Annotated in this window: 44 protein-coding genes and 1 pseudogene; 17 read left to right on the top strand and 28 right to left on the bottom strand. The window is 61.9% G+C overall.

Going from position 1 to position 47,624, the window contains the following annotated elements:
• Window positions 1-6,108 (bottom strand): non-ribosomal peptide synthetase (locus BFQ01_RS04770; RefSeq protein WP_141691246.1); only part of this gene is annotated, 6,108 nt, incomplete at its 3' end.
• Window positions 6,109-6,317: 209 nt separating this feature from the next.
• Here BFQ01_RS04770 and BFQ01_RS04765 point away from each other — a divergent pair.
• Window positions 6,318-6,569, top strand: a complete 252-nt coding sequence (locus BFQ01_RS04765) for a type II toxin-antitoxin system HicA family toxin (RefSeq protein WP_065924405.1) — start codon at window positions 6,318-6,320, stop codon at window positions 6,567-6,569.
• Window positions 6,566-6,931, top strand: a complete 366-nt coding sequence (locus tag BFQ01_RS04760; protein WP_065924404.1) for a type II toxin-antitoxin system HicB family antitoxin — start codon at window positions 6,566-6,568, stop codon at window positions 6,929-6,931. Before BFQ01_RS04765 ends, BFQ01_RS04760 begins: the two co-directional genes overlap by 4 nt.
• Window positions 6,932-6,953: 22 nt before the next feature.
• Here the strand turns inward: BFQ01_RS04760 and BFQ01_RS04755 are convergent, their stop codons facing one another.
• Window positions 6,954-8,126: an MFS transporter gene (locus BFQ01_RS04755; RefSeq protein ID WP_065924403.1), complete on the bottom strand. Its 1,173-nt coding sequence runs from the start codon at window positions 8,124-8,126 to the stop codon at window positions 6,954-6,956.
• Window positions 8,127-8,267: 141 nt separating this feature from the next.
• Here BFQ01_RS04755 and BFQ01_RS04750 point away from each other — a divergent pair, with 141 nt between their 5' ends.
• Window positions 8,268-8,855, top strand: coding sequence for a TetR/AcrR family transcriptional regulator (locus BFQ01_RS04750; protein ID WP_065924402.1), 588 nt, complete (start codon window positions 8,268-8,270; stop codon window positions 8,853-8,855).
• Here BFQ01_RS04750 and BFQ01_RS04745 read toward each other — a convergent pair.
• Window positions 8,839-10,194, bottom strand: coding sequence for an MATE family efflux transporter (locus BFQ01_RS04745; protein WP_065924401.1), 1,356 nt, complete (start codon window positions 10,192-10,194; stop codon window positions 8,839-8,841). The two genes, BFQ01_RS04750 and BFQ01_RS04745, sit on opposite strands and share 17 nt — an antisense overlap.
• A 121-nt stretch (window positions 10,195-10,315) precedes the next feature.
• Between BFQ01_RS04745 and BFQ01_RS04740 the strand changes: the two are divergent.
• Window positions 10,316-10,591: pseudogene (locus BFQ01_RS04740) on the top strand (ABC transporter substrate-binding protein); the annotation flags it as partial.
• A gap of 30 nt (window positions 10,592-10,621) precedes the next feature.
• Here the strand turns inward: BFQ01_RS04740 and nadE are convergent.
• The 3 genes from nadE to BFQ01_RS04725 are packed head-to-tail and all read right to left on the bottom strand — an operon-like array spanning window position 10,622 to window position 13,306.
• Window positions 10,622-11,428: an ammonia-dependent NAD(+) synthetase gene (nadE, locus tag BFQ01_RS04735; RefSeq protein ID WP_065924399.1), complete on the bottom strand. Its 807-nt coding sequence runs from the start codon at window positions 11,426-11,428 to the stop codon at window positions 10,622-10,624.
• Window position 11,429: 1 nt separating this feature from the next.
• On the bottom strand, window positions 11,430-12,647 hold the full coding sequence (pncB, locus tag BFQ01_RS04730; protein WP_065924398.1) for a nicotinate phosphoribosyltransferase: 1,218 nt from the start codon (window positions 12,645-12,647) through the stop codon (window positions 11,430-11,432).
• 11 nt (window positions 12,648-12,658) lie between these two features.
• Window positions 12,659-13,306, bottom strand: coding sequence for a nicotinamidase (locus BFQ01_RS04725; RefSeq protein ID WP_065924397.1), 648 nt, complete (start codon window positions 13,304-13,306; stop codon window positions 12,659-12,661).
• Between the two features lie 146 nt (window positions 13,307-13,452).
• Between BFQ01_RS04725 and BFQ01_RS04720 the strand changes: the two genes are divergently transcribed.
• Window positions 13,453-14,145, top strand: a complete 693-nt coding sequence (locus BFQ01_RS04720; RefSeq protein ID WP_065924396.1) for an NUDIX hydrolase — start codon at window positions 13,453-13,455, stop codon at window positions 14,143-14,145.
• 140 nt (window positions 14,146-14,285) lie between these two features.
• Here BFQ01_RS04720 and BFQ01_RS04715 read toward each other — a convergent pair whose 3' ends face one another.
• Together BFQ01_RS04715 and BFQ01_RS04710 are read right to left on the bottom strand one after the other, a co-directional pair.
• Complete coding sequence (locus BFQ01_RS04715; RefSeq protein ID WP_065924395.1) at window positions 14,286-15,059, bottom strand: L-iditol 2-dehydrogenase; 774 nt, start codon at window positions 15,057-15,059, stop codon at window positions 14,286-14,288.
• A 21-nt stretch (window positions 15,060-15,080) separates the two neighbouring features.
• Window positions 15,081-16,391: an ABC transporter substrate-binding protein gene (locus BFQ01_RS04710; RefSeq protein ID WP_065924394.1), complete on the bottom strand. Its 1,311-nt coding sequence runs from the start codon at window positions 16,389-16,391 to the stop codon at window positions 15,081-15,083.
• A gap of 210 nt (window positions 16,392-16,601) precedes the next feature.
• On the opposite strand from BFQ01_RS04710, the gene BFQ01_RS04705 reads away from it, so the two are divergent.
• The 3 genes from BFQ01_RS04705 to BFQ01_RS04695 all read left to right on the top strand — a co-directional run bounded on the left by BFQ01_RS04705 (window position 16,602) and on the right by BFQ01_RS04695 (window position 19,686).
• Window positions 16,602-17,540, top strand: a complete 939-nt coding sequence (locus tag BFQ01_RS04705; protein WP_065924393.1) for an AraC family transcriptional regulator — start codon at window positions 16,602-16,604, stop codon at window positions 17,538-17,540.
• Window positions 17,541-17,695: 155 nt separating this feature from the next.
• Window positions 17,696-18,643, top strand: coding sequence for a nucleoside-specific channel-forming protein Tsx (locus BFQ01_RS04700; RefSeq protein WP_065924392.1), 948 nt, complete (start codon window positions 17,696-17,698; stop codon window positions 18,641-18,643).
• A gap of 14 nt (window positions 18,644-18,657) precedes the next feature.
• On the top strand, window positions 18,658-19,686 hold the full coding sequence (locus BFQ01_RS04695; RefSeq protein WP_065924391.1) for a purine-nucleoside phosphorylase: 1,029 nt from the start codon (window positions 18,658-18,660) through the stop codon (window positions 19,684-19,686).
• 16 nt (window positions 19,687-19,702) lie between these two features.
• On the opposite strand, the gene BFQ01_RS04690 is transcribed toward BFQ01_RS04695, so the two are convergent.
• The 3 genes from BFQ01_RS04690 to BFQ01_RS04685 form a co-directional block, all read right to left on the bottom strand.
• Entirely contained in the window at window positions 19,703-20,662 is a 960-nt protein-coding gene (locus BFQ01_RS04690) for a quinone oxidoreductase family protein (protein ID WP_065924390.1), read from the bottom strand.
• 30 nt (window positions 20,663-20,692) lie between these two features.
• Window positions 20,693-20,866 carry a DUF1427 family protein gene (locus tag BFQ01_RS31145; protein WP_017849167.1) on the bottom strand — a complete coding sequence of 58 codons (174 nt, stop codon included), beginning with the start codon at window positions 20,864-20,866 and terminating at the stop codon, window positions 20,693-20,695.
• Window positions 20,867-20,935: 69 nt separating this feature from the next.
• On the bottom strand, window positions 20,936-21,712 hold the full coding sequence (locus BFQ01_RS04685) for an AraC family transcriptional regulator (RefSeq protein ID WP_065924389.1): 777 nt from the start codon (window positions 21,710-21,712) through the stop codon (window positions 20,936-20,938).
• A 116-nt stretch (window positions 21,713-21,828) separates the two neighbouring features.
• On the opposite strand from BFQ01_RS04685, the gene BFQ01_RS04680 reads away from it, so the two are divergent.
• Both BFQ01_RS04680 and BFQ01_RS04675 read left to right on the top strand, forming a co-directional pair.
• A complete protein-coding gene (locus tag BFQ01_RS04680; RefSeq protein WP_065924388.1) occupies window positions 21,829-22,071 on the top strand; it encodes a DUF6555 family protein in 243 nt (80 codons plus the stop codon).
• Between the two features lie 16 nt (window positions 22,072-22,087).
• Window positions 22,088-22,351 (top strand): hypothetical protein, encoded by a 264-nt coding sequence (locus BFQ01_RS04675; protein ID WP_027607511.1) that lies wholly within the window; start codon window positions 22,088-22,090, stop codon window positions 22,349-22,351.
• A gap of 44 nt (window positions 22,352-22,395) precedes the next feature.
• Here BFQ01_RS04675 and BFQ01_RS31140 read toward each other — a convergent pair whose 3' ends face one another.
• From BFQ01_RS31140 to BFQ01_RS04665, 3 genes are all read right to left on the bottom strand, one after another.
• On the bottom strand, window positions 22,396-22,566 hold the full coding sequence (locus tag BFQ01_RS31140; protein ID WP_074846300.1) for a metallothionein: 171 nt from the start codon (window positions 22,564-22,566) through the stop codon (window positions 22,396-22,398).
• An 88-nt stretch (window positions 22,567-22,654) separates the two neighbouring features.
• Window positions 22,655-23,107 carry a DMT family transporter gene (locus tag BFQ01_RS04670; RefSeq protein WP_065924387.1) on the bottom strand — a complete coding sequence of 151 codons (453 nt, stop codon included), beginning with the start codon at window positions 23,105-23,107 and terminating at the stop codon, window positions 22,655-22,657.
• A gap of 4 nt (window positions 23,108-23,111) precedes the next feature.
• The gene (locus tag BFQ01_RS04665; RefSeq protein WP_027607513.1) at window positions 23,112-23,600 is read right to left on the bottom strand and encodes a DMT family transporter; all 489 of its coding nucleotides are present in this window, start codon (window positions 23,598-23,600) and stop codon (window positions 23,112-23,114) included.
• Between the two features lie 117 nt (window positions 23,601-23,717).
• On the opposite strand from BFQ01_RS04665, the gene BFQ01_RS04660 reads away from it, so the two are divergent.
• The 3 genes from BFQ01_RS04660 to BFQ01_RS04650 all read left to right on the top strand — a co-directional run bounded on the left by BFQ01_RS04660 (window position 23,718) and on the right by BFQ01_RS04650 (window position 25,500).
• Window positions 23,718-24,650, top strand: a complete 933-nt coding sequence (locus BFQ01_RS04660) for a LysR family transcriptional regulator (RefSeq protein ID WP_065924407.1) — start codon at window positions 23,718-23,720, stop codon at window positions 24,648-24,650.
• Window positions 24,651-24,766: 116 nt separating this feature from the next.
• Window positions 24,767-25,126, top strand: a complete 360-nt coding sequence (locus BFQ01_RS04655) for a type II toxin-antitoxin system Phd/YefM family antitoxin (RefSeq protein WP_235865582.1) — start codon at window positions 24,767-24,769, stop codon at window positions 25,124-25,126.
• Entirely contained in the window at window positions 25,123-25,500 is a 378-nt protein-coding gene (locus BFQ01_RS04650; protein WP_065924386.1) for a type II toxin-antitoxin system VapC family toxin, read from the top strand. Before BFQ01_RS04655 ends, BFQ01_RS04650 begins: the two co-directional genes overlap by 4 nt.
• Window positions 25,501-25,521: 21 nt before the next feature.
• On the opposite strand, the gene BFQ01_RS04645 is transcribed toward BFQ01_RS04650, so the two are convergent.
• The 3 genes from BFQ01_RS04645 to BFQ01_RS04635 form a co-directional block, all read right to left on the bottom strand.
• The gene (locus BFQ01_RS04645) at window positions 25,522-26,841 is read right to left on the bottom strand and encodes an Nramp family divalent metal transporter (protein ID WP_065924385.1); all 1,320 of its coding nucleotides are present in this window, start codon (window positions 26,839-26,841) and stop codon (window positions 25,522-25,524) included.
• A 41-nt stretch (window positions 26,842-26,882) separates the two neighbouring features.
• Window positions 26,883-28,436 (bottom strand): DUF726 domain-containing protein, encoded by a 1,554-nt coding sequence (locus BFQ01_RS04640; RefSeq protein ID WP_065924384.1) that lies wholly within the window; start codon window positions 28,434-28,436, stop codon window positions 26,883-26,885.
• 93 nt (window positions 28,437-28,529) lie between these two features.
• Window positions 28,530-29,312, bottom strand: coding sequence for an AraC family transcriptional regulator (locus BFQ01_RS04635; RefSeq protein WP_065924383.1), 783 nt, complete (start codon window positions 29,310-29,312; stop codon window positions 28,530-28,532).
• A gap of 104 nt (window positions 29,313-29,416) precedes the next feature.
• Here BFQ01_RS04635 and BFQ01_RS04630 point away from each other — a divergent pair, with 104 nt between their 5' ends.
• From BFQ01_RS04630 to BFQ01_RS04620, 3 genes are all read left to right on the top strand, one after another.
• Window positions 29,417-30,274 carry an EamA family transporter gene (locus BFQ01_RS04630; protein WP_065924382.1) on the top strand — a complete coding sequence of 286 codons (858 nt, stop codon included), beginning with the start codon at window positions 29,417-29,419 and terminating at the stop codon, window positions 30,272-30,274.
• A 126-nt stretch (window positions 30,275-30,400) separates the two neighbouring features.
• Window positions 30,401-32,209 (top strand): monovalent cation:proton antiporter-2 (CPA2) family protein, encoded by a 1,809-nt coding sequence (locus tag BFQ01_RS04625; protein WP_065924381.1) that lies wholly within the window; start codon window positions 30,401-30,403, stop codon window positions 32,207-32,209.
• A gap of 72 nt (window positions 32,210-32,281) precedes the next feature.
• The gene (locus BFQ01_RS04620; protein ID WP_065924380.1) at window positions 32,282-32,836 is read left to right on the top strand and encodes a hypothetical protein; all 555 of its coding nucleotides are present in this window, start codon (window positions 32,282-32,284) and stop codon (window positions 32,834-32,836) included.
• A gap of 234 nt (window positions 32,837-33,070) precedes the next feature.
• On the opposite strand, the gene BFQ01_RS04615 is transcribed toward BFQ01_RS04620, so the two are convergent.
• From BFQ01_RS04615 to BFQ01_RS04605, 3 genes are read right to left on the bottom strand one after another with little or no spacing between them, the layout of a single operon-like run.
• Window positions 33,071-33,790, bottom strand: coding sequence for an alpha/beta hydrolase (locus tag BFQ01_RS04615; protein WP_065924379.1), 720 nt, complete (start codon window positions 33,788-33,790; stop codon window positions 33,071-33,073).
• A gap of 11 nt (window positions 33,791-33,801) precedes the next feature.
• Window positions 33,802-34,557 carry a precorrin-6A synthase (deacetylating) gene (cobF, locus tag BFQ01_RS04610; protein ID WP_065924378.1) on the bottom strand — a complete coding sequence of 252 codons (756 nt, stop codon included), beginning with the start codon at window positions 34,555-34,557 and terminating at the stop codon, window positions 33,802-33,804.
• A gap of 45 nt (window positions 34,558-34,602) precedes the next feature.
• Window positions 34,603-35,157 (bottom strand): histidine phosphatase family protein, encoded by a 555-nt coding sequence (locus BFQ01_RS04605; protein ID WP_065924377.1) that lies wholly within the window; start codon window positions 35,155-35,157, stop codon window positions 34,603-34,605.
• Between the two features lie 165 nt (window positions 35,158-35,322).
• Here BFQ01_RS04605 and BFQ01_RS04600 point away from each other — a divergent pair, with 165 nt between their 5' ends.
• On the top strand, window positions 35,323-40,383 hold the full coding sequence (locus BFQ01_RS04600; RefSeq protein ID WP_141691245.1) for a dermonecrotic toxin domain-containing protein: 5,061 nt from the start codon (window positions 35,323-35,325) through the stop codon (window positions 40,381-40,383).
• 92 nt (window positions 40,384-40,475) lie between these two features.
• Here BFQ01_RS04600 and BFQ01_RS04595 read toward each other — a convergent pair whose 3' ends face one another.
• The 8 genes from BFQ01_RS04595 to BFQ01_RS04560 all read right to left on the bottom strand — a co-directional run.
• On the bottom strand, window positions 40,476-41,456 hold the full coding sequence (locus tag BFQ01_RS04595; protein WP_065924375.1) for a LysR family transcriptional regulator: 981 nt from the start codon (window positions 41,454-41,456) through the stop codon (window positions 40,476-40,478).
• 51 nt (window positions 41,457-41,507) lie between these two features.
• Entirely contained in the window at window positions 41,508-42,449 is a 942-nt protein-coding gene (locus tag BFQ01_RS04590) for a peptidylprolyl isomerase (protein WP_065924374.1), read from the bottom strand.
• Complete coding sequence (locus tag BFQ01_RS04585) at window positions 42,446-42,907, bottom strand: YbjN domain-containing protein (RefSeq protein WP_065924373.1); 462 nt, start codon at window positions 42,905-42,907, stop codon at window positions 42,446-42,448. Before BFQ01_RS04585 ends, BFQ01_RS04590 begins: the two co-directional genes overlap by 4 nt.
• A 20-nt stretch (window positions 42,908-42,927) precedes the next feature.
• Window positions 42,928-43,554 carry a DNA repair protein gene (locus BFQ01_RS04580; protein ID WP_065924372.1) on the bottom strand — a complete coding sequence of 209 codons (627 nt, stop codon included), beginning with the start codon at window positions 43,552-43,554 and terminating at the stop codon, window positions 42,928-42,930.
• An 18-nt stretch (window positions 43,555-43,572) separates the two neighbouring features.
• Window positions 43,573-45,273: a putative porin gene (locus BFQ01_RS04575; protein WP_065924371.1), complete on the bottom strand. Its 1,701-nt coding sequence runs from the start codon at window positions 45,271-45,273 to the stop codon at window positions 43,573-43,575.
• Between the two features lie 47 nt (window positions 45,274-45,320).
• Window positions 45,321-46,025, bottom strand: a complete 705-nt coding sequence (locus tag BFQ01_RS04570) for an energy transducer TonB family protein (RefSeq protein ID WP_065924370.1) — start codon at window positions 46,023-46,025, stop codon at window positions 45,321-45,323.
• A 3-nt stretch (window positions 46,026-46,028) separates the two neighbouring features.
• Entirely contained in the window at window positions 46,029-46,454 is a 426-nt protein-coding gene (locus BFQ01_RS04565; RefSeq protein ID WP_010211136.1) for an ExbD/TolR family protein, read from the bottom strand.
• 11 nt (window positions 46,455-46,465) lie between these two features.
• Window positions 46,466-47,624: MotA/TolQ/ExbB proton channel family protein (locus tag BFQ01_RS04560; protein ID WP_176718733.1), on the bottom strand; the 1,159-nt coding region annotated here is incomplete at its 5' end.

The following is a 47,624-nucleotide window of genomic DNA, read 5'->3' as shown; positions in this document are numbered from 1 at the left end:
GCGCTGGCCCGGGCCCGCGCCCAGTTCCAGCAGGCGATGGGAGAGCCGGTTGGCATGGGCATTGAGCTGGGCATAGCTCAAGCGCGCTTCGCCAGCCTGTACCGCCAGCGCGTCCGGTGTGGCAGCAGCCTGGGCCGCAATGCGTTCGTGCACGCGCAGCTGGCGTTGGGCAGCGCCCGGCGACTGGCTCAGTGCAAGCACGTCGCGTTGTGCGGTGGAGTCAAGCAATTGCAGGTTGCCAAGGGGCGCCTGGGCATCCGCGAGCAACTGCACCAGCAGGTGGTGCAGGTTGGCGCTCAAGCGTGCGACCTGTTCAGCGCTGAACCGCGCCCGGTCGTAACTGAACTCCAGGCGCAGGCTGGCCCCCAACTCAATGCCCAAGGTCAAAGGGTAATGGGTGCGTTCATGGTTGTGAATATGGCCAAACGCCAGGCCTGCGGGTGCGCCCTGCTTCAGGGCCTCGGCCACAGGGAAGTTTTCGAACACCAGCAAAGTGTCGAACAATGCGCCCTGCTGACCGGCCCAGCCTTGTATGTCGTACAGCGGCACATGCTCGTGGTCACGCAGGCTGAGATTCAGGGTTTGCAACTCGTTGAGCCATTGGGCGGCCGGTTGGGCTGGCGAAGGCGTACTGACGATAGGCAGCGTGTTGATGAATAGGCCCAGTTGCTGCTCGATCCCCGGCAGCGGTGCCGAACGCCCGGCGACGGTCGCGCCAAAGGCCACGCAATCCTGACCGGTGTAGCGCTGCAGCAACAGGCTCCACGCTCCTTGCAGCACGGTATTGAGAGTGATTTTCTGGCGACGGGCGAACTCGCCGAGGGCCTGTGTGAACTCGCCCTCAAGGATCAATTGATGCTCAGCCGTGCCCAGGCCATCGACCGGCGCGCGCAGCGCTTGCGCGAGCAAGGTGGGTGTTTGCAACGGCGCCAGGGCGGCTTTCCAGAACGTCTCACCCGACGCTTGCTGTTGCAGCCAGCCCAGGTAATCGCGGAACTGCCCCAGCGGCGCGGGCAAGGCCTGGCCGGCATAGTGGGCGATGACTTCACCCAGCAACTGGGCGTTACTCCAACCGTCCATGAGGATGTGGTGACTGGTGAAGATCAGATGCCAGGCGTTACCGGCGCCCCGCACCAGCATCAGGCGAAACAACGGCGCGGCATTAAGCGCGAAGCCCTTCTCGCGTTCAGCCTCGGCAAGCGCATCGAAGTCGGCATCGATGTCTTCGATCACGTGCAACTGCACGTCGACCTGACGCTGGATGACTTGATGGGCACTGTCCAGGCCCAGCCAGTGGAAGCTGCTGCGCAGAATGTCATGGCGGTCCAGTGCCGCCTGCCAGGCGCGGCCGAACGCCAGCAGGTCGAGGCCGTCGATATCCACGCGCAATTGGTTGATGTACGCCTGGGCTTCTGGCGCGTAGAGGGTATGGAACAACATGCCCTGCTGCATCGGCGACAGCGGATAAAGGTCGGCAATCGCCGGCCCCGCCACGGGCAACGCGTCCAGTTGCTGTTGGGTCAAGCGCGCCAGTGGGAAGTCCGAAGGGGTAACCTGCCCTGCCGGGGTGGCTCGGCAATGCTCGATCAAGGCCTTGAGCTCTGCCGCGTAGTCATCCGCCAACTGCTGCACCGTCGACGCCTCGAACATCTCGCGGCTGAACCCCCATTGCAGCGCCAGCTCACCGCCGTACACCTGCCCTTCCACGGTCAACCAGTTGGCCAGCGGTGCCTCGGCATCCTGGGCCTGGCCGCTGCCCTGGGTAGACGGTACAAACAACACGGATTCGTTGAACTGGCGGTCGAACTGGCCCAGGTAGTTGAAGGTAATGCGTGGCGCGGCCAGGTTCGCCAGGGCTTCGCGGGCCGCAGGCGGGCCGAGGTAGCGCAGCAGACCGTAGCCGATGCCTTTGGCGGGCACGGCACGCAGTTGCTCCTTGACCGCCTTGATCGCAGCCGACAGCTCGCCGCAGGCTTGCAGGCGTACCGGGAACAGGCTGGTGAACCAGCCCACGGTGCGGGTCAGGTCGACACCTTCGAACAGGTCTTCGCGGCCATGGCCTTCCAGCTGGATCAGTGCGGCGTTCTGGCCGCTCCAACGGCTGACCACCCGCGCCAGGGCCGTCAGCAGCAGGTCATTGACCTGGGTGCGGTAGGCCGCTGGCGCGTCCTGGAGCAGTTGACGGGTGTGCTCGGCGTCAAGGCGGATTTCGAGCTTGCTGCCCAAGCGGTTTTGCAGGCCGCCCTGGGGGTTGTCGCACGGCAAGTCCGCGTCGGCCGACTGCGCCTGCCAGTACGGCAGTTGGTCGTCCAGCGCGCGGGCATGGGCTTGCAACTGTTCGGCCCACAGCTGGTAGGCGCTGGTCTTGGTCGGCAACGCTGCCTGGCGGTAAGCCTGTTGCAGATCTTCCAGGACGATGCGCCAGGAGACGCCATCGACCGCCAGGTGATGGATCACCAGCAGAAGGCGCTGGCTGCCATCGGCCATGCTCACTAACGCGGCACGCAGCAGCGGGCCTTGCGTCAGGTCGAGGCTGCGCTGGGCCTCATCGCACAGCGCCGCCAGTTCATCGTCGCTGCCGGCGTGGGTCTGCCACAGGCCCGGCGCGGTGACCGGCGCGGCGTAGGCTTGCTGCCAGGTGTCGGCCTGTTGCACAAAGCGCAGGCGCAAGGCGTCGTGATGGTTGATCACCTGGGTCAGGGCGGCTTCCAGGCGTGCCGGTTCCAAGCGCTCGCGCGGGGTCAACAACAACGATTGGTTCCAGTGGTGACGCGCGGGGATCGCCTGGGCGAAAAAGCCTTGCTGCACCGGGGTCAGGATCACCTCGCCGCTGGCAGGGCCTTGGTCGATCACGGTGGAGTGCTCGAAGCCGGCCACCAACGCCAGGCTGCGCACGCTCTGGTACTGGAACAGGTCGCGCGGGCTGAGGCGAATCCCCGCCTGGCGCGCGCGGCTGACCACCTGGATGGAGATGATCGAATCGCCGCCCAGTTCGAAAAAGTTGTCGTCCAGGCCCACCTGCTCGACGCCGAGCACATCGCTCCAGATCGCCGCCAGGGCTTTTTGCAGGTCGTCTTGCGGCGCGATATAGGCCTGTTGCGGCGTTGCATCCGGTAACGGCAGGGCCTTGCGGTCGAGCTTGCCGTTGGCGGTCACCGGCAGCTTGGCCAGGGGCACCATATGGGTCGGCACCATGTATTCCGGCAGGCTACCGAGCAGCCAGGCCTTGAGGTCGGTGGGCGCCTCGCCCTCCAGCACCAGGTAGGCCACCAGTTGTTTGCCGCCGTGCACCAGCACCACCGCCTCACGCACCGCTGGGTGTTGCATCAGGCGCGTCTCGATTTCACCCAATTCGATGCGCAAGCCGCGCAGCTTGACCTGGTGGTCGAGACGGCCAAGGTAGTCGATCACACCGTCATCACGCTGACGCACCCGGTCGCCAGTACGGTACAGGCGCGCGCCGTCACCGAAGGGGCTGGGCACAAAACGTTCGGCGGTCAGTGCCGGACGGCGGTGGTAGCTGCGCGCCAGGCCGGTGCCGCCGAGGTACAACTCGCCGGCCACGCCGGCAGGCACCGGGTTGAGCTGCGCGTCGAGCACGTAGGTGCCGAGGTTGGCGATCGGGCGGCCGATGGGCACGGCGTCACGGCCTTCGTCGATGCAGGTCCAGTGGGTCACATCGATGGCCGCTTCCGTCGGGCCATAGAGGTTGAACAAACCAGCCTGGGGCAGCTTGGCGAACACCTGCAGTTGCGCGTCCAGGGGCAAGGCTTCGCCGCTGCACACAATACGCTTGAGGCTGGCGCAGCACGGCACGCCCGGCTCATGGATAAACGCCTGGAGCATGGACGGCACGAAGTGCAAGGTGGTGATCCCGTGCTCGCCAATGGTCTCGATCAGGCGCGCCGGCTCGCGGTGTTCCCCAGGGGCGGCGACCACCAGGCGGGCGCCGGTCATCAACGGCCAGAAGAACTCCCACACCGACACATCAAAGCTGAACGGGGTTTTCTGCAGCACCGCGTCACTGGCATCCAGGCCGTAGGCCTGCTGCATCCAGCACAGGCGGTTGACCAGTGCGCGATGGCTGTTGCCGGCGCCCTTGGGCTTGCCGGTGGAACCGGAGGTGTAGATCACATAGGCCAGGTTCAGCGCGTGGATGTCGACGGCGGGCGCTGCGACGCTGTAAGCGTCGAGCCAGCCGGGCGCCTGGTCGAGGCGCATCACCCGAATGCCTTCGACAGGCAGCAGTGGCAGCAGGCTGTGCTGGCTGAGCAGCAGCTGGATGCCGCTGTCTTCGATCATGTAGGCCAGGCGTTCCTGGGGATATTCGGGATCGAGGGGGACGTAGGCGCCGCCGGCCTTGAGCACAGCCAGCAGGCCGATGACCATCTCGATGGAACGCTCAACGCAGATACCCACCAGCGCATCAGGACCGACCCCGTGGTCGCGCAAGGCATGGGCCAGTTGGTTGGCACGGGCGTCGAGTTGCGCATAGGTCAGCATGGTCGCGCCGAACACCAGCGCCGGCGCATCCGGGGTGCGCTGTACCTGGTCTTCGATCAGGTGATGAATGCCACGCTCGGTGGGATACGCTTGTGCGGTCTGGTTCCAGGCGTGCACCAGCCTCTGCTGCTCATCGACGGCCAGCATCGGCAACTCGCCGATACGCTGTTCGCCATCGGCCACCATGGCCTGCAACAGGCTGATCCAGTGGCGTGCCATCCGCGCGATGGATGGCGCGTCGAACAGGTCATTGGCGTAGGTCAGCGCGGCGTGCAAGGTGCCGGATTTTTCATAGGTGTCGAGGGTCAGGTCGAACTGGGTGGTGCGGCCTTGCCACTCCACCAGGGCCAGCTCCAGGCCGGAGGCGGTGCTGACCGAGGCGATGTCGGCCACCACCGGCTGATGGTTGTACATCACCTGGAACAGCGGCGTATGGCTCAGGCTGCGCTCGACCTTCAGGGCTTCCACCAGGCGCTCGAAGGGCAATTCCTGGTGCGCCTGGGCGCCAAGGGCGTGCTCCTTGATACCTTGCAGCAACTCGGCGACGCGGGTTTGCCCGCTCAGCTCAGTACGCAGGACTTGCGTGTTGACGAAGAAGCCGATCAACCCCTCGACTTCCGTACGGTTGCGGTTGGCGATCGGCACGCCGACGCGGATATCGCCCTGGCCGGTGTAGCGATGCAGCAACACATTGAAGGCGCCGAGCAGCAGCATGAACAGGGTGACGTTGTGCTGTTGCGCGCAGGTGCGCAACTGCGCGGCCAGCGCCGGGTCAATCGCGAAGTTGTGGCGGGTGCCCTGATAGCTGGGCATGGCTGGGCGCGGGTGGTCCGTTGGCAGTTCCAGCACCGGATGCTCATCACCCAGCCGCGCCTGCCAGTATTCCAATTGACGGGCCTGTTCCCCCGCTTCCAGCCAGCGGCGCTGCCACAAGGCGTAGTCGCTGTACTGGATCGGCAGCGCCGGCAATGGCGGCGCTTCGTTGCGCTCGTGGGCGTCGTAAAAACGGATGAACTCGTCGATCAGCACGTTCATCGACCAGCCATCGGAAACGATATGGTGCAGGGTCAGCAGCAGCACGTGCTCCTGGGCATCGAGCTTGAGCAGTTGCACGCGCAGCAGCGGGCCGTGTTCCAGGTCGAACGGCAGCAACGATTGGCGGCTGGCCGCATCGTTGACGGCGTGTTCGCGTTCGGCCGGGGCCAACGCCGTCAGGTCCAGTTGCTCAATGGCCAGCGACGGCTGTACGGCCACCTGCATCAGGCGCTCATCGGCCTGGCGCTGGAACACCGTACGCAGGGTTTCGTGCCGGGCCACCAGACTGGCGAACGCCTGCTCCATGGCGCCAAGGTTCAGCGCACCCTTGAGGCGCACGGCGCCCGGCAGGTTGTAGGCGCCGCTGTTCGGGTCCAGTTGCCAGAGAAACCACATGCGCTGTTGCGCGTAGGACAGCGCCTGGCGATCCTCTGCCTCCACGCCGGCCGGAATCGGAAACCGCGAAAAATCCACCCCTTCTTTCTGCAATGCCTGCAGGAACAGCTGGCGTTTTTCCAGGGGCAACCCGATAAACCGGCGAGCAAGTTTCAAGGAGTCTTCAGCATTCATTTGTTGGAGTCCGGAGCAATAGGCAGGAAGCACAAAGGCACGTCGTCCCTATAAAACGAACCGGAGAGGGAAAAATTAGCGGGGGATGGGAGGCGCAGAGCGAGCTGTCATCAAGGGTTACATCAATCCCGGGAACGACACACGAACCCCAGCTAGCATTGACGGACACCATCTTTTGCAACTACATTTAGTTACACGCAGGGAACGCCGTGTCCAAAAATGAAAAGCTGCTCGCCAAACTGCTCAACGAGCACATGGCATTTACCTGGCCCGAGCTCGTCACGCTGCTGCGTCGTCTTGGCTACGCACAGATTGAGGGGGCTGGAAGCCGCGTCAAGTTCGACATCGGCGATCCGAGTGCAATGATCACCTTGCACAAGCCTCATCCCGGCAACGAACTGAAACACTACATTCGGCGCCAGATCATCGAACAATTGAAATCAGGAGAACTGATTCAGTGAACAACCAACTGAAACACAATGGCTACATCGGCTCTATCGAAGCCAGCCTCGAAGATAACTGCCTGTTCGGCAAGATCCTGTTCATCAAGGCACTGGTGAGCTACGAAGGCAAAACCGTCGCCGAACTGGACGCTGCATTTCGCGAAGCGGTGGACGACTACCTCACTACCTGCCAGGCCCTTGGGCAAACACCGGAGAAGCCGTGCAAAGGCTCTTTTAACGTGCGGGTCGGCCACGATCTTCATCTTGCCGCCGCCCTTGAAGCGACACGTAAAAAGGTGACCCTGAACGACCTGACGCGCCAGGCGCTGAACGAATTCCTGCAACATCACCGAGCGGACCCCTGCCCCGTGATTGGCTGACGTTTCATTGCCAGGATGACGCTCAACCCAACCGCCGATAGCCCAACACCGCTGACCCCATCACCACCGCCCCCGCCGCCAACGCCACCCAGAACCCGCTGGCGGCGCCAAAATGGTCGATCATCCAGCCGGAGCTGGCGGCACCGATGGCCACGCCGATGCTCAGGCCGGTGATCAGCCAGGTCATGCCCTCGGTCAGGCGGCTCGCGGGCACGCTCTTTTCCACGAGGGCCATGGAAACGATCAGGGTGGGGGCGAAGAACAGTCCGGAAATGAAGATGGCCACCGCCAGACCCGGAATGTTGCTGACCATCAGCAACGGCAAGGTGGTCAACGCCGTGGCCGCGCCGCAGAACAGGAACTGCCGGGGCAGCGGCGCCTTGAGTTTTAGGGTGCCAAAGGCCAACCCCGCCAGGCACGAGCCGATGGCGTACACCGAAAGCACGATGCTTGCCGCCGCCGGTTGGCCCTGGTGCTGGGCAAAGGCCACGCTGACCACATCCACCACACCCACGATCACCCCCATGGCCAGCAGCAGGATCATCAGGATCAGTACCGACGGTGAGGCGATCAGCCAGCCCCGATGGTGAGCGTGGTGTTCATGTACCGGAGGTTCGGTCGCGCGTTGCAGCACAAACGTGGTAACCCCAACCGCCAGCAGCAACGCGGCCACCAGAGGCCCGGCTTCGGGAAACAGCACCACGCTCAAGCCCACCGAAATCGGTGGGCCGATGATGAAGCACACCTCATCCAGCACCGATTCCAGGGCAAAGGCGGTTTGCAGCCTGGGCTGGCCGCGGTACAGCTCGGTCCAGCGCGCCCGCACCATGGCTGACATATTCGGCATGCAGCCCGCGAGGGCAGCAAACAGGAACAGCGTCCAGGTCGGTGCCTGCAACCGCGTGCACAGCAACAGCATCAACAGCGCCCCGCCGCCGATCAAGGCAGCAACCGGCAGCACCCGGCCTTGGCTGTACCGGTCCACCAACCGTGACACCTGCGGCGCGCAAAACGCAGTGGCCAGGGCGAACACCGCCGCCACCGAACCGGCCAGGCCATAACCGCCGTGCACCAGGGAAAGCATGGTGATCAAGCCAATACCTGCCATGGACACCGGCATGCGTGCCAGCATGCCGGCCAATACGAAGGCCCGCGAGCCGGGAACCTGGAACAACTCGGCGTAAGGGTTTGCCATCCTGCTCAACCTCTTCCTGATGCCCTGGAACTTGCTATCCGCAGTGATCAAGGCAAAATACATACGGTGCGTATGTGGCGAATCATGCGTAACATACGCAGCGTATGTCAATCTTTCACTTGCCCATTGTGAGTCCTGCCCATGAGCCGAGCCCGTGCCGAAATGATCGAAGACACCCGCGCCCGGCTGCTTGCCAGCGCACGGCAGGCCTTCGCCACGCAAGGCTATGCCAACACATCGATGGACGATTTCACCGCCCACGCCGGTCTGACACGCGGCGCGCTGTACCATCACTTTGGTGACAAGAAGGGGCTGCTGGCCGCCGTGGTTGCTCAACTCGATCGTGAGATGGACGCATGTTTGCAGCGTATCTCAGACGAAGCCCAAGACCCATGGAGCGGTTTTTGCGAACGCTGCCGCGCTTATTTGCGCATGGCCCAGGACGGCGAAATCCAACGCGTTGTGCTGCAGGATGCGCCGGCTGTATTGGGCGATACCGGCTCCCAGCAACACTGTGTCGAGTCGTTGCGCCAACTGCTGGAAGCCCTGATGCAGGCGGGCATCGTCCCTGGCGCACCGAGCCTGGCGCTGGCGCAGTTGATCAATGGCAGCCTGGTCAACACCGCCCTGTGGATCGCCCGGTCAGAACATCCGGATGAGCGTCTGGAGCAAGGTTTGCAGGGCCTGGAACTCCTGCTGCGCGGCCTGAAACTCACACCAACCGCTTGATCTGCTTATGCCGCCACACCAGCCGGTAGTACGCGGCCTGCAACCCCAGCATCGCCAGGTACGTTACCGGGAACGCCATCCAGACGCCTTCCAGGCCGAAGTGCGCATTCAACAGGTACGCCATCGGTAGCTCGACACACAGCACGCAGAAGATCGAGATCGCCACCGGCATCAGCACCACGCCGCTGGCGCGCATGATCCCGCCGATCACGGCCTGGAAGCCGAACACGAGGATGCTCCACAACATGATGTGCAGCAGGTGCTCGGCATTCACGCGTGCGGCGTCATCGGTGATGAACAACCCGAGCAACCAGTGCGACAACAGATAGCCCAGCACGATCAGGCCACCGGTCAGGCACGTATTGATCAACAGCCCGGTACGCAGGATCGGCCCGATACGCTCCAGCCGCCCGGCCCCAATCGCCTGGGCCCCGAGGATCGAAGCAGTGATGGCAATCGACAGGGCCGGAAACTGCACGTAGTTGACGATCTGCGTCACCGCCCCATAGGCCGCCGTGGCCTGGGACCCATGGCCATTGACCAAGGCAAGGATGACCAACTCCGACAGCGACAACACCACCATCTGCAAGCCTGTAGGCAAGCCGATGCGCAGGACTTTGCCGAGGATGACGCGGTCCAGGCGCAAGGCCGCGAGCAGTTCGCGGTCCGGCGCCATCACATGGTTTTTATGGCGCAGGCGCAGGATCAGAAACAGCATCGCGGAGGCATTTCCCACCAGGCCTGCGTACACCGCGCTCTGGATCCCCAGGGGCGGCAGGCCAATCCAGCCGCGAATCAGCGCCGGGGTCAACAGCAGGCCGACCAGGGTCGAGACCATCAGCGCCAGCAGCGGCGAGATCGTGTCGCTGACCCCGCGCAACAGCTGGGTATAGAGGATAAATACCAGCAACAGCGGCATGATCAGCATCATCATCTGGGCATAGCCCACGGCATCGTCGAGCACATCCGCAGGCGTACCCAATGCCTGCAACGCCGGGCGCGCAAACAGGCTGCCCAGCACCGCTGCGATCAGGCCCACCAGCGCGCCGAGGGTCAGGGTGGCACCGGTAATCGCCTTGACCATCCCGGTTTCCTGGGCGCCCCAGGCCTGGCCAATCAGCACCGAAGCGCCGGCCCCCAGGCCGATCACCAGGGCAATGAAGAAGAACACGATGGGGAACATCCCCGACACCGCCGCCAGCGCCTGGGTGCCGAGCATCTGCCCGACATAAATACCGTTGAGGGTGCCGGAGAAGCTTTGCAGGAAATTGGACAGCACCATCGGTGCCAGAAAGATCAGGTAGACCTGCCACAGCGGGCGTTGCAAAGGGCTTTGCATGAAAAACGGGGCCTCGGAAAACTAAAGCGTCCGAGGGTTATACCGTAATTGGATCCTATCTTCCTGCGCTTTGCATGATGGATGGGGCGCCAACACTCGCTGGTTCCGATGCCCACATTGGATCTTCAGCGTCACCCCGACTCAGGTCGCCACTCAAAAACGGCTCGGCGTGCCGATGGAATATGCACAGTCCAAGGAAGGCGCGGTGCTGCTCAACATGGCCGCACGCAATGACCAGCCGGAACGGGCGCAGAAACTCAACGCCTTGTTTCTGGCCGCCGAGGCTCAGGCACCGGCATTGGAAGAAGGCGACCAGATTCCGTCGAGCCCGACTACGCCGACCACCGACAAGACCCGAGCACGGGTGGACGCGATGCACAGTTACTTGCAGACGGCGAGTTGATCATTCCCACGCTACGTGGAACGATCATGGGGCGATGGGTAACGCACGTTTGTGGGCGGTCTTCAGGTAGGCGCGTTCCACGATGTCCCTCACCCGCTCACTCACCGGCTCACCCATCAGGTACGCATCGATCTCCTCGTACGTGCAGCCATAGGCCTGTTCATCCAGCTTGCCCGGCGCCAGCTCTTCGAGGTCGGCCGTGGGCTGCTTGTGCACCAGGTTCGCCGGGGCGCCAAGGGCACTGGCCAGCAGGCGCACCTGGGTCTTGGTCAGGCCCGACAGTGGCGCCAGGTCGCAGGCGCCGTCGCCGAATTTGGTGAAGAAGCCCATCAATGCTTCGGCGCCATGGTCGGTGCCGACCACCAGACCGTTGTGCAGGTTGGCCACGGCGTACTGGGCGATCATGCGGGTGCGGGCCTTGACGTTGCCCTTGATGAAATCCACCTGGGCGGCGCTGGCTTCGGTGGCGCTGAGGCTGGCCATCAGGCCATCGACGCTGGCGGCGATGTTCAGGGTGTCGATATGGTCCGGGGTGATGAAATCCAGCGAGGCCTGGGCGTCACTCTCATCGGCCTGGGTCTTGTAGGGCAGGCGCATGGCGATAAAGCGCGCGGCGTAGTCCTCGGCCCGCAGTTGCTCCACCGCCAGTTGGCACAGGCGCCCAGCAGTGAGGGAGTCGACGCCACCGCTGATGCCCAGTACCAGGGCCTTGCAGCCTGAATGGCGCAAGGTGGTCTTGATGAAGTCGAGGCGCCGTTGGATTTCCTGGGCTTCACCGCCCTTCACCAATGTGCGATCGATGTTGAGTTCCTGCGCGATACGTTCCTGCATGTCACACCTCCACGTTGCCGACATTGAATACCTTCGCTGCGTACTGCAAAAACGAGGGGTCTTCGCAGACGTTCTTCACCGGGTCATCGGAGAACTTCACCACCGGTTCGCCGTGTACGCGCACCAGCTTCATGACGATGCTCAGCGGCTCGACGCCTTCCACATCGCAAGCCAGACTGGTGCCCATGCCGAAACCGAACCTGGCCTTGCCACGGATGTGCCGCAGGATCGGCAGGCACTTTTCGAAGTTCAGGCCGTCGGAGAACATCAGGTCCTTGGTCATCGGGTCGATACCCAGCTGTTTGTAGCGGGCCAGCACCTTGTCGGCCCAGGCGATGGGATCACCGGAGTCCTGGCGCAGGCCGTCATAGAGCTTAGCGAAGTACAGGTCGAAATCCTTGAGGAAAAAATCGGTGCTGATGGTGTCGGTCAAGGCAATGCCCAGGCGGCCGCGGTATTCACGCACCCAGTTTTCCAGGCCGGCGTTCTGGCTTTCGCGCAACCGCCCCAGTTGCTGATGCACCATCATCCACTGGTGAGCCATGGTGCCGATCAGCGGCAGGTCGAATTCGTAAGCCAGGTGCGCATTGCTGGTGCCGACGAACTGGCCGGGGAAGTCGCGGCGCATGATGTCCACCACTTCGCGCTGGGCCTTGAACGACAGGCGCCGGCGCGTGGAGAAATCGGAGACGCGCAGGTCGGCCAACTCCTCGCGGCTGAGGTTTTTCTCCAGCCAGTCGAACTTCTGGTAGAGCTTGCGGGTGACGTCTTCCAGGGTCACGTCGGGGTATTTGGCGCGGTTGCGCAGCTCGCTGACCAGCGCCAGTACCGGTTGTTCGAACATGATGCAGTGCAGCATCGGCCCGACCACACGGATGTTCAGTTGGCCGTCGACTTCGCTGACGTGGATATAGCGCAGGTTGAAGCGGAACAGGCCGAGGAAGCGTTCGTAGTCGGGGGTCAGGTATTCGCGAAAGCGTGGGTTGAACAGAAAGCGCAATTCGCCCTCGCGCATCTGCAGGCCGGCCATGTTCTCAAGCTCGGCGCGCAACTCGGGGATCAGGTGACCGAGCTTTTCCTTGGCGCGCACGATGAAGTTGTATTCCACATCGACATTCGGGTGCTGGTGCAACACCGCCTGCATCATGGTGAAGGTGTAGTAGTCGGTGTCGAGCAAGCCCTGGATCACCGGGGCTTCGTAGTCGTAGGCACTTTCCATGGTGTATCTCCTTAACGCGTGGCCATCGCGGCCAGTTCTTCGCGGGTGCTGCTGATGACGGCACCGGCCTTGAGCAACTCATTGACGGCCTGTACACCGCCCTCCTCACTGATCCCCCGGCACGCCGGCAGGTGCAGGACCACCTCCAGGCCGGCCTTGAGCAGTTGCAAGGCGGTGGTCTTGACGCAGTAGTCCAGGGCCAGGCCGCCGACGATCACGCGAGTGACGCCCTGGGCCTTGAGGTACTCGATCACGCCAGTGGAGAGTTTGTCGTGCAGGTCGTGATAGCAGGCGCCATAGGGGTGCAGGTCGGGTTCGACGCCCTTCCAGATGAAGTAGTCGTAGTCATAGGGCGTGGGCAGCTCGTCGAGCAAGGTAAAGCCTTCGGTGCCCGGCACGCAGTGGCTGACCCAGGTCACATCGGCGTGTACCAGGCCGGTGGGCTGGAGCATCTCGCTGTGCTGGGCGACCACCCAGGGTGCATGCGGGGTGTGGGCGTCCTTGCTGCCGACGCGGTGGCCGGCGAGGCTGGCCATGTAGTTGAGTTCGGCACCGATCCGGTCACCGCCGGCCACCGGCAACTCGTTGGGGCACAGTGGCGTGAAGCTCTTCTGGGCATCGACGTCGAATGAAGCAATGGCAGTTTTCGCAAGGGTCATGGCGGTTCTCCTGTGGCCTGGAAACAAAAGTACACGTCATGTACTTTCATTGCAAGAAACATTTATTTATCTATCCTGACGCAGGTACATGACATATCTGTTCGATCCGTTAGACTGTGCCCCACCGCTGTTCGGAAGGACCTCACATGCCCCTTAGCCCCTACCTCCATACCGTCGACCTGTGCGTGCTGTGCTACTGCCGCGCCGCCGGGGAACTCCAGTTGTTGCTGAACAAGCGCGAAGCCGAGCCCTTCGCCGGGCATTGGGCGTTGCCGGGGGTGGTGGTGAATGGCGGCGTGCAAGATCTGAGCCTCCAGGATGCGGTGGAACGCTTGCGCGCCAGCAGCAAGGTCGGCCTGGAGCTGGCCTGGAGCGAGCAAGTGGGCACGGTGGGCGATGCGTTTCGCGATCCGCGTTGCTGGTCGTCGTCAACGTACTACCTGGCGATCGTCGCGAATGAGGTGGCGCCGAGTGAGCATCAAGGCTGGTTCCCGCTGCAGGCGGTGGCCGATGGCAGCATCAAGTTGCCGTTCGATCACAACAGCATCGTCGCGGCCGTGCAGGAACGCCTGTTTTCCAAGACGCTGTACAGCAGCTTGCCGCTGATGTTCCTGGGCAATGAGTTCAGCGCGCCGGAGGCGACCACGATCTTTTCCCTGGTGCTGGAGCGGCCGGTGCTCAAGACCAGTATTCGCCAGCGCTTGTTGAAGCTGACGGAAGCGGGATATTTGCGCGAGACGGGGCGCAAGAAGCAGGGTGAAGGCGGCAGGCCCCAGGCGACGGTGGAGAACCTGAAGCCTGGGGCGGTTTACTTCTTTGATCGCAGTTTTGCCGACTAGGCACCTTTTTCAAGGACGATGACGTTCAAATGTGGGAGGGGGCTTGCTCCCGATAGCGGTGGATCAGTCACTTTATTTGCTGACTGTCACACTGCTATCGGGAGCAAGCCCCCTCCCACAGTTTTGATTGGGGTATGGCTTTAGCTCATCCAGTTGCCGCCATCCACGTTATAGGTTTGCGCCACCACATAATCCGCCTCCTTCGACGCCAGGAAGATTGCCATTCCGGTGAGGTCTTCAGCCGTACCCATCCGCCCAAACGGCACCTCTGCTCCCACCCGCCGCTTCTTCTCGCCAGGCGCCAGCCCTTCATGCTTTGCGAACAGCGCATCTACCCCGTCCCAATGCTCTCCATCCACCACGCCGGGGGCGATGGCGTTGACGTTGATCCCTTGCTGGATCAGGTTGAGCCCCGCCGATTGCGTCAGGCTGATCACTGCCGCCTTGGTCGCGCAATAGATCGCCACCAACGGCTCGCCACGCCGCCCGGCCTGGCTGGCCATGTTGATGATCTTGCCGCCGTGACCCTGGCGGATCATCTGCCGGGCGGCGGCTTGCAGGGTGAACAGCGTGCCGGCGACATTGATCGAGAACAGCCGATCAAAGCTGTCGCGGCTGATGTCGACGATGGGCGCCAGGTCGAACAGCGCCGCGTTGTTGACCAGGATGTCGAGCTTGCCGGCCTGGGCGACCACGGCGGCAATTGCGCTGTCGATGGAAGCCTGGTCGGTGACGTCCATCGCTACCGCGTAGGCCTGTGGGCCAAGCTCGGCGGCAGTGGCCTGGGCCCGTTGCAGGTTGATGTCGGCGATGGCGACGGTCGCGCCTTCATGGAGATAGGCCTGGGCAAACGCGCGGCCAATCCCGCGCGCCGATCCGGTGATCAGCGCGCTCTTACCTTCGAGTCGTTTCATAAGGCAGGTGTCCTTTGAACATTATTTGGGATAGCCGGCGCGTTTCATTTCGCGCTCGGTGGTGGACTGCGCCTGGAGCAACGCCTGCTCGACCGACATGCCGCCCGTCAGCGCCGCCGAGAACAGCTTGCCGACGGACGTGCCGATGGCCTGGAACTCGGGGATGGTCACGTACTGGATGCCCACGTACGGCACGGGTTTGGCCGACGGGTGCGCGGGGTCGGCGTGCCGCATCATCTCCAGGGTCACCTGGGCAAACGGTGCGGCCTGGAGGTACGACGCGTTATAGGTGGACTGGCGGGTGCCAGGCGGTACGTTGGTGATGCCTTCTTTATCGGCGACCAACTGGATGTAGTCCTTGGACGTGGCCCAGGCGATAAAGGCCTTGGCGGCGTCCTTGTGCGTGGACGTGGCCGGGATGGCCAGCGACCAGGCGTACAGCCAGGAGGAGCCTTTGTCGGTGACTTCGGTGGGGGCCGCGGCGAAGCCTACGCTGTCGGCGACCTTGCTCTGGCTCTTGTCGGTGGTGAAGGAGCCGGCGACGCTGGCATCGACCCAGATCGCGCACTTGCCGCTGTTGAACAACGCCAGGGTTTCGTTGAAGCCGTTGCTGGACACGCCGGGCGGGCCGTATTGCTTGAGGGTGTTGACGTAGAAGTTGGCGGCGGCGGTCCATTCGGGACTGGTCAACTCAGGCTTCCACTGCTCATCGAACCAACGCGCACCGAAGGCGTTGGCCATGGTGCTCAGCAACGCGATGTTCTCGCCCCAACCGGCCTTGCCGCGCAGGCACATGCCGTATTGGCCGTTGTTCTTGTCGGTGAGCTTGGCGGCGAATTCACCGAGCTGCGTCCAGGTCGGGTGCGCCGGCATGCTCAGGCCGGCCTGCTTGAACAGGTCGGTGCGGTAGTAGGTGACGGTGCTTTCCCCGTAGAACGGCAAGGCATACAGGGTGCCGTTGACCGACAGGCCCTGGCGCACCGAGGGGAAGATATCGTCGGCGTCGTAATCGGCCGGCAATTGGGTCAGTGGTTCCAGCCAGCGCTTGGCGCCCCACAGCGGGGTTTCGTAGGTGCCGATGGTGAGCACATCGAACTGGCCGCCCTGGGTGGCGATATCGGTGGTGAGGCGCTGGCGCAGCACGTTTTCTTCCAGCACCACCCAGTTGAGCTGGATGTCCGGGTGCTGCTGCTCGAACACCTTGGAGAGGCGTTGCATGCGGATCATGTCGCTGTTATTGACAGTAGCGATGGTCACGGTGTCGGCTGCCTGGCTGGGCAAAGCCAAGGCCAGGCCGGAAAGCAGGAACAACGCTTGCGGAATCTTGGACATAGCGGTTTCCACCTGTTGTTTTTGTTGTTGAGGGCCGATTACAGCAGCTTGGGCCTAGCCCTCACAAACGCATGGCGCATGCGCGGCTGATACTTTTTTAACCGCTGGTTCAGGATCAAAAAAGTATCAGTGCCGGGCGAATCCGGGGGTAGCGCAGGTAGTGCCACCCGCGTATTTTGAGGCGACTGCACCCATAGAAGAGGCATCACCATGCCCGTCAGTCGCGCCAAGCTGTTCGAACACCGCCCCGCCGAGCTTGAGGTGATCCTGCCCGAGCCGCAGCACTGCTTTCGCTGGTTCGAGCACGACTACCCTTACGATCTGGCGCGCTGGAACCACCACCCCGAATTCGAAATCCACCTGATTCGCCAGGGCAGCGGCAAGTTGGTGGCGGGCGACTATATCGGTGCGTTCAGTGCCGGGCATGTGGCGCTGATCGGCCCGGACCTGCCCCACGACTGGATCGGCGAACTGGCGCCCGGCGAACACCTGGCCGGCCGTGACGTGGTGCTGCAATTCGACGGCGCCGCCCTCCTCGCCCTGCGCGACACCCTGCCGGAACTCGGCGACTTGCACGCGCTGTTCGAACAGGCCCGGCGCGGCCTGGAATTCAGCGGCGACACCGCCGTGCAGGCCGCACGCTTGATGGAGGCCATCGGCAACGCCCACGGCCTGCAACGGCTGACCCTGTTCCTGCAACTGCTCGACAGCCTGAAAAACGCTCCGGCGCAGCAGGTAAAGGCCCTGGCCAGCCCCTGTTACGCCCCGACCCTGGACGCACGCAGCGCCGAGCGCATCAACAAGGCCTTCGACTACCTGATGCGCGAACTCACCGGCGACGTGCGCCTCTCGGTCATCGCCCAACAGTTGGACATGAGCGAACCGGGCTTCTCACGTTTCTTCAAGCGCAACACGGGCCATGGGTTTATCGACCTGATGCGCAAATTCCGCGTGCAACGCGCCTGTCGGTTATTGCTGCAAAGCGAGATGTCGGTGGCGGATATTTGTTTTGAAGTGGGCTACGCCAACCTGTCCAACTTCAACCGGCACTTTCGGATCGAGATGCACCAGACGCCCAGTGAATATCGCCGCGAACCGCCGATACACCTGTTCAACCCCATCGAGAAAATGACACCCAGTCATTTCTGATCAAAAGGTCGAGTAATTCGGCTTTTTTCCATGACATTCAATCCATTAAGCAAAGTTGGTACAGCCTGTGCAACCGTTTGTGGTACGAACTTGACCGCCAAGTTCACCACGACCCGATGAATCGGGTTCAAACCGCGTACGAATAGGGACTTTCAATGCACCCCACCTCAAAGCCCCGTGCCTGCTTTGGTGTTTCCTTGCTACTGGCCGCCGTAACGGGAGTACTCAGCGCGCCCATTTTGGCGCAGGAAAAATCCGTGGATGACTCAGCACAGGGCGAAACCCTGAGCCCTGAGGCCAGCCCGGCGAAAAAAGGCGTCTATCTGTCGGAATGGTTCAACCAGGATCTGACACTGATCGGCAGTAAAGACATCAGCTTCGGCCCCAAGCCCCAGGATGATGTCTACCTGGAATACGAGTACTTCGGCCGCAAGGGGCCCTTCGAGTTGTACGGCTACATCGACGTGCCGAAGATCCTCGGCATCGGCAACAGTAACGACAAAGGCGCGTGGGACCATGGCTCGCCGGTCTTCATGGAGCACGAGCCGCGTATCTCCATCGACTACCTGGCCGGACGCAGCCTGGCCATCGGCCCGTTCAAGGAATGGTATGTGGCGTTCGACTGGATCTACGACCACGGCAGCAATAAGGCCAACCGCGCCAACACCCTGTACAGCGGCCTCGGTACGGACATCGACACCCATTCGCGAGTCAACTTGTCGGCGAACTTCTACGGGCGTTACCAGTGGGAAAACTACGGCGCCAGCAATGAGTATTCCTGGGATGGCTACCGCGCGCAGATGAAATACATCGTGCCCATCGGCAAGTTCGACAACGGTGCGTCGCTGACCTATATCGGTTTCACCAACTACGATTTCGGCTCGGACCTGCACCAGGACAACCCGGCGCGCACCGCCAACGCCCTGGTGGCAACCAACGTGCTGCTGTATTCCTTCACCCACCTGCGCTTCACCCTGGTCGGTCGTTATTTTCATAACGGCGGCAACTGGGAAGATGGCAGTGAGTTGAACTTCGGCGAGGGTAACTTCCGCGCCCGCTCCGACGGCTGGGGTTATTACGCCGGCGTGGGCTACCAATTCTGATCAAGGAGTATTAGATGAATACATTTACCCGTCTTTCGCTGGCCGTCGGCCTTGCCCTGCTGCCCCATGTAGTGCTGGCTGATTCTGCTCCCCCCATCAAGCCCAAGGTGATGCTGATCACCATGTTCGCCCCCGAGGCGCAAACCTGGATCGACCGCCTGGAACTCAAGCAGGAAGTGCGCGTGCCGGGCCTGTCCGCCGAATACCCGGTGATCCGCTGCAACACCCGGGACGTGTGCCTGCTGGTAACCGGCATGGGCCAGACCAACGCCGCCGCGTCCACCCTGGCCCTGGCGTTGTCGCCCAAGTTCGACCTGCGCCAGAGCTATTTCCTGATCGCCGGGATTGCCGGGATCAGCCCGAAACACGGCACCATCGGCACTGCCGCCTGGGCCCACTACCTGGTGGAGTTCGGCACCCAGTGGGAGCTGGATTCGCGGGATGCGCCCAAGGATTGGCCGACCGGCTACCTTGGTATCAACACCAAGGGGCCCAACGAAAAGCCGCCGCTGGACTACAAGACCGAAGTGTTTGAACTGAACCCCAAGCTGCAGGCCAAGGCGTTCGCCCTGTCGCACACAGTCGAACTTACGGAAAGCAAAGAGTCCGCCGCCTGGCGCAAACACTACCCCGCCGCGCCCGCCAACCAGCCGCCGCAAGTCACCCGCTGCGACACCCTGGCGGGCAATACCTGGTTCTCCGGTACGCGCCTGAGCGAACGCGCCGAGGTGTGGACCAAGTTGCTCACGGATAACAAAGGCGAGTACTGCACCACCCAACAGGAAGACAACTCCACGTACGAAGCCTTGCTGCGCGCCAGCCGCGAGGGGTTGGTGGACATCCAGCGCCTGGCCGTCGTACGTGCCGGTTCGGACTTCGACCGCCCATACCCCGGCTACAGCGAAGTCGACAACCTGCTCAAATACGCCGACCAGGGCGGGTTCGTACCGGCGCTGGAAAACCTGTACCGCACGGGGAACCCGCTGGTACAGGCGATCCTCAACAACTGGTCGGCCTGGAAAAAAGGCGTTCCAGAAGCCTAGTGCCGCTCAAAAAGTGTCAAGGCAGGAAGATGATTTTGTCCGCGCTGCCTTGGTTCACCTCCCCATAGCATTGCACCCCATCGACCAGCGCCACCTCGCGCAGGCCGGTGGGCAGCGGCAACAAGCCTTCGTTGAAAAAACGTCCGAACTGCTCCAGCATCACCGCGCACTGCTCACAGTTGTAGAGCAATGAATTGATCCCCACCACCGAGCCGCCCTTGCGATACAGGGCCAGGGCCGGCAGTTGTACGTGACCGTCCACCGGCGCGGCAATGATCGCGATGCGACCGAACGGCGCCAGGCCTGCCACGGCCGCCGGCAGCCAGAAACCGGTGGTGTCGAAGATCACATCGGCGCCGCCCTTGAACACCGCATTGACCTGCGCGCCCAGCGCCTCGGGCTTGCCCAACGCAATCGCGTCGAACCCTTGCCCCTGCAATACCTCGACCTGATCAGCCTTGCGCACCGCTGCCAACACCTGCGCACCCAGGACCCTCCCCAAGGCTAATGCCGCGCTGCCCACCGCCCCATTGGCGCCGATCACCAGCAAGCACGTGCCTTTGTCCACGCCACTGCGCTGCAGCGCATCCCAGGCCGTGGTGTAGGGCACACCCAGGCTGGCGGCCTGGGCAAAACTCAGGTGGGCAGGTTTGTGCGCCACGCCTTTGGCCGACACCGTGAGGTATTGGGCGTGGGAACCGTCGGCGAAAAAGCCCAGGTCGCGACCGGTGCCCCAGACCTCCTGCCCCACCAGCGCCTGCGGACCTTGCACCACCACGCCGGCGAAGTCGCGGCCAGGTATGCGCGGCACGGTGGTGTAGGGGAAACGCCCGAGTACGTTCTTCACGTCGCTGGGGTTGAGGCCCGCCGCCTTGATCCGTACCAGCACTTGATCGGCGGCCGGCACCGGCGTCGCGACGTCGACGAAGCTCAGGGCGGCAAGGTCGCCAGTGGTGGAAAATTGCAGTGCTTTCATTGCCAGTATCCATCGAAGGGAGAAAAGGAATCAGGACAACCAACCGCTGACCAACTGCCGGCCCATGGGCCAGAGTTTTTCGCCGAGCAGCATGCCCATCAGGCCCACCAGCGCAATGGCAGGCGGTGCGGGCGAACGGAAGTCCAGCGCGCCGTAGATCACGCCGACAAAGAGGCCAATGGCAAGGGAGATCAGGTAACTCATGGGGGCGACGCCTGTTGGGTTGATGGGCTTAGTGTAGGGAGCCCATCCCGGCAGCATCGGCCAAGGGCTTCAGGATTTCGGCCAACTCACGTACTGGGAAGGCGCCATCCCCAGTTCACGCCGGAACATGTCGCTGAAACTGCTCGGCGAATAGCCCAGGGAACGCGCGACAGCACTGACCGACTGGCCCTGGATCAGCTCGGCCACCGCCGTGGCCAATTGCACCTGGCGGCGCCATTCGGCAAAGCCCATGCCCAGGTGGTGCTGGAACAGTCGCGCCAAGGTGCGCACGCTGGCACCTGCCGCTTCCGCATGCTGCTCGAAAGGAATCTCCAGGGACGGCGCCGCCATGACCGCCTGGCACGCGCTGATCAGCCGGCGATCGGCCTCCACCGGCATGGCGATACGGATCTGCGAGCGGCGTGCCCGTTGCAACTCCAGCAGGGCCAGGCCGACCAAGGCGGCGTAATATCCCTCGTCACCGCTGTCGCCCTGTTCCACCAGCGTGACGATCAACTCACGCAGCAGCCCACCGACTTCAATCACTTGCACCTGGCTGTCCAATGTCGCCGCCAAGGCCGGACGCAAGTAGATATTGCGCATCTGCAAATCCGACACCACCCGGATGCCGTGCTCCACGCCCGGCGGCAGCCAGACCGCGCGCTGGGGCGGTACCACCAGGGCTTCACGAGGCGTCTCGACCCACATCACGCCGCTCATGGCATAGAGCAATTGGCCCCAGTCGTGGCGATGGGGCTCCACGTACAGGCCACGCGGGTAGGTGCGCGCCAAGGGTTGCACGGGGACGGCATGATCACTGAGGTCGGGGGGTGCGGCCAGGGCCATGGGGAGCACATCTATCGGGAGTCAGCCGCCATGGTAATGACCACCGCCGGACAATCCGAGTGAATTTTTGCCGCCGAGGGCGATCACTTGCTTACACCACCAGGGTTGAGGGGCCAATGAATAACGCAAAACTGTTTGTGATCGACTACACCCTTCATGAGGAAGCCAAGTCATTCATTATTCGTCTGGAAAAGCTGGATACCTTGGAGGCCTGGCATTGGGCAAGCTGTGACGCCGGCGTGGGCCGTATCGGCCGTTTCGCCCGCGAGCGGGTGAAGAAAACCAGCCAGGAACAGGCCGAGAAATTCGGCATAAAAAACGTTCAATGGCGCCGCTCGGATGCGCGCGCCCAGGCTTGATCAAGGAGAAATGAGCATGGATTCAATCAACGGCAAGGCGCGCATCGATTACACCCGGGACACGTTGTTCGGGCCATTGGCCAAGCATGTCGAGTGCCAGGTGAGCGTGCAGCATAAGCCCGGCTGGCTGGTGCTGAAGGTGTTCCAGCCGCTGCCGGACGATTTGCATGATGCGCAGACCCTGGTGCTGGCCCTCGAAGGTCGACGAACCAGCGGCGTGGTAAAAGACAGCCGGCGCTTGTCCGACCACAGCCTGCGCCTGGAGCTGGAACCCCAGTAATCGATACGCAGGGAGCCCGCTATTCAGGCTCCCTGCGAACGTATTCAGCCTTTAGCCGACTTGGCGCACTCGCACCCCGTCGCCGCCGCACAAGGCTCGCCATGGGCATGGTGCTCGGCGCAGCCCTGGCAGCAATAGCCCTTACCGTCCTTCATTACCGCATCGACGCCCAGCACACACTTGCAATGTGGGCAGGCACAGGTTTGATCAGGCATGGCCAGACTCCTTCTTCATGGTCGTCCGGTGCGGCGGTTGCCGGCACCTTAAGCAGTGACTGCCAGGCCTCGGCGATGGTTCAAACCATCAGTCGGTGCGCGTATTGCTGCGGTACATGAACACCAAGGCCAGAGCCAGACACACCATCGCCAGGATGCGGCTGCTCGACAGTTCGACAGCCGGGTTGCCCAGCCAACCGAAGTTATCGATCAGCATGCCCATGCCCAATTGCCCTGTGATCACGGCCACGGTTGCCACTGCAGTACCGACCACCGGCACGGCCCCGACCATCACCATCATGTACACCACGCCGAACAATGCACCGGTCAGTTGCCATTTGGGCACGTCCAGCAGGCTGAGGACCTGGGCCGGTTCGAAGAAGAAAATCAGCAGCGCGGTGGTGAGCGCGCCCACTGCGAACGTCAGCAGACTGCTGCGCAACACGCCCACCGCCTGGCCGAGACGACCATTGATTGCCGCCTGCACACTCAGCACCGCACCGGCAGCAATCACCAGCACCAATAACAGAATCAGATTCATCGCCTTACCCTCGTGCAATCAGAACAAGTGCCGCCACAATCAACGCCAGGGCTATCCAGCGCTCGCCATTGACCCGTTTGCGTGCGGTGCCGAACCAGCCGAAATGGTCGATCAGCACGCTCTTGCCCACCTGGCCGGACAAAATCGCGATCATGGTCATGGCAATACCGATGTGCGGCGTGGCCAGGGTCAGCACCACCACATACATCGGCCCCAGGAACCCACCGATCAGTTGCCAGCGCGGCAACTCGGACAACGCCGGGCCCTTCTGCGGGCCGCTGAACAGCAGCAGCAAAAACAGAATCGCCGAGCCGACGCCGAAGATGCTCAAGGTTGCCCATAAATGCCCCACCTGGACGCCCAATGGCCCGAGCAACCCGGCCTCCACCGACAGGCCCATGCCCGCCAGGATCACCAGCGGCAACAACAGCAACCGTAAAAGGCTGTTTTTTGGCCTGGCTTGCGCCACACCCTCGATAGAACTGGCCTGCATACATCACCTGCGCGTCAATAAAGGAAACATGGCGCGCATTATCCGGTGGCCTGCCTGTGCGATAAATGGGAGTATGCCGACAACACCTTTGCGCACTACGCACAACTCGGAGGCCTGATGCAGGGCTTGAATGAATTGAGTTTCAAGGCGCTGCGCCTGTTCGTCGCGGTGCTGGATCACGGCAGCTTTTCCGAAGTGGCTCGCCGCGAAGGCCTGGCGCCCTCCTCCATCTCCCGGCAGATCCAACTGATGGAACAGGCCCTCGGCCAGCAGTTGCTCTACCGCCACACCCGCGCGGTGAGCCCCACCGAAGCCGGGCGCCTGCTGGGGCGACACGCGCGCTTGATGCTCGAACAGCTGGAAGCCGCCGGCCAGGCCCTGCAGGAACAGGAAAGCGAACCCAGCGGCCTGGTGCGCATCAACGCGCCGATGGTGTTCGGCCAGCGTCACCTGTCACCGTGGCTGGGCGAGTTATGCCGGCGCTACCCGAAGCTGCAACTGGACATCCAGCAAACCGACACCTTCGTCGACCCGCTGCAAGACGGCACCGACCTGCTGTTCCGTATCGGCGTGCTCAACGACTCCAGCATGCAGGCACGCATCTTCGCCCCCCAGCGCTTTCGCCTCGCCGCCAGCCCCGCCTACCTGGCCCGCCAGGGCACGCCCCAGCACCCCGAGGAACTGCTCCATCACCAGTGCCTGGCCTACAAGGGCATCACCGGCCAGCAACGCTGGTTCTTCCGCAAAGGCCAGGGCGACTGGACACCCTACAGCGTCAAGGGCCCGATCACCGGCAACCACGCCGACACCCTCACCCACGCAGCCGAACAAGGCCTGGGCCTGGTGGTGTTTCCGTCCTGGCTGATCGGCGAAGGCCTACGTGCTGGCACCCTGCAAGCGGTACTGACGGAATATGAAGTGGCGACCACGCTGGAGCCGCAGCAGATCGCTGCGCTGTGGCCGGGGAGCCGACGACTGTCCCTGAAGGTGCGCACGGTGATCGATTATTTTGTGAAGTGTTTTGGGACGGTGCCGTATTGGGATCGATGAGCGGTTGAGGAATTTTCCGAGTAGTAAAAGTAGGCTCGGTCTGATTTAACGGGCCACTCTATTTTGGACCGGGTGCATTGGGGCAGACTTTGGCGATGTCTTTTTGGAGAGATGCCATGGTTTTCATGTACCCAAAGCCGTCGCGCGCTGAACGTGTGGCGGCAACCAGCGGTCGGCTCGTCTTGGATAGCTCACCCAGTTTTGGCTATATTTGGCCAAAATACGCGGAGCACCTCATGATTACCGTACCCTTGGGCGAAGCAAAGAATAACCTGTCAAAACTGGTGGATGACGCCGCCGCCGGCAAAATTATCACCATTGCCAAGCATGGACGTGCGATGGCGCAACTCGTCCCCGTGGGGAAATCCAAAGGTCAGCGAATTGGCGCGATGAAAGGAAAGCTCGTTGTCCCCGAGGACTTTGATGCGCCCCTGCCAGCCGATCTGCTGGATGCGTTTGAGGGCAGCCATCCATGAGGGTGCTGCTGGATACCCATGTTCTGCTCTGGGCACTGACTGACGACCCGAAGCTATCCAGCAAAGCCCGACGACTGATCGAGAATGCCGCAGAGATCTACGTCAGCGCGGCAACCTTCTGGGAAATGGCGATCAAGGTCGGCCTTGGAAAACTCGATGCAGACCTGGACGAAATCCGGGAATACTGCCTTGAAAGCGGTTTCGTCGAACTGCCCATCACCTCGGAACACGCGATTGCCGTCAAGGATCTTGAGCCTCATCACAAAGACCCTTTTGATCGGCTTATCGTAGCGACAGCCATCAGTGAACCGATGAGACTATTGACCGCCGACACGCAGATTGCCCAGTACACATCCTTGGCAATCCTGGTATAGCCCGCACCCACGGCCTGGAACTCAGAACACCCACTGCCCAATCAACCACGCATTGGCGCCACTGATCAGCGCAAACAGAAACCACGCCAACACCCGAGTGTGCAGGCGATTGACGAACGGCCCCATCAGCTGCTTGTCGCCGGTCATGCGGATCAACGGGTACAACGCAAACGGCAACTGCAGGCTGAGCACCACCTGGCTGAGGATCAGCAGCTTGCCAATGGCCTGGTCGCCCATCAACCACACCCCGAGAAACGCCGGGATCAGCGCCAGCCCACGGGTGATCAGGCGGCGTTGCCAGCAGGGAATGCGCAGGTTGAGGTAGCCCTCCATGATCACTTGCCCGGCGATGGTGCCGGTAAAGGTCGAGCTTTGCCCGGACGCCAGCAAGGCGATGCCGAACAGGATGCTGGCAAAGGCGCCGCCCACCAGCGGGTCGAGCAAGCGGTAGGCGTCCTGGATCTCCACCACCTCAGTGTGCCCCGTCTTGTAGAAGGCGGAGGCGGCGAGTATCAGGATCGCGGCGTTGACCAGCAGTGCCAGGGCCAGGGAGCCAATGGTGTCGATCCGGGCCAGCTTGACCGCGTCCTGTTTGCTGGCGAGGTCTTTGCCGATCAGGCGGGTTTGCACGATCGAGCTGTGCAGGTAGAGGTTATGGGGCATCACCGTGGCGCCGAGAATACCGATGGCCAGGTACAACGGCGCGGCATCGCTGATGGCCGACAGGGATGGGGTGAAGCCACTGAACACATCCGGCCAATACGGTTTGATCAGCACCAGCTCAATGAAGAAACACACGCCGATGGTCGCCACCAGCGCCAGCATGATCGCCTCCAGGCGGCGAAAACCACGGTTTTGCAGGGCCAGGACCAACAGCGTATCGAAGGCGGTGATGACAATACCGGTGGTCAGGGAAACGCCCAGCAGCAGGTGAAACGCCAGGGCGCAGCCGAGTACTTCGGCGAGGTCGGTGGCGATGATGGAGATTTCCGCCAGCACCCACTGGGTGCGTGCGGAGCGTTTGCTGTAGCGCTCACGGCACAGTTGCGCCAAGTCCTTGCCGGTAGCGATACCCAACCGCGAGCACAGGCACTGCACCGCCATCCCCGCCAGGCTGGCGAGCAATACCACGAACAACAGGCTGTAGCCGTAGCGCGACCCGGCTTCGATGGCCGTGGCCCAGTTGCCTGGGTCCATGTAGCCGATGGAGATCAGCAGGCCGGGGCCGGCGAACATCAGGATGCGCTTGAAGAAGGACGCCTTGGGGTCAACGGCAACGGAGCCGGCCACTTCCGGCGGGCAGAATGGAGCGGTAGCGATTTTCGGCAGGCTGAATTTCACGCGGTATCCCAGGCAAACATACTCGACAGGGGCTCAGCTTATCAGTCGGACGCAACCGTGCGCATCACCGTCTCCCGAGGCAGGTCAAACGCCTCCACGACCTGTACCACCAGGTCCATCTCCTGGTTCAAGGCTTCACGCTCCATGCGCTGGCGAATCACCCCGATCACCAGCACGGCCAGGGTGGTGATCGAGTACGCCGGGCCGGAAAACGCCCGTACACCGCTCACCAGCAACATCGCCGCCGCCAACGCCTGGCCGACCACCGGGATCGCGGAGGCCGCACCACGACGCAGGATAAACCCGGTCAACCCGGCCAGCGCCGTGCCGCTCAACGCCGTAGTGGCTGTTCGGCCGACATCGAAACGGCTGAACAGACCCAGCTCCTTTTGCGCCGCCGCCTTGAGTTCAGCGTCGAATACCTGGCGGTCGGCGTGGCTGAGTTTGTCCTTGTACTGCTCGAGCAGTTTTTCCGCGACCTGGGCTTCGAGGTCAGCCAGTGCCACCGTTTCAACGGGCTCGGCAAACTTGATTCCCAGTCGCTGCGCCACCTCTTCGGCAATCTGCCGATAGTTCACGCCATGGCCACGGGCAAGGTTCATAAAGCTGTCGCCGCCCATGCGCTGCAACTCGATGGCCAGCTTGAGCGGCTCGCGTACCGTGGCGTCAATCGACGCACTGCGCTTTTGCGCCATCAATTCGGCCAGGAACGCCAGCTCCTCCGGCCGCGCCTGCACCAAGGCCGCAAGCAAGTCGGTGTCCTCTTCGGCAAAGCGTACCTCGCTGCTGCGCTGGTCGGCGCGGATCACGCCGCGCCGCTCATGCAAGAGGTCGGTGTACTGCACCACGGTCTGCAACTGCGGCCAGTACGCGGCATGATCAAAGGTAGCCAGGTGCACATTGGTAACCTTGGCCTTGAGTGCCGGCGTCACCGGGATCGCATACCGGCCGATGCACCGCTCGGTGTCCGGCTTCATGGCCAGGGCCCAGTCCTTGCTGGAGTGGCAATTGATCACCCGCCCCTTGAGCGGCGCACACACCTCATCCCAAGGGCTGGACGTACAGATCGCTCCGCCCATCAACAGCAGGTTGTCCAACGGCAGTTCCCGTGCGGTATCCGGGCTGGCAAGCAGGCTCTTGACCAGAATCCGCGCCCCCAGGGAATGCCCGATCAGGTTGATACGCCGCACCTGCAGCGCCTCGCCATGCAGGTAGCTGGCCAGCTCCGGCAGTAAGCTCCTGGCCACTTCCTCCACCCGCGCCTCGACGCTTTTGTAGTGGTCGAGAAAATAGGCAATCGCCTTGCCCACGCCGACGGTCGCGGCACCGATGCTGCCACCACCCAGCATCGCGGCGATCACCTCCTTGAAGGGCGCAAACAGGTTTTCCAGAAAATGCCCCGCCGGCCAGAACAGCATCAGGTTGGTCGAACCCTCGATACCCGCCAGCTGTTGCTTGAAATTGCCCAGCTGTTGCCGGTTAAAGAACGCCGAGTAACCGTGAACATAGAGATTGAGCACATCGCCCTGAGGCTCGCCGCACAATACGAACGTGGGCTTGCGGGTGCGGTGCATTTCATCCCACTGGTGCTGCATGGGCCGGTGACTCCTGGTAACGAGGGACGGCGATAATAACAAAGGGAGGCCTGTAGAACGGTGAATCCTGACCGGCGTGGCGGTCGCGAAGGCTCAGAACTGCGCCGCAGCCTTTGATTTGGCCAGGTAGCGCGCCGGCGAATCCCCCAGGTTGCGCCGGAACACGGAGGTGAATGCACTGGAACTGCTGAACCCCAATTCGAACGCGACATCGGTGATGGACGTGCCATGGCTTAGCCGTGCGGTGGCTTCCAATAGGCACACCTGCTGGCGCCAGGACACGAACGTCATCCCCGTGCCCTCGTAGAAATGGCGGGTGAAGGTGCGCCGACTCATGTTCGACCAATCAGCCATCTCGTCGAGGGTGATTTTCTGCGTGGGCGCATCCAGGAAGCGCTGACACGCTCGCGCCAGCCGCGGCTCGCACGGCAATGGCGCGCTGAGTGGCAGCTCGGGCATGGCTCCGATTTCATCAATCAACAGCGTCAGCACGCAGTGATGCCTCACGCTGGGTAATGCCGAGGAGTCGATAGCCAGCGCCGCCTCCAGTAAATGCCTGAGCAGGGGCGACACTTCAAACACCTGGCAGCGGTCCTGCAACCGCGCCCGCTTAGCGGCATCGGTGTCCAGGTAGGTATTGAGCATCACCACATCCCCGCGCATATGCATTTCATGGGGCACACCACCCGGCACCCAGATCGCCCGTTGCGGCGGTACCACCCAGTTGCCGAGATCGGTGAACATTTTCAGCGCGCCGGTGGAGGCATAGGCGAACTGCCCACGTGAGTGCGTGTGCCGCTCAAAGACGGTGCCGCAAGGGTATTCGCGCAGCGTTACCACGGCTTCTGGGCTGGCGGAATCAAAGGTCGGAATCATGGCCCGATTCTGTCAAAAGATGGCCTTGCATAGCAAGCGGGCCAACCCGCCACTCCCCTAACATCAACGCCCTCGAAAAAGCGTCATGACCAAGGGAACATTCCATGCTGAAAAAACACCTGGCGCTAGCCGTGCTCGTCACCCTGGTATGGGGGGTGAATTTCCCCATCACCAAACTCGGCCTGCGCTCGGTCGACCCTTTTGTCCTCACGGGCATCCGCTTTTCCCTCGCCGCCCTGCCGCTGGTGTTCTTCATCAAGCGCCCCGCCGTCAAATTCAGCTACGTGGCCGCCTACGGCGTCATCTTCGGGCTGGGCATGTGGGGCGTGATCAACTATGGCATCGAGAGGGGTGTGAGCCCCGGCATCGCGTCATTGATCATTCAACTCAGCGTATTTTTCACCATGGGCTGGGGTTGCGTGTTGTTCAGGGAAACACTCCGCGGGACGCAAATGGCGGGTGCATTTATGGCCCTGATCGGCCTGGCAGCTATCATCTCCACCCGAGAAGGCAGCCACGCAGTGCTGGGTGTGATGTTGATCGTACTCAGTGCGCTGGCCTGGAGCGTGGGTAACGTCATCATCAAGAAGTCGGGGGTCACTGAGGTCTTCTCGTTCATGGTGTGGGCCAGCCTGTTTCCGCCGATCCCGTTATTTCTCATGGCTTGGCTGATGCATGGCAGCGCGCCGTTCGAAGGCTTGCAATCCAGCCTCGACATCATTGCGATCCTGTCCATTCTGTTTCAGGTGTACCTGGCGACGCACTTTGCCTACTGGGGCTGGAACTCGCTGCTCAAGCTGTACCCGGTGTCCACGGTGGCGCCACTGTCGTTGTTGATTCCGGTGTTCGGGATCAGCAGTTCGATGCTGCTGATTGGCGAGCGCGTTCCCGCGCCAGACCTGATCTCGATTGCGATCATCATCGCCGGCCTGGCCGTGGGTTTATACCGCAAGCCGGTGTGAACCGCCCGCCGCCAGACACACACTGGCGTGTTGTCCCCTCAAACGCAGCAAAAACACAATTTTCGAAAGGTAAAAAGCGCTCTAATACCCTCCTGTCGATTGGTTTTAAAGATCCTGGAGTTCGCAATGCCCCATGAAGGCAATCTGTTACAAGCAGCCGTGGTGTTCCTGCTCGCCGCCGTGCTGACCGTGCCCCTGGCCAAGCGCCTGCAATTGGGCGCGGTGCTGGGCTATCTGTTTGCCGGCGTGATCATCGGTCCGTCGGTGTTGGGCCTGATTGGCAACCCGCAAAGCGTCGCGCAGTTCTCCGAACTGGGCGTGGTGTTGCTGCTGTTTATCATCGGCCTGGAGCTGTCGCCCAAGCGTTTATGGGTGATGCGCAAGGCGGTATTTGGCGTCGGCCTGGCCCAGGTGCTGCTCACCGGCCTGGTCATGGGAGCGGTGGCGTTGTGGCTGTTTGGCCAGTCGTGGAACAGCGCAATCGTGCTCGGCCTTGGCCTGGCGCTGTCGTCCACCGCGTTCGGCCTGCAAAGCCTGGCCGAGCGCAAGGAGCTGAACCAGCCCCACGGGCGCCTGGCGTTTGCGATCCTGCTGTTCCAGGACATCGCCGCGATCCCGTTGATTGCCATGGTGCCGCTGCTGGCCGGCAGCGATCATCCGACCACCGAAGCCCAGGGCCTGCAACACGTCCTGCAGATCCTCGGCAGTATTGCCGTGGTGATCATCGGCGGCCGCTACCTTCTGCGGCCGGTGTTTCGCATCGTCGCCAAGACCGGCCTGCGCGAAGTGTCCACCGCCACCGCCCTGTTGGTGGTGATCGGCACCGCCTGGCTGATGGAACTGGTGGGTGTGTCCATGGCCCTCGGCGCCTTCCTCGCCGGCCTGCTGCTGGCGGACTCGGAGTACCGCCACGAACTGGAATCTCAGATCGAGCCGTTCAAGGGCCTGCTGCTGGGGCTGTTCTTTATCAGCGTGGGCATGGGCGCCAACCTCAGCCTGCTGCTCAGCTCACCGCTGGTGGTGATCGGCCTGACCCTGCTGTTGATCGGTTTGAAGCTGCCGCTGCTGTACGCCGTGGGCCGCATGGTAGGTGATCTCAACCGCGAAAGCGCCCTGCGCCTGGGTGTGGTGCTGGCGGCGGGCGGTGAGTTCGCCTTTGTGGTGTTCAAGATCGGCCGCGACCAGGGCCTGTTCGAACCGCACCTCTACGACGTGCTAGTGCTGACCATCACCCTGTCCATGGCCGTCACCCCGCTGTTGCTGCTGGTCTGCCCCAAGCTGTTCAAGCCCAAGGTCAAGCCGGTGGAAGTACCGGAGGAATACCGCACCATCGAAAGCAATGCGCCGCGCGTGGTGATCGCCGGCATGGGCCGTATGGGCCAGATCGTCGCGCGGATCCTGCGCGCGCAGAACATCTCCTTCATCGCCCTCGACACCTCGGTGGAAACCATCGAGCTGACCCGCAGTTTCGGCGGCATGCCGGTGTTCTACGGTGATCCGCAACGTCCGGAGATCCTGCACGCCGCCAAGGTCGACCAGGCCGAGTTCTTCGTGATCGCCATGGACGACCCGGAGATCAACATCAAGACCGCCGAACTGGTGCGCAACCTCTACCCGCACATGCAGATCATCGCCCGTGCGCGTAACCGCCAGCACGTGCACCGCCTGGTGGACCTCGACGCCTCGCCGGTTCGCGAGACCTTCTACTCCAGCCTGGAAATGAGCCGTCGCACCCTGGTGGGCCTTGGGTTGACCCAGGCCCAGGCCGATGCCCGCATCACCCGCTTCAAGCACCACGACCTGCAAGTGCTCGCCGCCCAGCACGCGGTGTACGACGATGCGGCCAAGGTGATGCAAACCGCCCAGGAAGCCCGGGCGGAACTGGCGCGACTGTTTGAGATGGATCGGCTTGAGGAAGAGTCCGACAAGGTGTGAGGCTAAGGGCGAACGATATTGCGAATTTTCTGACAGAATGTGCCGCAATCTCGTTCACCCCTGGAGCGCTTCATGGCCACGTTCACCAAGACCGCTATCCTGCTGGCCCTCGCGCTGACCGCCGGCAGCGTCTTCGCCGCCGCCAAGCCGGCCACGCAAACCATTTCCACCTTGGGCGGTAAGTTCAACTTCAATCTGCCCAAGGCTTACGCCGCCGACACCCTCCCGGCCGGCAAGGCCGAGGACGGCACCGCTGATACCCAAGGCACGATGTACGCCAACCAGACCACGAAAAGCGTGGTGATCGTCGCCGAAACCGTGCGTAACGACGGGGTGAGCATCAAGGACAACGACCCGCAGTTCCTCGATGGCGCCGTGGCCGGCTTCGTCAAGGACCAGAGCGCTGCCCTGCCCGACTTCAAGAAGCTGAGCGAGAAGAAACTGACCTTCAAGGGCCTCGGCCTGCGCCAGGTGGACAGCACCGCCACCCAGGGCGGTGGCAAGACCTTGAACTCCACGTTTCTCGGCGGCTCCGGCAACCACTTGCTGGTAATCCAGGCGATCTCGCGGGCCGATGATACGAAGGGGCATGCAGAGCTGGTGAAGCAGATTACCGGCGGCAAATAACAAAGAGTCCTGACAACGCCCATCAAATGTGGGAGGGGCTTGCCCTAATGCCAGTCAGTTAAGCGTACATCGCCTCCTGTAGGAGCGAGCTTGCTCGCGAAAAACGTCAACGATAACGCGTGCTTCCTGAATGAACGCGGCGTCTGTGAGTTTTTCGCGAGCAAGCTCGCTCCTACAAAAAGCCTTAGCTGACTGGCATTAGGGCAAGCCCCCTCCCACCTTCATTCAGCGCGCTCACTTCAAATTTGTTTCCAGCCACGCTTTCAAGTCCTGCACTTCCACCTCACTGACCGTGTGGTTCATCCCCGGATAGCCATGAAACTCCGGCTTCAACCCAAGCCCCACCAACACCTCATTCGCCCGCGTCGCCGACGCATACGGCAGTGCCTGGTCCAGGGTGCCGTGGCCGATAAAGATCGCCAATTTGTTCAAGCGCTCATCCGGCTTCAGCTCAGCCTTGAGCACCGGCAGCACGCTGCCACTCAATGCCGCAATGCCGCGCACCAGCTGCGGGTCGCGCAACGCCACCTCATACGACATGATCGCGCCCTGGCTGAACCCCACCAGGAACACCCGGTCAGGCCGGGTGTGATACTTGGCGGTGGCTTTGCCGACAAAGTCCTTGATCAGCTTGGCGCTGCTCTGCAAATCAGCGGTCACACCATCGTAGTCACCGTCACCCGGCGCCTTGGTAAACCAGCGAAAGCCATTCGGCTGCACCGGCGTCGGCGCACGGGCCGACAGGTAGGTCCAGGTGGACGGCAGCGCGTCCTTGATGCCAAACAGATCTTCCTCATTGCTACCGAACCCGTGCAGGAAAATCACCAGCGGCTCGTTGCGCGCATCGCCCTGGGTCTGTTCCAGGTACGCCAGCGGCAAATCGGTGTGCAGCTCGGAATCAGCGTGGGCAACGCCGGCCACCAGGGTCAGTGCGAGGGCAAGCAGTTTGAGCATGGGACGTTACCTCAGGGTTTGCGCAACAAGTAAGTGTCCATGATCCAGCCATTCTCCAGGCGCGCCGCCTTGCGCACCCGTTCGATCTCTTCAGCCACTTCACTGACTTTGCCGCTGATCAGGATCTCGTCTGGCGTGCCCAGGTAAGCACCCCAGTAAATATCCAGGTCCTGATCGGCCACCGTACGGTAGGAATCTTCCGCATCGAGCATGACCACCAGGGTATCTGCATCGCTGGCCTGCCCCGCCGCCAATCGACGCCCGGTGGTGATCTCGATGGACTTGCCGATACGGTTCAACGCCACCTTATGCTGGGCCGCCAGGGCCTGCACGCTGGTGATACCGGGGATCACTTCGAATTCAAAGGCGCAGCGGCCACTGGCCAGGATCGCCTGCAAGATGCGGATAGTGCTGTCGTACAGCGCCGGGTCGCCCCAGGCCAGGAACGCACCGACTTCACCGTCGGCCATTTCCTCGTTGATCATGCGCTCGAAAGTTGCCTGCTTGTCGCGGTTGAGGTCCTGCACAGCAGTCGTGTAGTCGATCTCGCCACGTACGCGCTCGGGGCACTCGGCCTCGACAAAGCGGTAGCCAGGTTCGGTGATGTAGGTCTCGCAGATCTCGCGGCGAAGGTCGATCAACTTGTCCTTGCTCTGGCCCTTGTCCATCAGGAAAAACACGTCGGTGCGGTTCAGCGCTTTCACGGCCTGCATCGTGATGTAGTCAGGGTTGCCGGCGCCAATGCCGATGATCAGGATGCGTTTCATGGGTTGCTCTCATTGCGGGGCGTGGATTTTGCCATGTTCACGCACTCAGGCGTGAGTTTCCAGGCGCAGGCGCCACACCGTGTTGAAACGCAGTTCGGTAGCGGACAGGGGCTCGACATCGATCCGATAGAACATCGACACCGGAAACTGCATGACGTGCAACATCGCCGCGCGGATCACAAAGGGATGGGTAATGGCCACCACGTGCCCGGGTTGCGCCTCAAGCGTTTTCATCCACGCCGCGACCCGCGCGCAAATCTGCTCGACCGACTCGCCACCGTGGGGCGCACGGGTGCTGTGGGTCATCCAGTCCATCAACGCATCGCTGCGTAACTGACTGATGGCCTGGCCCTTCCAGTCGCCAAAGTCGCCATCGCGCAAGGCCTCTTCAATCACCGCCTGACTGCCGAACAACCCTGCCGTTTGCCAGGCGCGTGCCTCGGGCGCGCACAGCAGACGCGTTTTCTTCTTATAGCGCCCGGCCAGGGACAGCGCCGCCGCTTGCCAATCCATGACCACGGACTCGTTATCGGGAAAACGCCCGTACTTTTGAGCGGGTGTGGCGGCATGGCAAATGAGGCTCAAGCGGGAGGCCTGCATCACTGCTCACTCTGCATCGGGATAGCGCCTCGTATAAACCTGATACACACGTGCGGAACCGCCGAGTTTAACCATACCACTCCCTACAAGCCACGCGTCATACGTCGGACGCAGCAAAGTGCAATTACGGTGTCGTTATTTCCCTGCCCATTACGAGAAAACCTCATGATTATCACGCCCCAGGCGATTGTCGTACAGCCGCACCCGGTCTCACAGGAGGCCGGTCAGAACAATGGCGCGTCAGAACATCCAAGAGCCAAACGATCACTTACTCAAACTGTCACACAGTGGCCTGTGAATCCGCAGCCCTCCCCAACGGATGCACGTTTTCAACGCATCCAGAAACAAAGCAAACACCTTGTGGAGAAAAGCGACAGTGAAATGGCAAGCCAGTATTGCGCCGCATTGATGTTGCTGGAAAGTCGCAAAAAGTCCGTGATAAAAAACGGTGGTCAACTTCCAACGATCACTGACATTCCACCATTTTCCACCTTCGGCCAGGCGTGGGCACTCTTCGCTCAAGCACTCACTCAAGAGCCGTTTGCACGCTATGCCAAGGAAAATAACATCGATATTTCCACGATCAGATGGTTCCCCCACGCGGATGATATGGAATGCAGTATCAATGGCAAAATTCAACTCTTCTCGAGCCATACGCCCGGCTGGAAAGAAGCCAGCGCAGGTGTTGCAGCGGCGGCAAAAGAAGTAGCCGCCGGTCGACTTGAATCGTTTCGGTACACCGGCGCACGCAACGCGCCCATTGACGTGGTGAGCAACTTCTATGGCGAAGCCTTCTCGAACTTTCCAAACGACCTGCCCAGTGCGATACGCGACTTGCAGTACAACAATAAATTCAAAACCCTGATGCCCTTAAACGGCCCACTTACGCCGCAAGCCACGCGCGTCAGGACGGCACAAGCCGAAGTAGAGAACGCCATCGCCATGGCAACCTATAACCACACCAGGGGGGTAGCTGACGCAAACCGCACACCGACACCTTCGGAACGTGTCGAGGAAGCCGACCGGGAACTGGCGCGCATGCTCAGCAGGCTGGTGACAATCAAAGCCATGAACCCCCGCGCCGACGCGACCAAGGGGGTCCTCATCGGTACCCCTGAAGATTCGTCCTATGTACAGGCAGCACAAGCCTATAAAGAGGCGCTCTCCAGCGACGCGTTCAAGCGCTTCATGCAAGCACACAACCTGGATATCGAAAGTGTAGTGATCCATTCGGATGGGCGTCTGTCTGCCTGGGGGCCAGACTCAGACGGACGCATCAAATGGCTCACACTTCCCGCTGAACATAAACAGTGGGCAGCCCTTCAACCTGCCATCTTGAAAGTGGCCCGCGAGATAGGAGGTAGCGGGCCGATGGCCTTGCCGAACTACAACTACGGAGACTATCTCTACCCGATAGCGGGCATTATGGAATTTTACGGCGTACGCGAACATTACGGCTCACCGCAGTGGGCCGAACAAAACGCGGGGCTCATTCGCGACGGTTTCCCCGCCCTGCTCAAAGACAATCCTCCGAACGACGCCGCCTCCCTTGTGGTTCGCGAACGCCAACAGGCAGCCAAACAGCGCGTGGCGCGCAGGGAAGGACTCCCAGTTCCCAGCTTCGCCACTCCCACACCGCCGTTCAGACGCAACCTGGTCGATGCGGCCATACCCACGCCGCCCGCCCCGCCGACCGTTGGGCCCGTGAACACCATCGGCCAGCGTCTGTTTGAAGGGGAACCGAACATGCAAGCAGTGGTAGCCGGATTGCTCAAGGACGCCATCAATAAGGCATCCCCCTCATTGAATGTGGATGTCCAGCAGTTGGCCTTCGCCGTCCCCAACCCGGCAAATCCCGGTCAATACCTGGAAATACCCCTGATGGAACTGGCGATTAACCACATCGCCGGCGCTGACGCTCCCGTGTTCAGCAGTGACGGCAAGTTTGTCGACACTCGTGCGGACGTGCAGGCACGTACAGGCGATCCTGCGGGCACCGCGCTTGACATCGATAAATCAGCGCTCCAACAGGCGATCAGCCAGTTGCCCGGCAAGCTGAACGAAGCGCTTCAGACAGCCAAACTCGATTATTGGGGCAAGCCACCTTTCAACGAACCGGCCCCTGGTTTAGGCGCCGACACGGCGGTGAGTGTCACGCCCATTTTCGCCGGAGATCGTCGGTTGATGCTCAGTGAACTGATACGTAGCAACCTGCGCCTGGCCAGCCTGAAACACCCTGGGCTGGATGACTTGCAACGCGAAACCCTCGACATGGCGGTAAGGTATCCCCAAGGATCGACACGTCCCAAATTGGCTGACGGCTCCGAAGTGATCGTGTATAGGTTCTCCAGCACTGACAGTAGTCGTCCCGATACCCCGCAATATCTAACCCCCAACCTGGTCATGGAACGTAAGGTGGCGGGACGTACGATCGTGCTGGTGTGCGAGCCAAGCGGCAAGGTAACCCCCTATGCCTCGTTGGCCGCAGTCAAACAGGCCTGGGACCAAAACCTGAAAACACAACAGCCGACCACAACGTTCAGCACCGCCCTCACCCAATTGGACGTGAATGCGTTCTACATCCAAGCAAGCATTATTATCAACAGCAAAGCAGCGGATGCAGTCACCACCGACTCCACACTGCTCGACTCGCAGCCTCCTGGGCAGCCCCAGAACAAGATGTCCGACTGGATAAAAAATACCTCCGATGCCAACCGCTTCATCCTGCATGAGCTCACCATGGAACTGGCGGGCTACATGCATCGCAACAACGAACACACCTATAACAGCGGTATCCCGGATATCCGCACGTATACCCAGAACCAACTGAATGCGCTGTCACCGCCCCCCGTCCCTTATGACATCAATGATGTAGAAGTGCTGTTTCACACGCCGTATGGCGGCACGGGGGCCGGGTTCGGATTCGGAGCCATCCAGACCACTAAAATGGCCCTGAGCGACGCGTTCATCCAGAACCTTGCTGGATTACCTGGCGGTAGCATAGAGGTCCGCCACAAACCAACGGGAACGCTGATACCGGCGCTGGGCAAAGAAGGCGCCCTCAAAGCGTTGATTGAAAAAGTCAACGTCGGAAAGAACTACCCAGACTTGCTTAAACGCGAGTTGCTGGATGACCCTGCAAAAAAAGCAGAACGTCAGCTACGTTTTGTGCAACAAGTACCGATTGAACTAAAGATGAAGGCGCTGGAGTTGACCGCCAAAGGCGCGTCTGGTTTCGATAACGCCATGGGGTTTCGTTACCTTCAAGCGGTACTTGACCCCACTCCCGGTACCAAGTCCGTCAATGGCAATGAAATCACGATGCGCCCATTGGCATTCGTGCCCGAACCTGGCGCATCGCCTGACATCGTCGAGAACATGTACCTGATCGAACCCAAGGACAGCACCGTCGGTCCGCATGTTCTCTATCGCCCGCTGATGGCCGATGCTCCACTGATGCAGTTTCCTTCTCGCAAGGCATTGATGGAGGCCATCCAGAAACCCGGAAAGTTACAAAACGATATTCTGGCCTGGATGCCCGATGAAACGACCCGCACAGTCTATGCCCACGGTGGTTTCAGCGAACCTCACCTGCACCGTAACAGAGTGTTTATTGATGACTTCACTATACCGAGCACACCGGCGGCCCCCACACTCGCCACCACCGGCGCCGGGATTGATGACATAGGGGCAAAACTGCAAGCCGGGCAACTGATGAGCCACCTGTACGAGGCTAACGCCAAGACCGTGACAACGCTGGCCGAACAGCAAACGGTGTCAAACGCGGAAAGTCGCTGGGCAACCCTGAAAGAAGGTGGGTTTCTCGTCCTCAACGCCGTCTTGCCCGCCCTTCGCGGCCCCGCAGCCGTCATCGGCCTGGCGTTGCAGACTCAGGGAATCCTTGGCGATATCGAAACCCTGGCCAATGAAAAGGACGGCCACAAGGAAGCCGCCGTTACCGATCTGTTGACCAACCTCGCAATACTGGTACTTCACTTACGTACACGCTCTCCAGGCTCAGCATCTGCGGCACATTCAAACTCAAGCAATACCGTCGGCATGTTGCCCGAAGTTGCGCGATCGCCAATAACGAACAATATCGTGGCGTTGGGAGGGCGCATCGAAAACGTCAAGGCCATCGATGGTGGCGTTCAAACTTTTGAAGATGTCTACAACGGTGAAAAACGCATAAATATTATCGGGCATGGATATGAGCCAGAACCGGGCGAACCGACAAAACTAATGGGCGAAGGTGGAAGAAAACTATCAGCCAGCGACATATATTTTGAGCTCTTGAGCCGAGGCATCGACATTAAAGACTATAAAGCAGCGCGTATCCTCACCTGCTACTCCGCAAATGGAGGTGATAAAGCTCTCGCTACCGATCTACATGAAGTTACAGGCGTACCGTTCAAAGGCTTTGAAGGAAAAGTGTACTCAGGCTTTGCACTGGGCACTCACCCCCAAGACGTATTCAATGATTTTGTAACTGACTTTACAAAAGAGTTTCCTGCACTATCTAAAGATGAAGTCGACACACTCGCAGGCCTTACGATGCAACAAAAATATGTCCAAGACTACACCAGCGCCACGGCGAGCAAGCCACACGGCAAGCCGATACAGATAAATATCGGAACCACTGAAAAACCCGTGGTTGCGACAGTCGAGACAAATTACAAACCTTCTCGTTTCGGGCCACCAAAAGTCAAACTATCCCCCAGCGATCCCAGCTTCATCCCCACGCGACAAGATGCGACGATACGCAGCTACGATGACTTCCGAGACTTTGAAAAACTATCAGCGCCCGAACAGAAGGCCCAGAGTATTCTGATGATCCCGTCTGAAAATAAACAATTTGAATTTTTCATTGATGGATCGGGCAAAAATCCAAATAACCGATTAAATATCGTGGGGAGTGAAGTCACCCTAGACACATTTGAAGGGTCCTTGAATGAAGCCACCTCTCAGACGCCGGAAAGCCTTGCCACACTGATCGCCCCGGTGCGCGACAAAACAAAATCCACCTCACTTAGATTGCTCGTCGATAAGGCTGCCCAGACGGCCTTCCCCCAGAAGCTGGCCAATGCCACTGGCCTGACCGTAGAGGCTCCCATGGGTAACGTCCCTTTCTTTGAAGTCACAGAAGGCAGGTACTGGCTGATGCGCGATTCTCGAAGTGAAGTGGAGCCAGCGGTAAACGAGTGGAAAACCTTCACACCCGAGTGAGGGGTGCGCACGGCCGTCGCCGCCTTAACGGTGGCGGCAGCCTGCCCAGCCTCCCAGAGCAGTGAACGGCTCGATTTGCAAAGCTGTTTCCACTAATCAAACCACTCCCGCCGCCCCTCAAAGGTGCTGATGATCAACTCGATGATCATCTGCACCGCCTCGGGGTGGCGCACCTGCGCATTCACCGCCAGCCACACCTGGCGCTGCATGCTGTCCTCGGCCAACAACCCCGGCAACGCCACCAGCCCCCGGTCGAAGCTGCTCATGTAGTGCGGCAGCAAACCGATGCAGGCGCCGCAGCGGATCATCTCCAGCATCAGCGAATAGGCATGCACCTGCACCACCGCCGCCTGGCGTTGTTGCACCACCTGGTTCCACGGCTGCAGCGCCTCGACCTGGGCGTCCGGCTGCCATTGCACCAGCATGTAGTCAGCCAGGTCTTCCACGCTGTCCGGGCGCGTGGTCAGGCGTGAATAGCGCTTGGCGATATGCGGCAGGTACCGCAATCGCGCCAGCGCCCGCGGCGGTTCGGTGACAAAGCTCGGGCCGGGCACCGGGCCGTCGGTGTCCGCCAGCCACAGCACCACATCCACGTCCACCGCCTGCAGGGACAGGTGGCTGTCGAGGGAGATGATCTCCAGGCGCACGCTGGCATTGCGGCGCAGCAAGGCGATCAGGTCGCGGCCGAGGATGTCGTGCAGGATCGGCTCGGCCACCGCCAGGCGAATCAGCGGCTGTTCCAGTACCGGCAGGCGCCGTTCATGGGCCAGGGCGATCAGTTGGGCCTGCAATTGCTGGCCGTCGCGGCTGAGCACCAGGCCGTTGCCCTGGTAGCTGAACAGCGCATGGCGCAGGTGCTCCTCCAGCTGGGCCAGGCGCTTGCGCAACAGGGTTGCCTTGATATTCAGGCTGCGCGCGGCCTGCATGAAACAGCCGCAGCGCGCACTCACCAGAAAGTAGCGGGCCACCTCCGGGTCGATCTCGCTGGCCAGGGCCAGCCAGGCACTGCGTGGCTCGGTAGGTGCACGGTAAGCAGTGGGCCCCTGTGGGGCAGACGGTTCGAGAAATGCCATGGGAGACTCCCTGTCTGGTTGGTCTGTGCATCCAATGCGGGTTGAGGCGTGTTACTCCAGCACTTTGTTCAACTCGGCGCCGTCGATACTCAAGGTCGCGGTGTTGAGCATGCCTTCCAGGTAGGCCTTGGCGATCTGTTCCTGGCGCTGGGCGCGCAGGGCCTGGGTCAGGCGTTCACGCAGCTCGTCCAGGGTGGCGGTGCGCGCCGGTTGCTGGCCGATGAGCTTGAGCACATGAAACCCGGCCAGGCTCTGCACCACGTCCGAGACCGCACCGACCTTGAGCCGCGCCACCGCGCCGCGCACCTCCGGCACCAGTTGCTGCAACGGCTGCATCCCCGAATCGCCACCGCGCGCGGCGCTGTCGGGGTCCTGGGAAAACTGCGTGGCCAGGGCGGCAAAATCAGCCGGTGCGGCCTGGGCCTTGCGGCTCAGTTCCTGGGCCTGGCGCCGTACGGCATCGAGGTTTTGCGGGTCATTCACCGCGAGGAAAATCTGGCTCACCTGGTACAACGGCGGCGTCACCCATTGCGCCTTGCCGCTGTCGTAGGCCTGTTGCAACTCGGCGGCGCTGGGGTAGTCGGCCGTTACCTGGCTGACCGACAGCATGTAGTCGCGAAACACGATCTGCTCGGCGGCGGCGCGGGTCTGCTGCTCCACCTCCGGGCGCTGGCGCCAGCCCTGGGCATCGGCCTGTTCAAGCACGGCTTTTTGCGCCAGGCGTGAGCGGATCCAGGTTTCCAGGGCGCCACGGTTGCCGCGCAGTTGCTCGCGGGATTCGGCCGGCAGGCTGGCCAGCACGCTTTTCAGCTCCGCCAGGTCGATCTGCTGGTTGCCCAGGCGCGCCACCGCTGGCCCGCTCGGCGCGGGATTGATCACCGGCGCCGGTTGCTGCGCCGCCACCGGATCGCTGCCCGGTCGCAGGCTCAACGCCACGGCCACCACCAGCACAGCCAGCGCCCCCGCGCCGAGCATCAGGGTTGGCTTTTTCACAGCACCGCCGCCTCTTCACCCACCGCGGCAGCCTGCAACTGCGCGGCCTGCTGGCTGTACTCACGCAGGTAGACGATAAACTCCTGCAACAGGCGATCCCACAATTCCAGCTGGCTGCGCAGGTGCGTGACGCCAACGCCGGCCACCACCACGTCCATTTCCATCAACAGGAACTCGCCCTGCACCGACAACCGTGCAAAGCGCCGCGAGGCGTTCCATACCGGGGCCAGGCCCTCGGGCAACTCGCCCTGTACCCGCAGCGCGCAGCTGTAGGTGAAGTCCACATAGCTGCCCTGCTCCGCCGCCGGGTTACCGAAGCGCACGGCAAAGCCGATGCCCTGGCTGGCGCTGAGCAACTGCACGATGCCGTTCTGTTCGCTCTGGTTAACCCGGTAGCCGGCGTCCTGCAACAGGTCGGTGAGGCTCTGGACGGTGACGCTGGTGATCAATTCGCTCATGGTGATCTCTTCCTTGTCTATCAGTGATTGGCGGCTGCCTGGGGCGCATCAAAACGGCTCTTGTACAGATCGTCGCCAAAACCCTGGGCCAGTTCCTCGAACTTGACCCGTGCGCTGCTTGCGAACGGCTGGCGAATGCTCATCACCTCGGCCACATCGATTTTTTCGTAGGCTGCGAGCAACTGCTGGGCCACGCCGTACATCTGTTGATTCTTGACTGAACATTGCTGCACTTGTGTGTCACGTTCGCTTAAGGCCGCCTGCAGGCGCGCGCGCTCGACTTCTTTACCCTTGGCCAGCACCAGCAATTCGTCATAGGCCTTCTTGAACTTGCCGATCTGCTCGTTGCTCGCCGCCACCTGGGCCTGCGCCTGGCTGTGCAGGCTCTGTTGCTGGCCGGCCAGTTGCTCAGCCATGCCACGGGCCTTTTCCAGCTCGGCGGTCAATTGCTTGATGTGCGCCTGGGCCTGTTTGGCCTGGTTTTCGGCGGCCAGCCGTGCGGCACTGGCCTGGGCCTGTTCGCTTTGCAGCGCCTGCAATTGCTGGGTGGTGCTGCGCAGTTGCGTACGCAGGCGCTCCTCCATGCCTTCGGCCGACGCGCCGGTACTCACCAGCAGCAGTAACAGCGCGCAGATTCGTGTGTTCATGTGGCGTCTCCCTGCGCATCAAAAGCGCGTGTTGAGTTCCAGTTGCATCACATCGACTTCGAACGGCTGGCCATACACTTCGGAGGCGCTCAACCAACGCGCACTGGCGTAGATGTTCTTGTCGATACCGTAGTTGCCGCCAATGAAATAGCCCTTGGCGTTGGTGCCGCCCAGGTGGAACGACGAGTCGTTGAAGCCGTCGGGCAAGGCGTCGGGCTGGATGTACTTGTAGCCGGCCAACACATTCCAGTCGCCGCGCTTGCGCATCTCCAGGGCGCTGCCGAGGGTGAACGAGACCATCAGCGCATTGCCGCCACTTTCAAACTGGCCGTTGCTGTTGATGTTGTTGACGATCTCGCCTTCGCTGCGCTTGAGCATCTCGCCCTTGTCGTAGGCCAGGTTGTGGATGAAATTGGCCTGGCTGCGCAACTTGAAGTCGCTGGGCAGTTCGCTGTCCCAGACCAGGTTGAGGTCCAGCACATCGAACTTGGACGCCAGGCCTACGTACTGCGGGTCGGGTGTGCGCGCAGGATCCGCCGGGTTGGTGGTGTTGTTGCGCAGGTTGAATACCGTGTTGCCTTTCTGCATGAAGGCCACGCGCGTGCCGTCGGTGTCGCAACCTGCCGCGCCCTGCCAGGTGGAGCAAGGGCTGGAGCGCTCGCCTTCGATGTCCTGGAACTGGTAGTAAGCCGCGGCGAGTTTGAGGCGGTTGCTGCGGTTGATCTTCCAGTCCGCGCCGATCTGCCCGCCAAACAGCCATTTGGTGTCGCTGTCTTCCTTGTCGATACCATTGGTGCTGGCGGTGTCGGAGGTGTACTCCACCGGGAAGGCGCCGAGGGTACCGAACAGGCCCCACTCGCTGTTGAGGCTGTGGTTGAAGACCGCCGCCACGCCGTCGAAGTTGAGGTCGTTGGAATACATCATGTCGGTGGAATAGAACGGGTTACCGATGCGCCCGGCGGTCAACGTCATGTAGTCGGTGGTTTTCCAGCTCAGGTAACCCTGGTCGAGCCAGATGTCCTTTTTGCCGAAGCCGCCGCCCAGGGTCTGGGTGGTGGACACCGGGTTATTGTCGGAGCCGGTGGCGATGCGAATGCCGGCGGTCCATTCCGGCGAGATCACCGCTTTCATGCCCAGGCGTGCCCGCAGGCGGAACAGGTTCTCGCGGTCCTCGCGGGTGTTGATCAGCGGTGGGAACTTGGTGTTGGAGTTTTTGTTGACGTCGTACGGGCCGGTGTCATTGAGCTTGGCAAAATCGGTGATGTTGTTGCTGTTATTGCCCGAGAAGTAGCGCGACTCGTCGCGCAGACGAATATCGCCATCAAAGCTGATGCGCGAGATCCAGTCGGGGAACGTATTGGGCTGCGCCCAGTTTTCCTGCTTGGCGGTGGACATGACTTCGGCTTTGACCTGGTCGCGGATCTGGTCGCGCACCGCCTGCGGCACGTACTGCACGCGCACATCCCCAGGCGCGGTCGCCGGGCCGCTGGCAACCACCGGCGCGGCGTTGGCCTGGCGGGCCTGCTGGGCTTCCTTTTCGGCCTGGGCGATCAGCCCATTGGCGGTGTCCTGGGTCAGCACACCTTGCTGCACCAGCAGGCGGATCAGGTTGATGGTGACGTTTTCCGAAGGCGCAACCGGGGCTGCCGCGGCTTGCCCGACCAGGGTCGCGATGACCATGCCAACCGCCAGGGTCAGTCGATTCACGGGGGAAATCATGTGTACGCAACTCCTGTAAAAAACCGTAGGTAAGAGGTTTCGTGCAATCAATCCGGACGCCGGCCCTTGAGGGACAGGCGCATGGGCAGCGTCAGCGACGCCGGAGGTTTCTGGGTGGCGCGCGGCGCACGGATCAGCGCCAGCATCTGCGCGTCGGTGTCGGCATCCCCGCTGGACTTGGCCACCAGCGCCTTCGTCACCTGGCCGTCGGCGCCCAACCACAGGTCTATCTGTATCGCAAAGGCCTTCTTGCGCAGCTCCGGGTCTTCGCGCATCAGGCGCTGATAGGTACCGGCCAGGTACTGCTTGTACGTGCCGGTCCCCAACCCGCCGCCGCCACTGCCGGCCATGCCGCCGCCCTTGCCGGCGCCGATATTGAAACCGTCGTTACCGGACTGCGCATCGCCGTCGATCTGCATCGGGTTGGCCAGGTCTTCATTCGGTGAAGGCGGTGCTTCCTCGGCCGGCTTGACCTCTTCGGGTTCAGGGCTGGGCACCGGCTCCGGGACTTTCTCTTCAACCTGGGGCTCGGGCTCCTTGGGTTTTTCCGGGGGTGGCGGCGGCGGCGGCGGCAACGGAATAATCGTCGGCACCTTCGGCGCTTCACGGCGTACGCCACTCATGTCATTGGCCCACTGCCAGAGAAACCAGGCCGCCACGGCGCCCAGCAACAGGCCGGCGCCCCATTTCAATGGGCGCAACGGCGGTTTGTTCTTCACCGGCAATGGCGCGATCGGGATCTGTGCGGTCATGACTCAGCCCTGGCTCGGTTTGCCGGTGACCAGGCCGACCTGGGACAGCTCCAGCCGGCGCAGCAGGTCGAGCACCTCGATGACTTTCTGGTACTGCACCATCGCATCGCCGCGCACGATCACCGGGAAGTCCGGGTTCAGCGCTTTCTCGATGCGCAGGCGTTCTTCCAGTTCGCCGAGGGTCACCGGGTACGCATCGAGGAACACCTGGCCGCCGTCATTCACGGAGATGGCCTTGGTCTTGGCCTCCGACAGCGACACCGAGGCGCTGGCCTTGGGCAGGTGGATCTGGATCCCCGAGACCTGGGCGGTGGCGGTGAGGATAAACATCACCAGCACCACCATCAGCACGTCCACCAGGGGCGTGATGTTGATGCTGTCGACGGCGGCATCATCGTCATCGTCGTGTGAGGCATTTACGGAAGCCATGGCGATTCTCCTCAGGCCGGAACCGATGCGTGATGGTCGCGGCGGTGCGCGGTTTCACTGTGCTGGCTCTCGCCGTGCATCTCCGCCAGGCGGGTGATGAACTCGTCGACGAATACGCGCATGTCGGCGCTGACTTCCTTGTTGCGCGTGATCAGGCGGTTGTAGCCAAACAACGCGGGGATCGCGACGAACAGGCCCATGGCCGTGGCCAGCAACGCCGCCGCCATGCCCGGAGCGATGGCGTTGATGTTCACGTCGCCGGCCATGGCCGTGCCGAGGAACACCACCATGATCCCCAGCACCGTACCGAGCAGGCCGATGTACGGGCCGCCGGCGATGGCGTTGGACAGGGTCGACAATTTGGAACTCAGGGCCTGGTTCTCACGGGTGCGCACACCGTCCATGGAGCAACGGATCGCTTCGATGGTCGCCGCCGACACCGACGAGGTGTCGGCGCCCTGGGCACGCCGGGTACGGATCTCCTTGACCGCCACCAGGTACAGGCGCCACAGCGAAGAGTGGGTCAGGCGCTCAGCCAACTGCGCGTCGTCGGCATACATCTCCAGGCGCGTGCCGATCTGGGCGAAGTGCTCGCGGAATACTTCGTTGGCACTGCTGAGGCGACTGACCTGGCGGTTCTTGCGCAGCATGATGACCCACGACTGGAACATCATCGCCACCAGCACCAGGATGATCACCCAGGCGTCCACCGGCACGGCGTTGAGCAAAAAGCCCAGGCTGCCGAAGCCGAAGCCGGACTGTTCTTCATCCACGCCGTAGGCCACCAGTTTCGACTCGGCGCCCTGGGCACTCGCATCGGCCAGCAACAGCGCGGCCGGGCGCGCCACCTTGGACAGGCGCAGCTCATCCATGGCCCCGGCGAACGGCAGGTGCGCGCTGCCGGCTTCCGGCAGGTCGGCGCCGACCGCCAGCTGCGTGTTGAACCCAGGCATGGCCACGGCGAGCGTGGCGCTTTCACGGCCATTCACATACAGCGTGACCTTGTCGCCCTCGGCGGTGAACGCCAGGTGCTGCCATTGGCCAGGGTTCAGCGGTTGGGTCGACACCGCGCGCTGGCCGTCGATCTCCACAAACGGCGAGCCCTGGTTCAGGCCCAGCAACAGGCTGTGGGCACCGTCACGTCGGGCCAGCACGATTTGCTCACCGCTG

Source organism: Pseudomonas sp. 8 R 14 (genome assembly GCF_900005955.1).
GTDB lineage: Bacteria > Pseudomonadota > Gammaproteobacteria > Pseudomonadales > Pseudomonadaceae > Aquipseudomonas > Aquipseudomonas marginalis.
The sequence above is the reverse complement of the archived record's forward strand: the minus strand, read 5'-3'. Positions and strand labels throughout refer to the sequence as shown.

Bases quoted from the DNA above. Each gene is read 5' to 3' on its own strand.
- BFQ01_RS04680 (WP_065924388.1), top strand. From the start codon at position 21,829: ATGAATAACGCAAAACTGTTTGTGATCGACTACACCCTTCATGAGGAA.
- BFQ01_RS04755 (WP_065924403.1), bottom strand. From the start codon at position 8,126: ATGGCAAACCCTTACGCCGAGTTGTTCCAGGTTCCCGGCTCGCGGGCC.
- BFQ01_RS04685 (WP_065924389.1), bottom strand. From the start codon at position 21,712: ATGGCCCTGGCCGCACCCCCCGACCTCAGTGATCATGCCGTCCCCGTG.
- BFQ01_RS04750 (WP_065924402.1), top strand. From the start codon at position 8,268: ATGAGCCGAGCCCGTGCCGAAATGATCGAAGACACCCGCGCCCGGCTG.
- BFQ01_RS04625 (WP_065924381.1), top strand. From the start codon at position 30,401: ATGCCCCATGAAGGCAATCTGTTACAAGCAGCCGTGGTGTTCCTGCTC.
- BFQ01_RS04605 (WP_065924377.1), bottom strand. From the start codon at position 35,157: ATGCAGGCCTCCCGCTTGAGCCTCATTTGCCATGCCGCCACACCCGCT.
- BFQ01_RS04615 (WP_065924379.1), bottom strand. From the start codon at position 33,790: ATGCTCAAACTGCTTGCCCTCGCACTGACCCTGGTGGCCGGCGTTGCC.
- BFQ01_RS04745 (WP_065924401.1), bottom strand. From the start codon at position 10,194: ATGCAAAGCCCTTTGCAACGCCCGCTGTGGCAGGTCTACCTGATCTTT.
- BFQ01_RS04570 (WP_065924370.1), bottom strand. From the start codon at position 46,025: ATGACCGCACAGATCCCGATCGCGCCATTGCCGGTGAAGAACAAACCG.
- BFQ01_RS04715 (WP_065924395.1), bottom strand. From the start codon at position 15,059: ATGAAACGACTCGAAGGTAAGAGCGCGCTGATCACCGGATCGGCGCGC.
- BFQ01_RS04585 (WP_065924373.1), bottom strand. From the start codon at position 42,907: ATGAGCGAATTGATCACCAGCGTCACCGTCCAGAGCCTCACCGACCTG.
- BFQ01_RS04580 (WP_065924372.1), bottom strand. From the start codon at position 43,554: ATGAACACACGAATCTGCGCGCTGTTACTGCTGCTGGTGAGTACCGGC.
- BFQ01_RS04690 (WP_065924390.1), bottom strand. From the start codon at position 20,662: ATGAAAGCACTGCAATTTTCCACCACTGGCGACCTTGCCGCCCTGAGC.
- BFQ01_RS04700 (WP_065924392.1), top strand. From the start codon at position 17,696: ATGCACCCCACCTCAAAGCCCCGTGCCTGCTTTGGTGTTTCCTTGCTA.
- nadE (WP_065924399.1), bottom strand. From the start codon at position 11,428: ATGCAGGAACGTATCGCGCAGGAACTCAACATCGATCGCACATTGGTG.
- BFQ01_RS04710 (WP_065924394.1), bottom strand. From the start codon at position 16,391: ATGTCCAAGATTCCGCAAGCGTTGTTCCTGCTTTCCGGCCTGGCCTTG.
- BFQ01_RS04660 (WP_065924407.1), top strand. From the start codon at position 23,718: ATGCAGGGCTTGAATGAATTGAGTTTCAAGGCGCTGCGCCTGTTCGTC.
- BFQ01_RS04675 (WP_027607511.1), top strand. From the start codon at position 22,088: ATGGATTCAATCAACGGCAAGGCGCGCATCGATTACACCCGGGACACG.
- BFQ01_RS04655 (WP_235865582.1), top strand. From the start codon at position 24,767: ATGGTTTTCATGTACCCAAAGCCGTCGCGCGCTGAACGTGTGGCGGCA.
- BFQ01_RS04565 (WP_010211136.1), bottom strand. From the start codon at position 46,454: ATGGCTTCCGTAAATGCCTCACACGACGATGACGATGATGCCGCCGTC.
- BFQ01_RS04620 (WP_065924380.1), top strand. From the start codon at position 32,282: ATGGCCACGTTCACCAAGACCGCTATCCTGCTGGCCCTCGCGCTGACC.
- cobF (WP_065924378.1), bottom strand. From the start codon at position 34,557: ATGAAACGCATCCTGATCATCGGCATTGGCGCCGGCAACCCTGACTAC.
- BFQ01_RS04725 (WP_065924397.1), bottom strand. From the start codon at position 13,306: ATGACCCTTGCGAAAACTGCCATTGCTTCATTCGACGTCGATGCCCAG.
- BFQ01_RS04695 (WP_065924391.1), top strand. From the start codon at position 18,658: ATGAATACATTTACCCGTCTTTCGCTGGCCGTCGGCCTTGCCCTGCTG.
- BFQ01_RS04640 (WP_065924384.1), bottom strand. From the start codon at position 28,436: ATGCAGCACCAGTGGGATGAAATGCACCGCACCCGCAAGCCCACGTTC.
- BFQ01_RS04720 (WP_065924396.1), top strand. From the start codon at position 13,453: ATGCCCCTTAGCCCCTACCTCCATACCGTCGACCTGTGCGTGCTGTGC.
- BFQ01_RS04665 (WP_027607513.1), bottom strand. From the start codon at position 23,600: ATGCAGGCCAGTTCTATCGAGGGTGTGGCGCAAGCCAGGCCAAAAAAC.
- BFQ01_RS04650 (WP_065924386.1), top strand. From the start codon at position 25,123: ATGAGGGTGCTGCTGGATACCCATGTTCTGCTCTGGGCACTGACTGAC.
- pncB (WP_065924398.1), bottom strand. From the start codon at position 12,647: ATGGAAAGTGCCTACGACTACGAAGCCCCGGTGATCCAGGGCTTGCTC.
- BFQ01_RS04600 (WP_141691245.1), top strand. From the start codon at position 35,323: ATGATTATCACGCCCCAGGCGATTGTCGTACAGCCGCACCCGGTCTCA.
- BFQ01_RS04630 (WP_065924382.1), top strand. From the start codon at position 29,417: ATGCTGAAAAAACACCTGGCGCTAGCCGTGCTCGTCACCCTGGTATGG.
- BFQ01_RS04670 (WP_065924387.1), bottom strand. From the start codon at position 23,107: ATGAATCTGATTCTGTTATTGGTGCTGGTGATTGCTGCCGGTGCGGTG.
- BFQ01_RS04595 (WP_065924375.1), bottom strand. From the start codon at position 41,456: ATGGCATTTCTCGAACCGTCTGCCCCACAGGGGCCCACTGCTTACCGT.
- BFQ01_RS04705 (WP_065924393.1), top strand. From the start codon at position 16,602: ATGCCCGTCAGTCGCGCCAAGCTGTTCGAACACCGCCCCGCCGAGCTT.
- BFQ01_RS04575 (WP_065924371.1), bottom strand. From the start codon at position 45,273: ATGATTTCCCCCGTGAATCGACTGACCCTGGCGGTTGGCATGGTCATC.
- BFQ01_RS31145 (WP_017849167.1), bottom strand. From the start codon at position 20,866: ATGAGTTACCTGATCTCCCTTGCCATTGGCCTCTTTGTCGGCGTGATC.
- BFQ01_RS04635 (WP_065924383.1), bottom strand. From the start codon at position 29,312: ATGATTCCGACCTTTGATTCCGCCAGCCCAGAAGCCGTGGTAACGCTG.
- BFQ01_RS31140 (WP_074846300.1), bottom strand. From the start codon at position 22,566: ATGCCTGATCAAACCTGTGCCTGCCCACATTGCAAGTGTGTGCTGGGC.